At 71.0% G+C, this 56742-nt stretch carries 53 protein-coding genes and 1 pseudogene (1 of these 54 only partly in view); 24 read left to right on the top strand and 30 right to left on the bottom strand.

Annotated elements, in window-relative coordinates; all coding sequences use genetic code 11:
• Positions 1-111 carry the 3' portion of an RDD family protein gene (locus AQI88_RS06025; protein WP_066993002.1) on the top strand. Its footprint begins 357 nt before the window's first position, so only the last 111 of its 468 coding nucleotides appear in the window; its start codon lies beyond the left edge, outside the window; it ends in the stop codon at positions 109-111.
• Positions 112-444: 333 nt separating this feature from the next.
• On the opposite strand, the gene AQI88_RS06020 is transcribed toward AQI88_RS06025, so the two are convergent.
• Positions 445-1026, bottom strand: a complete 582-nt coding sequence (locus tag AQI88_RS06020; protein WP_079057434.1) for a DNA-binding protein — start codon at positions 1024-1026, stop codon at positions 445-447.
• A gap of 282 nt (positions 1027-1308) precedes the next feature.
• On the opposite strand from AQI88_RS06020, the gene AQI88_RS45770 reads away from it, so the two are divergent.
• The 3 genes and pseudogenes from AQI88_RS45770 to AQI88_RS47460 form a co-directional block, all read left to right on the top strand.
• The gene (locus tag AQI88_RS45770) at positions 1309-1509 is read left to right on the top strand and encodes a hypothetical protein (protein WP_159050301.1); all 201 of its coding nucleotides are present in this window, start codon (positions 1309-1311) and stop codon (positions 1507-1509) included.
• A 5-nt stretch (positions 1510-1514) separates the two neighbouring features.
• Positions 1515-1787, top strand: a complete 273-nt coding sequence (locus AQI88_RS06015) for a hypothetical protein (RefSeq protein WP_159050300.1) — start codon at positions 1515-1517, stop codon at positions 1785-1787.
• Between the two features lie 1320 nt (positions 1788-3107).
• Positions 3108-3605: pseudogene (locus tag AQI88_RS47460) on the top strand (recombinase family protein); the annotation flags it as partial.
• A 1489-nt stretch (positions 3606-5094) separates the two neighbouring features.
• Here the strand turns inward: AQI88_RS47460 and AQI88_RS06010 are convergent.
• The 4 genes from AQI88_RS06010 to lipB all read right to left on the bottom strand — a co-directional run bounded on the left by AQI88_RS06010 (position 5095) and on the right by lipB (position 8146).
• Entirely contained in the window at positions 5095-5799 is a 705-nt protein-coding gene (locus tag AQI88_RS06010; protein WP_066992996.1) for a DUF4191 domain-containing protein, read from the bottom strand.
• Between the two features lie 62 nt (positions 5800-5861).
• A complete protein-coding gene (locus AQI88_RS06005; protein WP_066992994.1) occupies positions 5862-6059 on the bottom strand; it encodes an SCO2195 family GlnR-regulated protein in 198 nt (65 codons plus the stop codon).
• A 217-nt stretch (positions 6060-6276) separates the two neighbouring features.
• A complete protein-coding gene (gene lipA, locus AQI88_RS06000; protein WP_066992992.1) occupies positions 6277-7242 on the bottom strand; it encodes a lipoyl synthase in 966 nt (321 codons plus the stop codon).
• 106 nt (positions 7243-7348) lie between these two features.
• The gene (gene lipB, locus AQI88_RS05995; protein WP_066992989.1) at positions 7349-8146 is read right to left on the bottom strand and encodes a lipoyl(octanoyl) transferase LipB; all 798 of its coding nucleotides are present in this window, start codon (positions 8144-8146) and stop codon (positions 7349-7351) included.
• A gap of 240 nt (positions 8147-8386) precedes the next feature.
• Between lipB and AQI88_RS05990 the strand changes: the two genes are divergently transcribed.
• Positions 8387-9850: an NsdA family TPR-like regulatory protein gene (locus tag AQI88_RS05990; RefSeq protein WP_066992987.1), complete on the top strand. Its 1464-nt coding sequence runs from the start codon at positions 8387-8389 to the stop codon at positions 9848-9850.
• Between the two features lie 16 nt (positions 9851-9866).
• Here AQI88_RS05990 and AQI88_RS05985 read toward each other — a convergent pair whose 3' ends face one another.
• Positions 9867-11231, bottom strand: coding sequence for an NAD(P)/FAD-dependent oxidoreductase (locus AQI88_RS05985; protein ID WP_066992984.1), 1365 nt, complete (start codon positions 11229-11231; stop codon positions 9867-9869).
• A 193-nt stretch (positions 11232-11424) separates the two neighbouring features.
• Positions 11425-12318: a TIGR01777 family oxidoreductase gene (locus AQI88_RS05980; protein ID WP_066992983.1), complete on the bottom strand. Its 894-nt coding sequence runs from the start codon at positions 12316-12318 to the stop codon at positions 11425-11427.
• A gap of 82 nt (positions 12319-12400) precedes the next feature.
• Here AQI88_RS05980 and AQI88_RS05975 point away from each other — a divergent pair, with 82 nt between their 5' ends.
• A complete protein-coding gene (locus AQI88_RS05975) occupies positions 12401-12889 on the top strand; it encodes a GNAT family N-acetyltransferase (protein ID WP_066992981.1) in 489 nt (162 codons plus the stop codon).
• Between the two features lie 14 nt (positions 12890-12903).
• Here AQI88_RS05975 and AQI88_RS05970 read toward each other — a convergent pair whose 3' ends face one another.
• Positions 12904-14097: a MarP family serine protease gene (locus AQI88_RS05970; protein WP_066992975.1), complete on the bottom strand. Its 1194-nt coding sequence runs from the start codon at positions 14095-14097 to the stop codon at positions 12904-12906.
• A gap of 199 nt (positions 14098-14296) precedes the next feature.
• Here AQI88_RS05970 and AQI88_RS05965 point away from each other — a divergent pair, with 199 nt between their 5' ends.
• From AQI88_RS05965 to AQI88_RS45765, 4 genes are all read left to right on the top strand, one after another.
• On the top strand, positions 14297-15157 hold the full coding sequence (locus AQI88_RS05965) for a peptidoglycan recognition protein family protein (protein ID WP_066992974.1): 861 nt from the start codon (positions 14297-14299) through the stop codon (positions 15155-15157).
• Between the two features lie 65 nt (positions 15158-15222).
• A complete protein-coding gene (locus AQI88_RS05960; RefSeq protein WP_066992972.1) occupies positions 15223-15441 on the top strand; it encodes a hypothetical protein in 219 nt (72 codons plus the stop codon).
• A gap of 78 nt (positions 15442-15519) precedes the next feature.
• Positions 15520-15906 (top strand): DUF397 domain-containing protein, encoded by a 387-nt coding sequence (locus AQI88_RS48750; protein ID WP_341849515.1) that lies wholly within the window; start codon positions 15520-15522, stop codon positions 15904-15906.
• A 127-nt stretch (positions 15907-16033) separates the two neighbouring features.
• The gene (locus AQI88_RS45765; RefSeq protein WP_159050299.1) at positions 16034-16318 is read left to right on the top strand and encodes a hypothetical protein; all 285 of its coding nucleotides are present in this window, start codon (positions 16034-16036) and stop codon (positions 16316-16318) included.
• On the opposite strand, the gene AQI88_RS05955 is transcribed toward AQI88_RS45765, so the two are convergent.
• The 4 genes from AQI88_RS05955 to AQI88_RS05940 form a co-directional block, all read right to left on the bottom strand.
• Entirely contained in the window at positions 16269-16790 is a 522-nt protein-coding gene (locus AQI88_RS05955) for a hypothetical protein (RefSeq protein ID WP_066992969.1), read from the bottom strand. The two genes, AQI88_RS45765 and AQI88_RS05955, sit on opposite strands and share 50 nt — an antisense overlap.
• 116 nt (positions 16791-16906) lie before the next feature.
• A complete protein-coding gene (locus AQI88_RS05950; protein ID WP_066993717.1) occupies positions 16907-17761 on the bottom strand; it encodes a helix-turn-helix domain-containing protein in 855 nt (284 codons plus the stop codon).
• 300 nt (positions 17762-18061) lie between these two features.
• Positions 18062-18580 (bottom strand): DUF4240 domain-containing protein, encoded by a 519-nt coding sequence (locus AQI88_RS05945; RefSeq protein ID WP_066992966.1) that lies wholly within the window; start codon positions 18578-18580, stop codon positions 18062-18064.
• Between the two features lie 56 nt (positions 18581-18636).
• A complete protein-coding gene (locus tag AQI88_RS05940; protein WP_066992964.1) occupies positions 18637-19623 on the bottom strand; it encodes a helix-turn-helix transcriptional regulator in 987 nt (328 codons plus the stop codon).
• On the opposite strand from AQI88_RS05940, the gene AQI88_RS47455 reads away from it, so the two are divergent.
• Positions 19604-19864, top strand: coding sequence for a hypothetical protein (locus AQI88_RS47455; protein ID WP_244184049.1), 261 nt, complete (start codon positions 19604-19606; stop codon positions 19862-19864). The genes AQI88_RS05940 and AQI88_RS47455 overlap by 20 nt on opposite strands.
• On the opposite strand, the gene aceE is transcribed toward AQI88_RS47455, so the two are convergent.
• From aceE to AQI88_RS05905, 7 genes are all read right to left on the bottom strand, one after another.
• Positions 19818-22529 (bottom strand): pyruvate dehydrogenase (acetyl-transferring), homodimeric type, encoded by a 2712-nt coding sequence (gene aceE / locus AQI88_RS05935; RefSeq protein WP_066992960.1) that lies wholly within the window; start codon positions 22527-22529, stop codon positions 19818-19820. The genes AQI88_RS47455 and aceE overlap by 47 nt on opposite strands.
• Before the next feature lie 260 nt (positions 22530-22789).
• Positions 22790-23413 carry a GntR family transcriptional regulator gene (locus AQI88_RS05930; RefSeq protein WP_066992958.1) on the bottom strand — a complete coding sequence of 208 codons (624 nt, stop codon included), beginning with the start codon at positions 23411-23413 and terminating at the stop codon, positions 22790-22792.
• A gap of 297 nt (positions 23414-23710) precedes the next feature.
• Positions 23711-25468: a 2-oxoglutarate dehydrogenase, E2 component, dihydrolipoamide succinyltransferase gene (gene sucB, locus AQI88_RS05925; RefSeq protein WP_066992955.1), complete on the bottom strand. Its 1758-nt coding sequence runs from the start codon at positions 25466-25468 to the stop codon at positions 23711-23713.
• 60 nt (positions 25469-25528) lie between these two features.
• Positions 25529-26917 (bottom strand): dihydrolipoyl dehydrogenase, encoded by a 1389-nt coding sequence (gene lpdA / locus AQI88_RS05920; protein ID WP_066992952.1) that lies wholly within the window; start codon positions 26915-26917, stop codon positions 25529-25531.
• A gap of 291 nt (positions 26918-27208) precedes the next feature.
• Positions 27209-28735: a leucyl aminopeptidase gene (locus tag AQI88_RS05915; RefSeq protein ID WP_066992949.1), complete on the bottom strand. Its 1527-nt coding sequence runs from the start codon at positions 28733-28735 to the stop codon at positions 27209-27211.
• A gap of 219 nt (positions 28736-28954) precedes the next feature.
• Positions 28955-29563, bottom strand: coding sequence for an RDD family protein (locus tag AQI88_RS05910; protein ID WP_066992946.1), 609 nt, complete (start codon positions 29561-29563; stop codon positions 28955-28957).
• A 45-nt stretch (positions 29564-29608) separates the two neighbouring features.
• Positions 29609-30394 carry an adenosylcobinamide-GDP ribazoletransferase gene (locus tag AQI88_RS05905; protein WP_066992943.1) on the bottom strand — a complete coding sequence of 262 codons (786 nt, stop codon included), beginning with the start codon at positions 30392-30394 and terminating at the stop codon, positions 29609-29611.
• Between the two features lie 60 nt (positions 30395-30454).
• Here AQI88_RS05905 and AQI88_RS05900 point away from each other — a divergent pair, with 60 nt between their 5' ends.
• Complete coding sequence (locus AQI88_RS05900) at positions 30455-31219, top strand: hypothetical protein (RefSeq protein WP_066992936.1); 765 nt, start codon at positions 30455-30457, stop codon at positions 31217-31219.
• A gap of 539 nt (positions 31220-31758) precedes the next feature.
• On the opposite strand, the gene AQI88_RS46985 is transcribed toward AQI88_RS05900, so the two are convergent.
• The 3 genes from AQI88_RS46985 to cobT all read right to left on the bottom strand — a co-directional run bounded on the left by AQI88_RS46985 (position 31759) and on the right by cobT (position 35516).
• The gene (locus tag AQI88_RS46985) at positions 31759-32484 is read right to left on the bottom strand and encodes a hypothetical protein (protein WP_066992928.1); all 726 of its coding nucleotides are present in this window, start codon (positions 32482-32484) and stop codon (positions 31759-31761) included.
• 10 nt (positions 32485-32494) lie between these two features.
• Positions 32495-34291 (bottom strand): phosphatidylglycerol lysyltransferase domain-containing protein, encoded by a 1797-nt coding sequence (locus AQI88_RS05890; RefSeq protein ID WP_079057408.1) that lies wholly within the window; start codon positions 34289-34291, stop codon positions 32495-32497.
• 139 nt (positions 34292-34430) lie between these two features.
• Positions 34431-35516, bottom strand: coding sequence for a nicotinate-nucleotide--dimethylbenzimidazole phosphoribosyltransferase (gene cobT / locus AQI88_RS05885; RefSeq protein WP_066992922.1), 1086 nt, complete (start codon positions 35514-35516; stop codon positions 34431-34433).
• A 132-nt stretch (positions 35517-35648) separates the two neighbouring features.
• Between cobT and AQI88_RS05880 the strand changes: the two genes are divergently transcribed.
• Positions 35649-36641: a class I SAM-dependent methyltransferase gene (locus AQI88_RS05880; RefSeq protein ID WP_066992919.1), complete on the top strand. Its 993-nt coding sequence runs from the start codon at positions 35649-35651 to the stop codon at positions 36639-36641.
• A gap of 72 nt (positions 36642-36713) precedes the next feature.
• Here AQI88_RS05880 and AQI88_RS05875 read toward each other — a convergent pair whose 3' ends face one another.
• A complete protein-coding gene (locus tag AQI88_RS05875; protein ID WP_066992916.1) occupies positions 36714-37916 on the bottom strand; it encodes a bifunctional adenosylcobinamide kinase/adenosylcobinamide-phosphate guanylyltransferase in 1203 nt (400 codons plus the stop codon).
• A gap of 182 nt (positions 37917-38098) precedes the next feature.
• Here AQI88_RS05875 and AQI88_RS05870 point away from each other — a divergent pair, with 182 nt between their 5' ends.
• The gene (locus tag AQI88_RS05870) at positions 38099-38311 is read left to right on the top strand and encodes a hypothetical protein (RefSeq protein ID WP_066992912.1); all 213 of its coding nucleotides are present in this window, start codon (positions 38099-38101) and stop codon (positions 38309-38311) included.
• 40 nt (positions 38312-38351) lie between these two features.
• Here the strand turns inward: AQI88_RS05870 and AQI88_RS05865 are convergent, their stop codons facing one another.
• The 3 genes from AQI88_RS05865 to AQI88_RS05855 all read right to left on the bottom strand — a co-directional run bounded on the left by AQI88_RS05865 (position 38352) and on the right by AQI88_RS05855 (position 40894).
• Complete coding sequence (locus AQI88_RS05865) at positions 38352-39425, bottom strand: S1C family serine protease (RefSeq protein ID WP_066992909.1); 1074 nt, start codon at positions 39423-39425, stop codon at positions 38352-38354.
• A gap of 57 nt (positions 39426-39482) precedes the next feature.
• A complete protein-coding gene (locus AQI88_RS05860; RefSeq protein WP_066992906.1) occupies positions 39483-40184 on the bottom strand; it encodes a class I SAM-dependent methyltransferase in 702 nt (233 codons plus the stop codon).
• An 83-nt stretch (positions 40185-40267) separates the two neighbouring features.
• On the bottom strand, positions 40268-40894 hold the full coding sequence (locus tag AQI88_RS05855; RefSeq protein ID WP_208615721.1) for a DUF3043 domain-containing protein: 627 nt from the start codon (positions 40892-40894) through the stop codon (positions 40268-40270).
• Positions 40895-41173: 279 nt separating this feature from the next.
• Between AQI88_RS05855 and AQI88_RS05850 the strand changes: the two genes are divergently transcribed.
• The 6 genes from AQI88_RS05850 to AQI88_RS05825 all read left to right on the top strand — a co-directional run bounded on the left by AQI88_RS05850 (position 41174) and on the right by AQI88_RS05825 (position 48382).
• Positions 41174-41965 carry a PspA/IM30 family protein gene (locus AQI88_RS05850; protein WP_079057407.1) on the top strand — a complete coding sequence of 264 codons (792 nt, stop codon included), beginning with the start codon at positions 41174-41176 and terminating at the stop codon, positions 41963-41965.
• Between the two features lie 33 nt (positions 41966-41998).
• Positions 41999-42277: a PspA-associated protein PspAA gene (pspAA, locus tag AQI88_RS05845; protein ID WP_066992892.1), complete on the top strand. Its 279-nt coding sequence runs from the start codon at positions 41999-42001 to the stop codon at positions 42275-42277.
• An 82-nt stretch (positions 42278-42359) separates the two neighbouring features.
• Complete coding sequence (locus AQI88_RS05840; protein WP_066992890.1) at positions 42360-43580, top strand: sensor histidine kinase; 1221 nt, start codon at positions 42360-42362, stop codon at positions 43578-43580.
• On the top strand, positions 43577-44254 hold the full coding sequence (locus tag AQI88_RS05835) for a response regulator (protein WP_066992887.1): 678 nt from the start codon (positions 43577-43579) through the stop codon (positions 44252-44254). The genes AQI88_RS05840 and AQI88_RS05835 overlap by 4 nt, the downstream gene beginning before the upstream one ends.
• A 154-nt stretch (positions 44255-44408) precedes the next feature.
• A complete protein-coding gene (locus AQI88_RS05830) occupies positions 44409-47516 on the top strand; it encodes an efflux RND transporter permease subunit (protein ID WP_066992884.1) in 3108 nt (1035 codons plus the stop codon).
• 569 nt (positions 47517-48085) lie between these two features.
• Positions 48086-48382: a hypothetical protein gene (locus AQI88_RS05825; protein WP_066992881.1), complete on the top strand. Its 297-nt coding sequence runs from the start codon at positions 48086-48088 to the stop codon at positions 48380-48382.
• 99 nt (positions 48383-48481) lie between these two features.
• Here AQI88_RS05825 and nadA read toward each other — a convergent pair whose 3' ends face one another.
• Positions 48482-49678 carry a quinolinate synthase NadA gene (gene nadA, locus AQI88_RS05820; RefSeq protein WP_066992877.1) on the bottom strand — a complete coding sequence of 399 codons (1197 nt, stop codon included), beginning with the start codon at positions 49676-49678 and terminating at the stop codon, positions 48482-48484.
• A gap of 284 nt (positions 49679-49962) precedes the next feature.
• Between nadA and erpA the strand changes: the two genes are divergently transcribed.
• Positions 49963-50319 carry an iron-sulfur cluster insertion protein ErpA gene (gene erpA, locus AQI88_RS05815; RefSeq protein WP_066992874.1) on the top strand — a complete coding sequence of 119 codons (357 nt, stop codon included), beginning with the start codon at positions 49963-49965 and terminating at the stop codon, positions 50317-50319.
• A gap of 73 nt (positions 50320-50392) precedes the next feature.
• Here erpA and AQI88_RS05810 read toward each other — a convergent pair whose 3' ends face one another.
• Entirely contained in the window at positions 50393-52087 is a 1695-nt protein-coding gene (locus tag AQI88_RS05810; RefSeq protein ID WP_066992871.1) for a hypothetical protein, read from the bottom strand.
• 102 nt (positions 52088-52189) lie between these two features.
• Positions 52190-52399 carry a hypothetical protein gene (locus AQI88_RS05805; protein ID WP_066992868.1) on the bottom strand — a complete coding sequence of 70 codons (210 nt, stop codon included), beginning with the start codon at positions 52397-52399 and terminating at the stop codon, positions 52190-52192.
• A 130-nt stretch (positions 52400-52529) separates the two neighbouring features.
• Here AQI88_RS05805 and AQI88_RS05800 point away from each other — a divergent pair, with 130 nt between their 5' ends.
• Positions 52530-53504, top strand: coding sequence for a carbohydrate kinase family protein (locus tag AQI88_RS05800; protein ID WP_066992866.1), 975 nt, complete (start codon positions 52530-52532; stop codon positions 53502-53504).
• A 113-nt stretch (positions 53505-53617) separates the two neighbouring features.
• Here the strand turns inward: AQI88_RS05800 and AQI88_RS05795 are convergent, their stop codons facing one another.
• Positions 53618-54994, bottom strand: a complete 1377-nt coding sequence (locus AQI88_RS05795; RefSeq protein ID WP_066992863.1) for a cysteine desulfurase/sulfurtransferase TusA family protein — start codon at positions 54992-54994, stop codon at positions 53618-53620.
• A 294-nt stretch (positions 54995-55288) separates the two neighbouring features.
• Here AQI88_RS05795 and ctaC point away from each other — a divergent pair, with 294 nt between their 5' ends.
• Positions 55289-56248 carry an aa3-type cytochrome oxidase subunit II gene (gene ctaC, locus AQI88_RS05790; protein WP_066992859.1) on the top strand — a complete coding sequence of 320 codons (960 nt, stop codon included), beginning with the start codon at positions 55289-55291 and terminating at the stop codon, positions 56246-56248.
• A partial coding sequence (locus AQI88_RS47450; RefSeq protein WP_244184048.1) for a cbb3-type cytochrome c oxidase subunit I occupies positions 56245-56742 on the top strand: 498 nt, incomplete at its 3' end. The genes ctaC and AQI88_RS47450, both read left to right, overlap by 4 nt.

Raw genomic sequence — 56742 nt, 5'->3', positions numbered from 1 at the left:
TCCCTGCTGCGCACGGTCCTGCTGTGCCTCGCGATCCCCGCGCTGATCTGGGACCGGGACGGCCGCGGCCTGCACGACCGGATCGCGAAGACCGTCGAGGTCCGCGCCTAGCGCTCCTCCTACGACGGAGGCCCGCGCCCAGCGCCCGCTCCTACGACGAAGGGGGCGCCCGGATCACTCCGGGCGCCCCCTTCGTCGTAGGAGGTGGGAGGAGGACTAGCGAGCCTTCGGGCCGCCCTTCGGCATCCGCATGCCCTTCGGCATCGGACCCTTCGGCAGCGTTCTCCAAGGTTGCCTTTGCGTTCACTCTGCGCGTCTAGCTTCTGACCTGGGCGAATGCTCGGGGAAGGCCCACGTACGGCGGCCCCCGTCCCGACCTGGTGTCGAGGGTGGGGGCCGTGTTGTGTGGCGGCGCGGACTACTGAATCTTGGCTGAGGGCCGCGTCAGCTGCGGACGTGCACTCCCCGACCCCAGAGTTCTTCCGCGTGCTCTGCGAAGCGTGACCACATGCCGCCGTCACCCTGTCGGCGCAGATGCAGGAGTGGGGAATCATGGCCCACGAGCCGGGCAAGGTGCGGAGTCACCAAGGCGTTGTGATCGAAGCGGAAGACGGACAGGGACACGTGGTTCACCGCGTCATCGGCGGCGCTGAACCGAGTCTCCAGGCCTTCCAGGGGCCCAAGCCGCTCCAGATGCTCCAGGCTGATCCTGATACGCGTGGACACGCTCAGCGTGACGTCCTCGATGGCCTCGCGGTTCCGGGTCACCTCGCCGTCCGGATCTCCCAGCAGGAACCGTACTCGACACCCGCTCTCGGCCTTGCGGCGAAGGGTGTCGGCGAAATGAGGCACCTGGGTCCAGAGGAAATAGTTGGTATAGCCAGCGAAGAACAGTTCTTGCGTGGCTTCGTCGACAAGATCGGCCCACACTGTCGAGGGGCAGGCGGATCGGTAGGGGTAGCTGTGGACTAGCTCACGGTCATGGCCTGTCTTCACGCGTTCCTGAACGGTCTTCGGCCAGATCATCTCTTCATCCACTCCCAGCGCACGGCAGGCGTCCGTGCGGTTCCTCGCGTGTGGCCTCAGTTCGGCATCCGCTAGCCAGCGTTCCACCTGCTTCACACTCACACCGATCCGGGCCGCGAGTTGCCTGGGCTTCATATCGGCGTCGGCCATAGCTGATCGTAAGGCGGCGTTCAAGGCTTCCCCCATGGACGTTTGGGCCTTCTTCGAGCCTAACGGCCGATTGTCCCAACCGTCCCTGCCCGCGGGGGAGATACGTCCACAAGGACGGGCCACGATCCCGCCATGACGAACCCGACAGTGGAGACCGACGCGCGTCAGCGGGAGTACACGACCTACGCCCCGGCCGGTGAGACGTGCCCGGCATGTGGTGTGCCGATCAAGAACCTTGAGAACTGCCGCCGGGGGTTGCTGGCTCGCCGGGACTCGTCTCCGATCGTGGTCTACTGGCACACGGCTTGCGCACCGAAGGGGGCGGGGCAGTGATCCCCATGGAGATCTACAAGAGCAGTAAGAAGGCTGCTGCTGACGCGCATGAGGTGCTGCGGCAGGCGCTGCTGGCGATCGGGATTCCGGCGCGGGACCTTGGCTGGCTGGCTCCCCGCGTGGCGCCGGACGGTCGTCCGATGGTGGCTATGGGGACGTGGAACGCTGACGTGGTGCAGAAGGTAGCGGCGCATCTGATGGCGTCACCTGCGCATGTCCAGACGACGCCGGACGGCCGTGTCGTGAGCGATCACGCCCGTGTGACACGGGACGAATGACCCCGGCTCGCTGAGGACGGCGAAATCAAGGCTCAGCGAGTCGGCTGCCCCGTCTGTGACTCCTCCCCCGTAGGGCCGTGGACGGGGCTCTCTGCTGTCTGAACGTGTGATGCCGTGGTGGTGCGCTTTGGGCACGCCGCCGGCCGTAGAGGCTTTTGGGCGGGAGCTGCCATGGGGTGAGTGAACAGGGGGCCTTACGCTGCTTGGCGGATCGGGCAGTCTTTGGGACCTGCCCGCAATAGCCCGATCGGCCCCCTGTTCTTCGAGGCTCGCCCCATGGTGGCTGCCTAAAAGCCTCGGAGGCCGTCGGCCCCAGCCACATCCCGGTGACCGGACTGGGCAAGGCAGTCGCCTTCAAGAACAGAGAAGAAGAGTTACGCCGATCCGGCCGGAGTGACGTTCGCACGCTCGGGGGTCGCTTGCGGTCGTTGCGCGGCTGCCGCCGGACCGGACCGGCCGAAGGCCGCACGCCGGGCCGAGCGGCAGGGCCGCGCGGCGCGCCGAAGGCGCGCCCTTGAGCAAGTAAAGAAGAGTTACTCCGATCTGGTCGCACGGCTGCTCCCTGTCTTCTCCCTGTTCGCCGGGAGAGCGGTGTGCCCTGGTACTGGCCGGGTTCCCGGGTGTGGTCCGGTGGTCGCTGCGGTCTGCGCGGGCTTGTGAGCATGCCCCCTGGGGTGGCTGCCTCGCTCAGGAGCTGATGGCCTGTCAGTGGCTGTGGGCGGGGACGTATTACGGTGCGGATTTCTACCGTCCCAGATGATTCATCGATCCTGCATGTCACGGAAAAGCACGAGCTTCCGGCGGTGGCAACTCGTATAATTCGAAGGCAAGTTGGCTGCGCCTGATCAGGGCGTACGCAGGATAAGCGCCCTGTAAGCGCAAAGGAGAGAAGTCATGAACACCCGATACCTACTTCCTGATTTGAGGCTCTGGAGGCCCCGTCATGTCTGTCGATTCCAGCGACAGTGCCACGTGCAAACCTTGCCCGTCCATCGCTTCGTCCCCTCCGGTCGGGTGGCCCGCCGTGTTGGCTCGCAAACAACGTCTACAAGCTCTCTCAGAGGCGGACCATAAGGGGGGAGGCGGACCAGGTAAGAGGAAACATTCGGAGCGACTGCGAGATCCCGTAGAGAAGAGCCCTGATCGCAAGGCCATTTGGCAGGCGACGGAGAGGCCGGGATCGCAAGCGGCGCATCGTCGGATACTGGAAATCCTGTTCGGGCCCGAGTAGCGCGATCATCACATACAGTTGACTGACCACATGGGTGACCCCGGCAGCGTTGGCGCGCTCCGGGGTCTGGCCAGTCTGGAGGGACTGACATGGGTAAGGCTCTCACATCGTTAGTCGATGGAGCAGCAGGGGCGACCACGCTTCGAGCGGTTGATTACCTGAGGGTTTCGACCGAAGACCAGGCCAAGGGCTACGGCGTCGCCTACACGTCAAAGAAGACCGCGCGCTACATCGAGCGCAAGGGGTGGGCTCATGTCGGCACCTACACCGACGAAGGCGTGAGCGGCAGCCTCGAGGCGCACCAGCGGGGCGACCTCAAGCGGCTCATGGGGGATGCCCACCGTGATCCTCGCCCCTTCGACATGGTGGTAGTGAACGAAGGCCGGGCCATCGGTCGTACAGGCCGGGCATTCTGGCGCTGGGTCTGGGACCTCGAAGAACTCGGGATCTTCGTTGCTGTCGTCAAGGACGACTACGACAATTCCACAGCCTCCGGACGCTCGAAGATGCGCAAAGATGCAGATTATGCGGAGGATGAGCGTGAGAATATTCGTAGCCGTACACAGGGGGGAATTCAAGAAAAGGCGGAAGAGGGCGGATTTCCTGGCGGGCAGGCTCGCTATGGATATCGGATCGCCAACAAAGGGAAGAAGGGTGAGCAGAGGCTCGTTATCGATTTATGCGACGGAGGGGAATGCTGCTCTCGGTCGTTTCCGTGCGTGAATCTCCATGAAGCTGTGGTGCTTCGCAGGGCGCGGGAATTCGCGGTCAGGTTCCGAGGGCGCTGGGAAACGGTGGCGCTGAGCCTCAACGCCGAAGGGCTGTTGACCCGGTCCGGTAAGCCTTGGAGTAGAGCTAATATCCGCTCGCGGTTGATGGATGAGGATCTGCTCAACGCCCGGTTCGTCTTCAGGAGCCCCAAGAACGCCGAGCTGGGACCGGACGGCCGTCCGGTGTGGGGCGAGTCCATCGTCATCGACCTGGACCCCGTCTTCACTCCGGAAGAGGTCGCCGAGCTCCGGCGAGCGACTGCCAAACTTGCTCGTGCCGCTGCGGGTCCCAGGCGGGTATACACGCTTTCGGGCCGGATCATGAGCCCTTGTGGCAAGCACTATGTGGGAGCCACTCGCGCTGAGGCGACAACTCGGCACTATCGCTGCACGGGCAAAGCCGAGGCCTACCCCGGCGCGCCCACCTGCTCCTGCTCCCAGATCAACGCAGGCGGCGTGGAGAAGTGGGCATGGATGGAAGTCTGTGAACTTCTCGGCGATGCCGAGCGCCTCCGGGCCATGGCTGAGGAGTGGGTGGGAACGACGGTCGGGCAGAACGTCGACCTGACGTCGAGGCTCGCCGAACTGGATCAGCACATCGCGGAGCAGAACGACACGATCGACGTCACGACTGTCGTGGTGACCAAACGGGAACTGCGCAAGGGGCGCACTCCGGAGGAAGCCGAAGCCGCCGTTGAGCGGGCCGTGAAGCCCTTGCTGGAGGAACTGGCACAACTGGAGAAGACGCGGGGAGAGGTTGCCGCTTGGCAGGTTGAGGTGGCCATGGGGGAGGAGCGCGCGAAGAACCTTCAGGCTCTCGCGGAGATGGCACACCACCGCCTGGAGGAGCTGTCCGGCGAACAACAGCAGGAGTTCATGGAACTCCTCAACATCCGTATCAAGGTGACCGGTCCTCCTCCGCCGATGCGCAAGGGGCTGGTCTGCTCGGTGGCGGAGTGGTTCCGGAAGAACGAACGCATGGTCCCCGATCTCACAGACGCGGCCTGGGATCGGGTCATGGGAACGGTTCGCTTCCCAGGCGGAGGTCCCACCCCGCGCCAGAAGGGCGGGCTCGCGCCGCGCGTCGTGTTGGAAGCGTTCTTGGAGAAGGCGCGGACCGGTGCCCGCTGGCCCGAACTCGAGGCGAAGTACGGCTCTACGGGCCTGCGCGGGCACTGGCGGCGCTGGACTGCGTCAGGCCTCTGGGAAGGACTCATGGAGGCCCTGGAGGGCTACGAAGGTACCCCTCCCGTTGATCCTCACCCCCTGCCGCCCATGGAGATGAGCGGGGAGGTGAGGCCGGGTGTCATCCTCGCGGCATCCGGGGGGAGCGACCGCCAGGGCCACGTCCGGGAATCGGACCCTTCGGCAGCGGCATGTTGCTCATCAGGTCGCCCATGGCGCGCAGCCGGTCGTTGGTGGTGGTCACCTGGGGGCCGGTGAGCACGCGCGGGAGCTTGAGCATGGTCGTGCGCAGCTTCTTCAGCTCGACCTGGCCCTCGCCCGTGCCCACGATCACGTCGTGCACCGGCACGTCCGCCACGATGCGGTTCATCTTCTTCTTCTCGGCGGCCAGCAGGGTCTTCACCCGGTTCGGGTTGCCCTCGGCGACCAGCACGATGCCGGCCTTGCCGACGGCCCGGTGCACCACGTCCTGGCTGCGGTTCATCGCCACCGCGGGGGTCGTCGTCCAGCCCCGGCCGATGTTGTCCAGTACGGCCGCTGCGGCGCCCGGCTGGCCCTCCATCTGCCCGAAGGCGGCCCGCTCGGCCCGGCGCCCGAACACGATCGCCGTCGCGAGAACGCCCAGCAGCAGGCCCAGGATGCCGAGATAGACCGGGTGGCCGATCAGGAAGCCGATCGCGAGGAACACACCGAGGGTGCCGATGCCGACGGCCCCGAGGACAAGACCGATCGTCTTGTCGGCCTTCCGGGTCATCTTGTACGTGAGGGCGATCTGCTTCAGTCGCCCTGCGTTCGCGGCGTCCGCCGCGGTTTCCTTCCTCGCCATGCCACGAAGTCTACGTGGCCCCGGGAGTGCCCACGACGGCAGTGCCCGCCGGGGGAGGGGGGTCAGGAACGGGTGGCGGCCTGCTCCAGGACGCGCTGTGCCTCGACCCGGTCCTTGGCGCGGCGGCGGTCCTCCAGCACGGAGGTCCAGGCGTTGCGGCGGGCGGTGCGCTGTCCGCCGCTCATCAGCAGGGACTCGACGGCGCGGAGCGCGTCGGTGAAGGTCGGGATGGCGGTGGCGCGAACGGGCGCGGCCTGCATGATCGAGGTCCCCCCTCGGATCGGGTGGTGTACGGGGCGTGATACCAGAGTCACTGATTGGTGTTACCAGGGCGTGTCCGACCGGTCAAACACCAATGAAGCTTTGATACAGAGCGCCGAAACGCTGACGCGGCCCTGATGGCTGCCCTCATCAGCGAGGACGGTCAGGACCGCGTCGACTCGGCCATTACTGGCCAGTAATTGCTTGTGCGCGAATTCACACAGCCTGGGTCGCGATGTACGAACCGCGCTTCTCGATCGCCATCTGGTACAGGCGCCCGGCGCGGTAGGAGGACCGCACGAGCGGGCCGGACATCACACCGGAGAAGCCGATCTGCTCGGCCTCCTCCTTCAGCTCCACGAACTCCTGCGGCTTGACCCAGCGCTCCACCGGGTGGTGGCGCACGGAGGGGCGCAGGTACTGGGTGATGGTGACCAGCTCGCAGCCGGCGTCGTGCAGCTGCTTGAGCGCCTCGCTGACCTCCTCGCGGGTCTCGCCCATGCCGAGGATCAGGTTGGACTTGGTGACCAGGCCGTAGTCGCGGGCCTCGGTGATGACCTTCAGCGAGCGCTCGTAGCGGAAGCCGGGGCGGATCCGCTTGAAGATCCGGGGCACGGTCTCGACGTTGTGCGCGAAGACCTCGGGGCGGGCGGAGAAGACCTCGGCCAGCTGCTCGGGGACCGCGTTGAAGTCGGGGGCCAGCAGCTCCACCTTCGTACGGCCGCCCTCGCGCTCGGCGGTCTGCCGGTGGATCTGGCGCACGGTCTCGGCGTACAGCCAGGCGCCGCCGTCCTCCAGGTCGTCGCGGGCGACGCCGGTGATGGTGGCGTAGTTCAGGTCCATGGTGACGACGGACTCGCCCACGCGGCGCGGCTCGTCGCGGTCCAGGGCCTCGGGCTTGCCGGTGTCGATCTGGCAGAAGTCGCAGCGCCGGGTGCACTGGTCGCCGCCGATGAGGAAGGTCGCCTCGCGGTCCTCCCAGCACTCGTAGATGTTCGGGCAGCCGGCTTCCTGGCAGACCGTGTGCAGGCCCTCGCTCTTCACGAGGTTCTGCATCTTCGTGTACTCGGGACCCATTTTCGCCCGGGTCTTGATCCACTCGGGCTTGCGCTCGATGGGGGTCTGGCTGTTGCGGACCTCCAGGCGCAGCATCTTGCGTCCGTCGGGCGTGACTGCGGACACAGCGGCTCCCTGTAGCTTCGATTCTTCGGCGTACACCAGGGTACGCCCGTGTTAACTGAGCCCTACCGGTGAGGCCAACCTCGCGGCCGCAGGGCGCATTCCCTGATCAGGCCGTGGCCTTTTCGATCACGCGGGGCTTCAGTTCCGCGTTCTCCAGGATGTCCTTCAGGTGGCGCTCCGCCACCGGCAGGACGTCCTCGATGGTGATGTCCCGGCCGAGCTCGTTGGCCAGGGAGGCCACCCCCGCGTCCCGGATGCCGCACGGGATGATCCGGTCGAACCACTTGTTGTCGGGGTTCACGTTGAGGGCGAAGCCGTGCATCGTGACGCCCTTGGCGACCCGGATGCCGATCGCGGCGATCTTGCGGTCCTCGCGGCGCTGGCCGGCGTTGGAGGGCGCGTACTCCGGGCCGTCGAGGCGGGGGTCGAACTCCTCGTCGGTGAGGCGCGGGTCGAAGTCGAGGGAGAGCCCGCCGAGCGCAGGCCGCTGCTCGACCGGGTCGCCGAGCACCCACACGCCGCTGCGGCCCTCGACCCGGGTGGTCTCCAGGCCGAACTCGGCACAGGTGCGGATGAGCGCCTCTTCGAGGCGGCGCACATGGGCGACGACGTCCACCGGGCGGGGCAGCTTCTGGATCGGGTAGCCGACCAGCTGGCCGGGGCCGTGCCAGGTGATCTTGCCGCCGCGGTCCACGTCGATGACCGGGGTGCCGTCCAGCGGGCGCTCGCTGTCCTCGGTGCGGCGGCCCGCCGTGTACACCGGGGGGTGTTCCAGGAGGATCACGGTGTCGGGAACCTCGTCGGCGAACCGGGCCGTGTGCACCCGGCGCTGCTCGTCCCACGCCTCCTGGTAATCGACGGCATCCGCACCGAACCCCATGCGGACGAACCGCAACTCACTCACGGCAAGCGCCTCCCTCAGCGAACCGGTGTGTCAGGCCTGTAACGCGCCCACGCCACTGTACGTCCGACCGGCGTACGTCAGCCTTGCGGGCAATCCTCACACGATCGGATGAATACATGGCGAACCGTGCGATCACCTGCTCACTCTCCGCTACATTCGCGCCGTCCAATAGGCCATAAGGGCTGCTCACAGGCAATCCCGGCACTTCAGAAGCCCGGAAGGCAGGAGACCGCACCACAGATGACGGACCGACCCGCGCAGCGCACCCCCAACCGCCAGCTCGCCGCGCTCATCGCAGAGGCGGGGTTCTCCAACGCGGGTCTGGCCCGTCGCGTCGACCAGCTCGGTCTGGAGCACGGGCTGGACCTCAGATACGACAAGACATCGGTCACCCGGTGGCTGCGCGGCCAGCAGCCCCGCGGTACGACGCCCGCGCTGATCGCCGAGGTCTTCACCCGCCGGCTCGGGCGCCGCCTCACGGCCCAGGATCTCGGCCTGGACGCCTGCGCCCCGGTGTACGCCGGCCTGGAGTTCGCGGCCACCCCGGAGGAGGCCGTCGACATCGTCAGCGGGCTGTGGCGCAAGGACTCCGGCAGCCACGCCGAGCTGCGCAAGATCGCCTTCACTCCGGCGGGGCTCGTCGTGCCCAGCCGGGACTGGCTGATCGGCAAGGCCGACGACCGGGTGGCCCGTGAGCCGGTGGCCCGGGTGCCCGCCCAGGGCCGCCCCGCCCTCAAGGACCGGCCGGAAGCCGTACCGGCTCCGCACCGGCCCCGCGGACACGCCGCCCGCGCCCCCGGCCACAAGGTCACCGGCGGCGACATCGCCGCGCTGCGCTCGGTCGGCGAGCTGTTCCGCACCCTCGACGACGCGTACGGCGGCGGCCACGCACGGCAGGCCCTGGTGCGCTATCTGGAGCACGAGTGCGAGCCGATGCTGCGCGGCGTCTACGACGAGCAGACCGGCCGCCGGCTGTTCGCGGCGGCCTCCGACCTCACCCGGCTCGCGGGCTGGACCTCGTACGACATCGCCGCGCACGGACTCGCCCAGCGGTACTTCGTGCAGGCCCTGCGGCTCGCCCAGGCGGCCGGGGACCGGGCCTACGGCTCCTACGTGCTGGTCACCATGAGCCGTCAGGCCGTCTACCTCGGGCACGGCAGGGAGGCGGTGCAGCTGGCCCGGGTGGCGCAGCAGGGGGTGGGCACCGGCGCGCCGCCGGTCGTGCAGGCGCTGCTGCACGCCTCCGAGGCCCGCGCGCACGGGGTGCTCGGGGAGGTGAGGGCGTGCACCGGGGCGCTGGTGCGGGCCGAGCGCGCCCTGGAGGCGGCCCGGCCCGGGGACGAGGTGCCGTACTGGGCCCGGTTCTTCGACGAGGCGCAGCTCGCCGACGAGTTCGGGCACTGCCACCGTGACCTGCAGCAGTTCCGGGCCGCCGCACAGCACGCGGAACGCTCCCTCCAGCTCCGCGCCCCCTCCTACGCCCGCAGCCGCCTCTTCTGCCGGGTCGTCCTCGCCACCGCCCGGCTCGGCCTCGGCGAACTCGACCAGGCCTGCACGCTGGCCGCGGAGGCCGCCGGCCAGGCGGCGGAGATGCGGTCCGCTCGCGCGATCGAGTACGTCAAGGACTTCGAACGGCGTCTGGAGCCGTACAAGGACGCGGCACCGGTGAGGGGGTACCGGGACAAGGTTGCGGCACTGGGCTGAGCGGGGGCCCGTCGGTCTACGCGGCGCGCGGCATCGTCGGGGCCGGGTCCGCCCTGTTCACCGAGCCTGCTGCGCCCAGGTCGGACAGGATCGCCGTGGTGGCGCGGTGGGCCGAGTGCAGGGCTCCCTGGACCGTGCTGGTGTCGCGGTGGTCGCCGCAGACGTACAGGCCCGCCAGCAGGCGTACCGGGCGGCGCAGATCGTGCGGTGGGCGCATCGCCGGTACCGCTTCCGGTGTGTGATGCACCGCCAGCGTCTCCCAGCGGCGCGTCGAGGTGCCGTAGAGCCGGGAGAGGTGGATGCGGACGGCGGTGTCGATTCCGTCGGGCGGGGTGCCCAGGACCGTCGAGGAGATCAGGACCCGGCCGGCCGGCGCGCGGCTCGGGTCCACGGTGCTGAGCACCGCCGTGTGTGCGACCGGCCCACCGCGGTCGGCGTCCAGCAGCAGTGACGTGCCCGTCGCGAAGACCGCCGTCGGGTCGTCCGTGGTGTGGTGGACGACCGTCACCGGGTGGAAGTCCGGCACCCTGAGGCCCGGCAGCAGTTCGGCCGCGGCCCGCGCGTCGGTCGCCAGCAGCACCGCACGGCAGCGGATCTCACCGTGCTCGGCCGTGGTCACCGAGGTCGTGGACACGGAGGTGACCCGCACCCCGGTGTGCACGGTGCCGGCCGGCAGCGCGCGGGCCAGCTGCTCCGGCAGCACCTCCGCGCCGCCCTCCGGCACGCACAGCCGCCCGCTCGCGAAGGAGTGCAGCGCCAGGTCGGCGCACCGGCTGGACGTGGTCAGCTCCGGGTCGCACAGCAGCGCGGCGAGCAGCGGACGCAGGAAGCCGTCGATCGTCCGGGCGGGCACCCCACGGGCCGCGAGCGCCTGCGCGGCGGGCAGTTCGGGCCGGGACAGCAGGCGTTCGACGGGGGTGGCGGCGATGCGGCCCAGGGCGGTGCCGAGCCGTGCCTGGTCGACCGCGCCGCCCAGCGGCGCACCGGCCCGGCCCGGCGTGGCCGCCGAACCCCTGGGGGCGCTTGCCAGGGCGCGCACCACATGGAGTGCGCCCCTTGCGCTCCCTCCGGCCGCCGGTGCACCCGCCCGGTGCGTGCGTCCGTCGCGGTGCAGCAGGACGCCCGGCGCGAAGCGGCGCAGGGCGAGCGAGCCGAGCCCCGGGGTGAGCCGGAGTTCGGGATAGGACGTGGACAGCAGTTGTCCGATGCGGTCGAGCCGGAAGCCGTCGACCTTCTCGGTCGACATACGGCCGCCCGCGTAAGGGGCGGCCTCCAGGACTGCGGTCGTTACTCCTGCGCTGGTGAGCCGATGGGCCGCCGAGAGTCCGGCTATGCCGGCTCCCACGATGACGACGTCCACCTGGTACGCGGGCTCAAGCACGAGGCCCCTCCTGTGGTTGCGCGGCCGGTGGAGACGTGATGCCCCCAACTGGCTCCGGGAATACCCGAGTTCGGGTCGAGGTTAGGGCCGCGATCGGTCAGGAACAGTCGCGCATCAACAGGGCACGGTCGCACGGCGGTCGCATACGGTCACAAGAGATCGCAGGAGGTCTCAGGAGATTCCCGAAGTCAGGTCAGGCAGCGCGGATCGCGTCCTCGATGCCCGGGAACGCAAAGGTGAACCCCGACTCCAGCAGCCGCTTCGGCACCACCCGCAGGCTGCCCAGCACCTCCCCGGCCATCTCGCCCAGCACCGTCCGCAGCACGGGAGCCGGCACCGCGAACAGCGTCGGCCGGTGCAGCACCCGCCCCATCGCCCGGGTGACCTCACGGTTCGTCAGCGGCTGCGGCGCGGTCAGGTTGAACGGCCCGGACAGCGTGTCGTGGTCGATGAGATGCCGGATCGCGGCGACCTCGTCGTGCAGCGCGATGTACGACCAGTACTGCCGCCCGTCGCCCATGCGCCCCCCGAGCCCCGCCCTGAACAGCGGGAACAGCCGCCCCCAGGCCCCGCCGCCGCGCGCGACCACCAGTCCCGTGCGCAGGAACACCGTCCGCACGCCCGCCTCCTGCACGGGCGCCGCCGCCTCCTCCCACTCCACGCACAGAGACGGCAGGAAACCGTCCCCCGGCGGCGCGTCCTCGTCCACGGCCCGGTCGCCGGTGTCGCCGTAGATGCCCATCGCGCTGCCGTTCACGAACACCCGCGGCGGGGTGTCCAGCGAGGCCACCGCCTCGGCCAGCGCCGCCGTGCCCAGCACCCGGCTGTCCCGGATCAGGCGCTTGTACTCCGGCGTCCAGCGCCGGTCGCCGATCCCCGCCCCCGCGAGGTTGACCACCACGTCGCAGCCGGCCAGCCCGCCCGCGTCCACCTGCTGCCGCGCCGGGTCCCAGCGGACCTCGCTCCCGTCCCGGGGCGCACGGCGGACCAGGCGCACCACCTCGTGCCCGTCGGCGGTCAGGGACCGCACCAGGGCGCTGCCGATCAGACCGGACGCTCCGGCCACGGCGATTCTTGAAAGTTCCATGATCCCAGCATGCGCCTCCGGCCCGCAGGATCAGCGTAAATTCCCGTGGGTCGGCGTCATCCGCCGTCATAGGGTGGCCGTCATGCCGGAGCCGTACATACGCATCGCCCTGCCCGAGGACGACCAGGAGCTGACCCTCCTCGACAAGGCCACCTGGTCCACGCTGCACGCGGTCGTACCCGAGCCGCAGCCGCCGTACGACCCCTTCTTCGGTGACCGGCACACCCCCGAGGACACGCTGGTCGCCGAGCTCGGCGGGCGCGTCGTCGGCTACGTCCTCCTCGGCTTCCCGACCCCGCTCGCCGCGAACGCGCACGTACGGCAGATCCAGGGACTCGCCGTCCACGACGACGCCCGCGGCAAGGGCGTCGGCCGCGCGCTGATCCGGGCCGCCGTCGAACAGGCGCGGGCGCGCGGCGCGCGCCGCATCACCCTGCGCGTGCTCGGGCACAACACCCCGGCCCGCCGGCTCTACGAGTCCGAGGGGTTCGTGGTCGAGGGCGTGCTGCCCGAGGAGTTCCTGCTCCGGGGAAAGTACGCCGACGACGTGTTCATGGGCCGCTCCCTGTGAGCGCCGCCTGAGCGCTACGACGTGACCAGCGGGCCCGTGTCCACCGGCGTCGTCGCCGTGTCCGCGCGCCCCGCGTCGCCCGCCACCTCGGCCGCCGTCAGGACGTACCCCGTCTCGGCGTCCGAGGTGGAGCGGGCGAAGACCACGCCGAACACCCGGCCGTCGGTGGTCAGCAGCGGGCCGCCGGAGTTGCCCGGCCGGACCGTCGAGCGGATCGAGTAGATCTCCCGGGTGACCGTACGGTTGTTGTAGATGTTCTGGCCGGTCGCCCGCACCCGGTTCGCCACCGTCGCCGCCTGCAGGTCCAGGCTCCCGTCCTGCGGATAGCCCGCGACCACCGCCGGGTCGCCGCGCACCGCGCTCCGGTCGAACCGCAGCACCGGGGCACGCAGCTCGGGCACGTACAGCACCGCCACATCCCGGTCGGGGTCGAAGAGCACCACCCGGGCCTCGTACGACCGCCCGGCCCCGCCCACCCGCACGCTCGGATGCCCGATGCCCGCCACCACGTGCGCGTTCGTCATCACATGCTGCGGGGAGTACACGAAGCCGCTGCCCTCCCGGCCCTCGGTGCCGGTCGCGCCCTCGATCTTCACCGTGCTCCGCCTGGCCGCGTTCGCCGCCGCGGGCGTGACACTGTCGCCGGTGGGTCTGGCCACCTGGGCCGTCGACTCGTTCTCGAACGGGTTGAAGACCTGCGGGAAGCCCGCCTCGGTCAGCGCGGAGGTGGCCCGGGAGAACCACACGGGGGTCGTGCCCGGCATCGTCTGCTGCACCGCACCCAGCAACGCCGAGTTCCGTATCGCCGTCGTCAGGGTCTGCGACGAGGAAGCGGCCAGCACACTCGCCGCGACCCAGGCCACGATCAGCACGGCGACCGAGTTGGCCGCAGCACCCCCTATCCCGTCCGCCACCCGCAGCGGACCCCGGCCCTCCCGGTCCAGCTCCCGCCGCAGCCGCAGGGCCAGCCGGCCCGCCAGCTCGTGCCCCACCATCCCCGGCATCAGCACCGTCACCACCGCCAGCACGGTCGCCGCCGCCGACCCGCGCGCCACCAGGCCGGTCACCCACGGCAGCACCCACACACCGACGACCGCGCCGCCCACGAACCCGGCCAGCGACAGACATCCGGCCACCAGCCCGCGCCGGTAACCGGACGCCGCGTAGACGAGGACCACCAGCACAAGCACCAGGTCGAGCAGGTCCACGGAGCCGCCTTTCTCTCGGACCCCTTCTGATACGGGCGGGACGGGCCCGTTGATCAGTCACGCGCGCGTGAAGGCCACCGGGACGGCGAACCGGCCACGTGTGCGTATACCCCCAGAAACGTCCTGGACCAGGACGATGGTTCCACCGGGTGGCACAGCACACATCGCGGGCCCGGAAGACCAGCCCGACAGTGGATCCATGCGTGTCTTCCGAAGAACGCCGCGGGAAGGGCGGCGGGGCGCTCCCCTTCCCGGCAGCGTGCTGGTGCTGCTCGGGTGTCTGCCCGGCCTGAGCGCCGTCCTCGCGCTGGCGCTGTGCGCCCGCGGCGTCGAGCGCCCCACGATGATCCACCTCGCCGACCCCGCCGAGGCCCGGCCCGCGACGGCCCACCGCGCCGCCCGGCCGCACATCGTGCCCCGCTCCGCCTGGCTGGACCGCGCCACCGCCCGGCACCGCCGGCCGCCCCCGCGCTACGACGACAAGGTGGTCGCCGTCTTCGTCCACCACACCGACTCGCCCAACCGCTACGACTGCGCCGACGCACCCCGCATCATCCGGCACCTGTACAGCGGCCAGACCGGCATCCGCGGCTGGGACGACATCGGCTACAACTTCCTCGTCGACCGCTGCGGCACCATCTACGAGGGCCGTGCCGGAGGTGTCGACCGGCCCGTCACCGGCGCCCACGCCCAGGGCTTCAACCACCGCACCACCGGTATCGCCGCCCTCGGCACCTTCACCGCGGGCGTTCCCGTCCCGCAGGCCATGACCGACGCGATCGCCGCCCTCGCCGCCTGGAAACTCGGCCTCGCCGACGTCGACCCGCGCGCCCGCACCCGCCTGGTCTCCAGCAACGACCGGAGCCGCTACCGGGCCGGGACCACCGCCACGCTGCCCGTCGTGGCCGGCCACACCGACGGCTACATGACCACCTGCCCCGGCGCCGCCCTGACCGCCCGGCTTCCGGAGATCCGGCAGAGAGCGGCCCGGCTGCAGGGCCGTACGACGGCGGGCGGCACGCCCACAGGAACGCCACAGGCGGCTCACCGGACCCCCTGAGCCCGCCGCCCTACCGTCGAGGCACGCGCTCACGCAGGGGCGCGCCGACGGGAGGCGGGGCAACGATGAGCGGTCGTACACAGCGGCAGGACGGGCAGGCGCGGCGGTCCGCGCCGGCGGGCTCCGCGTGGGCCCGGGCGGTGCGCGGACCCTGGACCGTGATCTGTGTCGTCGCGGCGGTCGTGGTCGGTCCGGCCGCCGCCACCGCCTCGGCCCTCGACCGGGCCAACGCCGCGCCGCCGCTGCACGCGCCGGAACACGAGAGCGCCAAGTCCCTTGTGTGACAAGGCAATCGGGCTTGTTTGCAACTTGGCGCAACGCTTCGGAGAGCCTAACCTTTTCAGGGCAAAAGCGAGGCAGGAGTGAGTGACCGGCGGTCGGGTTGTGCCGCGCACTGGCCACTCCCGCCGTCATCCTGCGGGGCTCCGCGCGTGTGCGGTACGGTGCGTGCGGACCGGCGAAAGCGGGAAATACGGGGGTTTCCAGGCACGAAGCAGCCTCCGGCCGCGCGGTCGCCGACCGTGGGTGAGGGGGAGTCAGGGGTGGGCGACGGTGACCTGCTCGCACTCGGCTGGCGCAAAAGCAGTGCATGCGACCCGTACGAGTGCGTGGAAGTCGCCCTGACGGACGGGGGAGTTCGGGTGCGCGCGTCGCATCGTCCGGACGGGCATGTCATCGCCTTCCAGGCTTCGGCCTGGGAGGGGTTCCTGCGTGCGTTATGCGGTAGAACCCTGGAAGGGCCGGCGTGAGGGGCGACTTCCGGCCATGGGACCGGGGCGAGGACAGGGACAGGGGGTGGCTGTGCTTCGATTGGGCCCAGCAGTGACAAGACATCCGCATCACCACCAGAGTCCAATTAAGCCGCCTGGGGGCGAGATGGGGGAATCCGCGAAGACGCCGCTTCCCGCCGGGAACGCGGACCGGCCGCGGGGCAGAGCGCTCTTGCCTCTGGTCGTCCTGCTCGTCATCGGCTTCGTGCTCTCGGGGGGTACGGCGACGCTGGTGGGCGTCCTGCTCTCCCTGGCGGTGACACCGGAACTGCGGCCGTGGGTGTGGGGGGTGTCGGGCGCGGTGACGGCGGCCCTCGCGGGCGTGCTGCTCGACCGGGGTACTACGGCTGCTGCCCGCCGCCTTCCTCATCGGTTCCGGGCGGAGGAGTAGCGGAGCTCTGCCGACGGTTGCGGAGCCACGTGCGGATGCGCTGACGGCCCCAGAAGAGCCCGGCGACGCCCGTGAATCCGCCCACGCTCCATCCCAGGGTGCCCATGGACGGGGTGGACCCCGGGGCGAACGTGTGCACCAAGGCGTGGACAGCGAGGGTGACGAGCGTCGTGGCCGTGCCCACGGCCAGAGCGATGGCGGCGAGGCCACGCGCGAGCCTGACGGCCCGCTTCTGGCCTTCGTCCGAGCCGAGGACCGCGTACAGGAAGAAGATCCGCACGTCGTTGTCGGTCGGGGGCCGCTCGGGGAGTGCTTCCCTGGGCGAGAGGAGGCCGTTCCCGCCGCCCGGGATGATCGCGGTCGGCTGTATCGGCTCCGCGCCGGCGGGTTCGGGCAGCTGGTCCTCGTCGGCTGCCCCGCCCGGTATCTCCTCGCCGGCCGGCTCCGACGGCTCACCCGCGGTTTCCGGCACAGGTGTGCCGGGGCCGGCGCCATTACCTGCCCGCCGCCACTGCCCTATCCAGGTGAAGACACCCGCCACGGGCCCTCTCCGATCTCTGCCCGACTGTCTCCAGTGCGGTGGAACTGCTAGGACGGGTACTGGGCCAGCACCTCGTCGATGAAGCCGATGGCCTCGTCGCCGGACACGGCTTTCCCGCGCGACTCCTCGAACCTGGCCAGGTACTCGTCGACGGCCTCCTGGTCGTCGCGGATCGTCAGCGCGCCGCTCGGGCCCTCGACGAAGAGCACGTCGTCGCCGCCCCGGAACGTCAGCGCGATCGAGCCGTTGCGCAGCACCGGGTGCGCGCCCAGCGTGAAGGGCACGACACTCAGCTCCACATGCGGGATGCGGGCCGCGGACTTCAGCCGCTCCAGCTGCTCGCGCATGGTGTCCGGCCCGCCGACCCAGCGGCGCAGCGCCGCCTCGTCGACCAGGAACCTGAGCCGTGGCTCGGCCGCCTCCCGGAGCAGCCGCCGCTGCCGCTCGGCCCGCAGTCGGACGATCGCGTCGGTCCTGGCGGCCGGGCGCTGGCCGTCCGCCAGCAGCGCGCGGGTGTAGCCCTCGGTCTGCAGCAGGCCGGGGACGAGTGCCGGGTCGTAGGCGGACAGTTCGCCCGCCGCGCTCTCCAGGCCGAGGTACGCGGCGAACTGCGGGCTCACCACCTCCCGGAACGCGCTCCACCAGGGCGGCCGCCGGCTCTCCCGGGTGGCCTGCTCCAGATCGCGGCGGATCCTTTCGTCCACCACGCCGTAGAGATCGAGGAGGGCGCGCAGGTCGGTCACGGACACCCCTACGGAGCCGCCCTCGATGCGGATGACCTTGGACGGTGACCAGGACAGGCGCTCGGCCACCTCGGGCTGGCTGATGCGCGCGTCATTGCGGTAGTTGCGCAGGGCGAGACGCACCCTGCGCCGTTCCAGAGCCGGATCTTTCGATGTCATCTCCTCGCGGTCCCGATTCTTTTCGAGGATGACTTCGAGCCGCCACCGGCAGGTTGCCACCTGGCAGACTGCCGCTGGCACCCTGCTCGGGGCGTCCTGCTACCTGGCCGCCCTGCGGAATGGGCTCAGCCTACCCCCGGCGCACGGAAGGCGTGGAACACGCGCCTGGCGCACGGTTTCTGACGGTGTGTCCTGTGGGACGGGAGATACCGAGGGCGCGGGTGAATCCGCAGCTCAGGCCGGGAAGAGGGCCATTCGGTGGGCCCGATGGAACGTTTTCGGTCGAATTTGGCGGCGGAATCAGCCCTTGAAACGCTCCCAAAGTTTGGGATAAAGCCCGGCGAGGACCGCCTCGTTCTCGAAGTCGACCGGCGTCCCCTCCGGTTCTGCGGGCGCGGGCGCAATACCCAGGTCCGGGGCGACGGTACCGGTGAGCTGCTCGTACGCCTCGTCCGCGGCGTAGCCCAGCTCCTCGCCGTCGCCGTCGATCTCCTCGTCGAATTCGTCCAGCAGCTCCGCCATCGAGTCCGGGGCGTGCACGGCGCCCTCGAAGACCTCCCGGCCCTGGCCGATCAGCCAGCACCGGAAGAAGTCGAACGCGTCGTCGCTGGCCCCGTCCAGCAGCACCCAGGCGGCGCCCCACAGGTCCCAGCGGTAGGCGCGGTTGTAGCGGGACTCGAAATGACGGGCGAAGTCCAGGACCGTCTCCGGGTCCAGCTGGAGCAGCCGCTCCACGAGCAGGTCGGCCTGCTCCTCGGGGTCGCCCTCGGCGGCCTCGCGGGCGGCGTTGATCAGCTCCCAGAACTCCGACTCTTCCATCACGGCACCAGCATCGGGCCTGAGCGGGTAGGGCGCACGTGGAGTGTGGCGGATCGTTATGAGACGTCCTTGCGCCCGTACCGCGCGGCGAGCCCGGCCGCGTCCGCCGCGAACCGCTCCCGCAGGCTCTGCGGCGCCAGCACCTCGGCCTCCGGGCCGAGCGCCGTCAGCTGGGTGTGCGCGACCTCCTCCGACTCCACCGGCACGGTCACCGTCACCCACCCCTCGGCATCCGGCTCGCCCGCGCTGGTGAGCGCCTCGCGCGCGGAGAGCGGGTCGACGGCGTACGGCAGCCTGCGCACGCCGTCCGGGGACAGCCGTACGACGGCCTCGGCGTGCAGGATCGACCGGGCGAACCGCTCGGCCTGCCCGGCCCAGTGGCCGGGCAGGTCGAATCCCGGGTCACGGCTGAAGCGCTCGTCGCGGGCGTCGACGGCACCGAACCGGTCGATCCGGTAGGTCCGGAAGGAGCCGCCGTCGGCCACCCGCGCGCACAGGTACCAGACCCCCGCCTTCAGCACGAGCCCGTACGGCTCCAGCTCCCGCTCGACAGCCGTGTCCCCGCGCCGGTAGACGGCGCCGATCCGCCGGTCGTCCCACACCGCCTCGGCGATCACGGGCAGCAGCGCGGGCGTCTCCGGCTCCCGGAACCACGCGGGCGCGTCCAGATGGAACCGCTGGGCGGCGCTGTCCGGGGCGTCCCGCAGAGACGGCAGCAGCGCGGCGGAGACCTTCAGCCGGGCCGCTGAGGCGGCATCCTCCAGACCCATCTCCCGCAGCGCCCCCGGCACCCCGCTCAGGAACAGCGCCTCGGCCTCGCTCCGCGCCAGCCCCGTCAGTCGCGTGCGGTACCGCCCGACCAGCCGGTACCCGCCGGCCCGGCCCCGGTCGGCATACACCGGCACCCCCGCCTCCGACAGCGCCTGTGCGTCCCTCGTGACCGTCCGCTCCGACACCTCCAGCTCCCGTGCCAGCTCGGCCGCGGTCATGGAGGGCCGGGACTGGAGAAGGAGCACCATCTTGATGAGACGTGCGGCGCGCATGCCCTTCATGATGCCGGGAGCCATTGACAAGGAAGACCAGGAAGACCAGGAAGACCAGGAAGACCAGGAAGACCAGGAAGACCAGGAAGACCAGGAAGACCAGGAAGACCAGGAAGACCAGGAAGACCAGGAAGACCAGGAAGACCAGGAAGGGGTACGGGCAGCAGCCGTACCCCTTCACAGGACCTCGGTGATTACAGCCCGTACTTCTCCCGGGCCTCCTTCACCGCCGTCGCCTTGACCTCGCCGCGCTTGGCGAGCTGGGCCAGGGCCGCGACGACGATCGACCGGGCGTCGACGCCGAAGTGGCGGCGGGCCGCCTCGCGGGTGTCGGAGAGGCCGAAGCCGTCGGCGCCCAGCGAGGAGTAGTCCTGCTCGACCCACTGCGCGATCTGGTCCGGGACCTGGCGCATGTAGTCGGAGACGGCCAGGACCGGGCCCTCGGCGCCCTGGAGCGCCTGGCGGACGTACGGCACGCGCTCCTCGCCGCGCAGCAGGGCCGCGTCGGCCTCCATCGCGTCACGGCGCAGCTCCGACCAGGAGGTCGCGGACCACACGTCGGCGGCCACGCCCCACTCCTCGGCGAGCAGCTGCTGTGCCTCCAGCGCCCAGTGGATCGCCGTACCGGAGCCCAGCAGCTGGATGCGCGGGGCGTTGGCCGGGGCGGTCACGCCCGCGGACTCCGCGGTGTTGAAGCGGTACAGGCCCTTGACGACGCCCTCGTCGATGCCGAGCCCGGCCGGCTTGGCCGGCTGCGGCAGCGGCTCGTTGTAGACCGTCAGGTAGTAGAAGACGTTCTGGTCCTCGCCCGGCTTGGCCTCGCCGTACATCCGGCGCAGACCCTCACGGACGATGACCGCGATCTCGTAGGCGAAGGCGGGGTCGTACGTCAGCGCCGCCGGGTTCGTCGCCGCGATCACCGGCGAGTGGCCGTCGGCGTGCTGCAGGCCCTCGCCCGTCAGGGTCGTACGGCCCGCCGTCGCGCCGACGAGGAAGCCGCGGCCGAGCTGGTCGCCGAGCTGCCACATCTGGTCGGCCGTGCGCTGCCAGCCGAACATCGAGTAGAAGATGTAGAAGGGGATCATCGCCTCGCCGTGCGTCGCGTACGCGGTCGACGCGGCGATGAAGTCGGCCATCGAACCGGCCTCGGTGATCCCCTCGTTGAGGATCTGGCCGTTCTTGGCCTCCTTGTAGTACATCAGCTGGTCGCGGTCGACCGGCTCGTACGTCTGGCCCTTGGGGGAGTAGATCCCGAGGGACGGGAAGAGCGACTCCATGCCGAAGGTGCGCGCCTCGTCGGGGACGATCGGCACCCAGCGCTTGCCCGTCTCCTTGTCGCGGACCAGGTCCTTGATGAGGCGGACGAAGGCCATGGTGGTGGCCACGTTCTGCGAGCCGGAGCCCTTGTCGAAGGAGGCGAAGGCCTTCTCGGCGGGCGCGGGCAGCGGGGCCAGCGCGTGCGTACGGCGGGCCGGGGCCGGGCCGCCGAGGGCAGCGCGGCGCTCCTGGAGGTAGCGGACCTCGGGGGAGTCGGCGCCCGGGTGGCCGTAGGGCACCACGCCGTCGACGAAGTCGCTGTCCTTGATCGGCAGCTCCAGCAGGTCCCGCATCGCCTTGAACTCGTCCACCGTCAGCTTCTTCATCTGGTGGTTGGCGTTCTTCGACGCGAAGCCCTCGCCGAGGGTGTGGCCCTTGACCGTCTGGGCCAGGATCACGGTCGGCGCGCCCTTGTGCTCGACGGCGGCCTTGTACGCGGCGTAGACCTTGCGGGCCTCGTGACCACCGCGCGAGAGGTGGAAGACCTCGAGGATCTTGTCGTCGCTCAGCAGCTTCGCCATCTCCACCAGCGCCGGGTCGGCGCCGAAGAAGTCCTGGCGGATGTAGGCGGCGTCGCGGGTCTGGTACGTCTGGATCTGCGCGTCCGGTACCTGGCGCAGGCGGCGTACGAGCGCGCCGGTGGTGTCGAGCTGGAACAGCTCGTCCCAGGCCGAGCCCCACAGCGTCTTGACGACGTTCCAGCCGGCGCCGCGGAACTGGGCCTCCAGCTCCTGCACGATCTTGAAGTTGGCGCGGACCGGGCCGTCGAGGCGCTGCAGGTTGCAGTTGATGACGAAGGTGAGGTTGTCCAGCTCCTCACGGGCAGCGAGCGCGAGGGCCGCCGTCGACTCCGGCTCGTCCATCTCGCCGTCGCCGAGGAACGCCCACACGTGCGAGGCGGAGACGTCCTTGATGCCGCGGTTGGTCAGGTAGCGGTTGAAGCGCGCCTGGTAGATCGCGGAGAGCGGGCCGAGGCCCATCGACACCGTCGGGAACTCCCACAGCCAGGGCAGCCGGCGCGGGTGCGGGTAGGACGGCAGGCCGTTGCCGCCGGACTCCTGGCGGAAGTGGTCCAGGTGGTGCTCGTCCAGACGCCCGTCGAGGAAGGCGCGGGCGTAGATGCCGGGGGAGGCGTGGCCCTGGATGTACAGCTGGTCGCCGGAGCCCGCCGCTTCCTGGGATTCCTTGCCCTTGAAGAAGTGGTTGAAGCCGGTCTCGTACAGCCAGGCCGCGGAGGCGAAGGTGGCGATGTGGCCGCCGACGCCGTACTTCGAGCCGCGGGTCACCATGGCGGCCGCGTTCCAGCGGTTCCAGGCGGTGATCCGGCGCTCCATCTCCTCGTCGCCGGGCACGCCCGGCTCGGCGGAGGTGGGGATGGTGTTGACGTAGTCGGTCTCGAGGAGCTTCGGCAGCGCGATGCCGCCCGCCTCGGCACGCTCCAGCGTGCGCCGCATCAGGTACGCGGCGCGGTGCGGCCCGGCCTCCCTGGCGACGGCGTCGAGGGAGGCCTGCCATTCGGCGGTCTCCTCCGGGTCGCGGTCGGGGAGCTGGTCGAGCGCGCTCGGCTGGATGGCGTTGGGGTCGGTCATGTCGCCGCCTTCCTCAGTCGAAGGGGGTTCCCTCATCGGTAAGGGTTCGGGGGTGCCCTTGGTCTTTGGCAGGACAGGGCAGGCGGACTTCGGTGGAAGTCCGTCGGCGACTGTAACTCCCTGATCGATGATCGATCAAAGGGTTGAGGGGGAAAACTTCTCGATTACGAGAAAGTAGGCACCGGGTGCCTTTGAAATGGGCACCGGGTGCCGTGTCCGGGCAGGGTTTTCGCAGGTGAGCGACGGTGTGCTCGGGTGAATCAAGCCCTCGGGGCGCAGCCCAGGACGTGGGCCTTCACCAGCTCGGCGATGCGCGGATCCCGGCGCTTGAACGCCTGCACCAGCTCCTCGTGCTCCTCCGCGTACGACTGCTGGACCGTGCCCAGCCAGCGGATGGACAGCGCGGTGAAGACCTCGATGCCCAGGCCCTCCCAGGTGTGCAGCAGCACCGAGTTGTCCGCGGCGCGGACCAGCTCGCGGTGGAAGCCCACCGTGTGGCGGACCTGGGCGGTGCCGTCCGCCTTGCGGTCGGCCTCGTACAGGGCGAGGACGTGCGGCTCCAGGGCCGAGCAGTCCTCTGCGAGGCGTTCTGCCGCCAGCTCCGCCGCGATGGCTTCCAGGCCGGCTCGGACGGGGTAGCTCTCCTCCAGGTCGGCCGCGGTCAGATTCCGTACGCGTACGCCCTTGTTCGGGGCCGACTCGATCAGGCGCAGTGACTCCAGCTCGCGCAGTGCCTCGCGTACCGGGGTCTGGCTGACCTCCAGCTCGGTGGCGATCCGCCGCTCCACGATGCGCTCGCCCGGCTGCCAGCGCCCGCTGACGATTCCCTCCACGATGTGCTCGCGGATCTGCTCGCGCAGCGAGTGGACGACGGGCGCGGTCATGAGGGCTCCTTCAGGGAGGGCTGACGTTTAGACAATACGGCCGTGCGGCGCTTCAGGGAGGGTGCGCGGGGTGCTTTTGTGCAGGTGAGACGAGGCTTACACGGTGCTTATGGCGCCTGAGGGCTCGGTCCGGTCTGTCGCTGGGCGGCTGCGGGTCGTGTGTGGCCTGTCGCGCAGTTCCCCGCGCCCCCAAAAGGGTGGTGCCCTTGCCCCGAACTTCCGGGCAAGGGCACCAATGTGCTGCAGCTGATCGGCGATTACAGGCCGAGCTCTACTTCGTTGAGATCCTCAACCCCGTCAGAGGCCGAGCTCGACCTCGAACTCGCCCGCCTCCAGGATCGCCTTGACCGCCGTCAGGTAACGGGCCGCGTCGGCGCCGTCGACCAGGCGGTGGTCGTAGGAGAGGGTCAGGTAGGTCATGTCGCGGACGCCGATGACCGTGCCCTCCTCGGTCTCGATGACGGCCGGACGCTTGACCGTGGCACCGATGCCGAGGATCGCGACCTGGTTCGGCGGCACGATGATCGTGTCGAACAGCGCGCCGCGCGAACCGGTGTTGGAGATGGTGAAGGTCGCGCCGGACAGCTCGTCCGGGGTGATCTTGTTGGCGCGGACCTTGCCCGCCAGGTCGGCCGTGGCCTTGGAGATACCGGCGATGTTGAGGTCGCCTGCACCCTTGATGACCGGGGTCATCAGGCCCTTCTCCGAGTCCACCGCGATACCGATGTTCTCGGTGTCGAAGTAGGTGATCGTGCCCTCGGCCTCGTTGATCCGGGCGTTGATGACCGGGTGGGCCTTCAGCGCCTGGGCCGCGGCCTTGACGAAGAACGGCATCGGGGAGAGCTTGACGCCCTCACGGGCCGCGAAGGAGTCCTTCGCCTTGGCACGCAGCTTCATCAGGCGGGTGACGTCGACCTCGACGACCGACGACAGCTGGGCCTGCTCGTGCAGCGCCTTGACCATGTTGTCGCCGATGACCTTGCGGATGCGGGTCATCTTGACCGTCTGGCCGCGCAGCGGGGAGGTCTCCAGCGCCGGAGCCTTGGCGGCCGGGGCGGCGGCAGCGGCCGGAGCCGGAGCAGCGGCGGCGGCCTTCGCGGCCTCGGCGGCGGCGATGACGTCCTGCTTGCGGATACGGCCGCCGACGCCGGTGCCCTTGACGGTGGCCAGGTCGACGCCGTTCTCGGCGGCGAGCTTGCGCACCAGCGGGGTCACGTACGCGCCCTCGTCCGTCGCCTGGGCGGCAGCGGGCGCGGGAGCGGCCGGAGCCGGGGCGGCCGGAGCCGGAGCAGCGGCGACCGGCGCGGGCGCCGGAGCGGCGGGCGCAGGGGCCGGGGCCGGCGGAGCCACGGGGGCGGCCGGGGCCGGAGCCGGAGCGGCCGGGGCAGCGGCGGCGGGCGCCGGAGCCGGGGCGGCCGGAGCCGGAGCGGCGGCCGGGGCGGCACCGGCGGCGCCGATGACGGCGAGCTTGGCGCCGACCTCGGCGGTCTCGTCCTCGTTCACCACGATCTCGAGCAGCACGCCGGAGGCGGGCGCCGGGATCTCGGTGTCGACCTTGTCCGTGGAGACCTCGAGCAGCGGCTCGTCGGCCTCGACGGAGTCGCCGACCGACTTCAGCCAGCGGGTGACGGTGCCCTCGGTGACGGACTCACCGAGCGCGGGCAGCACCACGTCGGTGCCCTGGGCGCCACCGGCCGGAGCGGCGGGGGCGGCAGGGGCCTCGGGGGCCGGGGCCGGGGCGGCGGGGGCCTCGGCGACGGGGGCCGGGGCCGGAGCCTCGGCGGCCGCGGGGGCCGGAGCGGCAGCGGGCGCGCCCGTGCCGTCGTCGATGACGGCGAGCTCGGCGCCGACCTCGACGGTCTCGTCCTCGGCGACCTTGATGGAGGCCAGCACACCGGCGGCGGGCGAGGGGATCTCGGTGTCGACCTTGTCGGTCGACACCTCGAGCAGCGGCTCGTCGGCCTCGACGCGCTCGCCCTCGGCCTTCAGCCAGCGGGTGACAGTGCCCTCGGTGACGCTCTCACCGAGCGCCGGAAGGGTTACGGAAACCGCCATGGTTTCGGTTGCTCCTTACGAATTGCGGAAGTCTGTGTCGTCGCGCCCGTGACCGAAGGCTCAGTCGTGGGAGTGCAGCGGCTTGCCGGCCAGCGCCAGGTGTGCCTCGCCGAGCGCCTCGTTCTGCGTCGGGTGGGCGTGGATGAGCTGGGCGACCTCGGCCGGCAGCGCCTCCCAGTTGTAGATCAGCTGGGCCTCGCCGACCTGCTCGCCCATGCGGTCGCCGACCATGTGGACGCCGACCACGGCACCGTCCTTCACCTGGACGAGCTTGATCTCGCCCGCGGTGTTCAGGATCTTGCTCTTTCCGTTGCCCGCAAGGTTGTACTTCAGAGCGACGACCTTGTCCGCGCCGTAGATCTCCTTGGCCTTGGCCTCGGTGATACCGACGGAGGCGACCTCCGGGTGGCAGTACGTCACCCGCGGGACACCGTCGTAGTCGATCGGGACGGTCTTCAGACCGGCCAGGCGCTCCGCCACCAGGATGCCTTCGGCGAAGCCGACGTGCGCGAGCTGGAGCGTCGGGACGAGGTCACCGACGGCGGAGATGGTCGGGACGTTGGTCCGCATGTACTCGTCGACCAGGACGTAGCCACGGTCCATGGCGACACCCTGCTCCTCGTAGCCCAGGCCCTGGGAGACCGGGCCACGGCCGACGGCGACGAGGAGGACCTCGGCCTCGAACTCCTTGCCGTCGGCGAGAGTGACCTTGACGCCGTCCTGGGTGTACTCGGCCTTCTGGAAGAAGGTGCCCAGGTTGAACTTGATGCCGCGCTTGCGGAACGCGCGCTCAAGAAGCTTCGAGCTGTTCTCGTCCTCGACCGGGACGAGGTGCTTCAGGCCCTCGACGACCGTGACGTCCGAGCCGAAGGACTTCCACGCCGAGGCGAACTCGACGCCGATGACACCGCCGCCCAGGATGATCGCGGACTTCGGCACGCGGTCCAGGACGAGGGCGTGGTCGGAGGAGATGATCCGGTTGCCGTCGATCTCCAGGCCCGGCAGCGACTTCGGCACGGAGCCGGTCGCCAGCAGGACGTGGCGGCCCTGGATGCGCTGGCCGTTGACGTCGACGGAGGTCGGGGAGGACAGACGGCCCTCACCCTCGATGTAGGTCACCTTGCGGGAGGCGACGAGCCCCTGCAGGCCCTTGTACAGGCCGGAGATCACACCGTCCTTGTACTTGTGGACCCCGGCGATGTCGATGCCCTCGAAGGTGGCCTTGACGCCGAACTGCTCGCTCTCACGGGCCTGGTCGGCAACCTCGCCCGCGTGCAGCAGGGCCTTGGTGGGGATGCAACCCCGGTGCAGGCAGGTGCCGCCGACCTTGTCCTTCTCGATCAGGGCGACGTCCAGGCCCAGCTGCGCCCCGCGCAGGGCCGCGGCGTAACCACCGCTACCACCGCCGAGGATCACTAGGTCGAAAACGGTGCTGGCGTCGTTCGCCACGTCACGTCCTCCATGCATGTGCGCCGTAGACCGGTCTCCTATGACCGGCAGGCGGCTGGTGTCCGGCCGCTTGATGCTTCGGCCCTTCGGTGGGGGCCCTGTCCTGCCGGGCTCCATCTTTGCACTTGTTCGAGGCGTACGAGACGCCGGGCCGGGGTGTGAGACACCCCACGTCCCGTTGAATTGAAGGCCCAGGGGCAGCCGGCCCGAGGGGCGCGGGGAACTGTGCGACCAGCCTCCACGCCCCTTCAAGCCGCCCTACAACGGATTGAGCGAGCTGCTAGACGACCATCACCCCAGGTCACCCGCGGCGGTGAGTTCCGCCAGCCGCACCAGCGTCCGCACAGCCGACCCGGTACCACCCTTCGGCGTGTACCCGAAGGGACCACCCTCGTTGAAGGCCGGTCCGGCGATGTCCAGGTGCGCCCAGGTGATCCCCTCGCCCACGAACTCGCGCAGGAACAGACCGGCGACCAGCCCGCCGCCCATCCGCTCACCCATGTTCGCGAGGTCGGCGACGGTCGAGTCCATCCCCTTGCGCAGGTGCTCCGGCAGCGGCATCGGCCACGCCGGCTCGCCGACCTCCTCGGCCGCCTCGTGCACCGCGGAGCGGAACGCCTCGTCGTTGGCCATGACCCCGAACGTCCGGCTGCCCAGCGCCAGCATCATCGCGCCGGTCAGGGTGGCGACGTCCACGATCGCGTCCGGCTTCTCCAGCGAGGCCGCCCACAGCGCGTCCGCGAGGACCAGCCGGCCCTCGGCGTCCGTGTTGAGCACCTCGACGGTCTTGCCGCTGTACATGCGCAGCACGTCACCCGGCCGCACCGCGGTGCCGGACGGCATGTTCTCGGCCAGCGCGAGCCAGCCGGTGACGTTGACCTCCAGGCCGAGGCGCGCGGCGGCGACGACCGCGGCGAACACGGCGGCGGCACCGCTCATGTCGCACTTCATCGTCTCGTTGTGACCGGCCGGCTTCAGCGAGATGCCGCCCGAGTCGTAGGTGATGCCCTTGCCGACGAACGCGAGGTGCTTGCCGGCCTTCGGGTGTGTGTACGACAGCTTGACCAGGCGAGGGGTCGCCGCCGAGCCGCCGCCGACGCCCATGATGCCGCCGTAGCCGCCCTTGACCAGGGCCTTCTCGTCGAGCACCTGCACCTTGAGGCCGTGCTCCTTGGCCGCGGTCTGCGTGACGGCGGCGAATGCCTGCGGGGTGAGGTCGTTCGGCGGCATGTTGATCAGGTCGCGGGAGCGGTTCAGCTCCTCGGAGACCGCGACGGCCCGGGCCACGGCGGCCTTGTGGGCCGCGTCCCGCGGCTTGCCGCCGAGCAGCGAGGCCTCGGCCAGCGGCGCCTTGCCGTTCTTGGCCTTGGCGTCCTTGGCGCCGTCCTTGTACGTGTCGAAGGTGTAGGCGCCGAGCAGGACGCCCTCACCGATCGCGCCGACGGCGCCGGGGCCGTCGACGGGCAGGGCGAACGCGGCCTTCTTGGACCCGGCGAGGGCCCGGGCGGCCACGCCGGCGGCCCTGCGCAGCGCCTCGGCGTCGTACCCGGCGTCCTTCTCGGGCTCCGCGCCCAGGCCCACCGCCACCACGAGCGGTGCCTTGAAGCCGGCCGGGGCGGGCAGCTTCGTCAGCTCGCCCTCGGCACCCGAGGCGCCGAGGGTCTCCAGGACGCCGGCGAGCCTGCCGTCGTACGCCTTGTCCACGGCCTCGGCGCCCGGCGCGACGACGGGGCCCTTGGCGCCCTTGGCGACGCCGACGACGATCGCGTCGGCCCGCAGGCCGGGCGCCGCGGCGGTGCTGAGAGTCAGAGCAGTCACGGTGGTGAAATCTCGCTTCCGATGTGAAGTTGCTGTGGCCGATGAGGGGTGGGTCGACCGGGCCCGAGAGCCGACCCTAGGCCCAGGCCTGGGGGTATGCGGCAACCGGGGCCTTCACCCTGTCGGCGAACACCCGGAACGAGACTACGCGCGTGTGCCCGTTCGCTCAGTCCTCCGGGCGTACACCTGTGCGTGGCGTCGTGGCCGCTTCCCGGGTTCTCACCCCTGGGCCACGCTGCCCCACGGTGTGGGCTCCGCCCGCTGAAGGATCCCCTCGACCGAGGTGCCGGCCAGCCGGTCGGCGAGGGAGCGGCCGCGGGGGGAGAGCACGGGCAGCGCGTTGACCAGGAACAACACCACTGCGGCCGCCCACACCACCACCGACAGCACGAAGTGGCCCTCGATCAGCAGCACGCAGGCCAGGGCGTACACGGCGACGTCGGCGGCGGTGGTGACGACGGCCCGGCGCACGGTGTGCCGGGATCGGCGCGGGGTGACCCGCAGGCCCAGCAGGCCCTTGCCGAGCGTGCGGCCGAGCAGCGCGAGACAGGCCCACTGGTAGAGGAACGTGACGACGACGAGCGCGCCGAAGGCCTCCTCCACGTCGAGTACCGCCTTGTCCCACAGGGACAGACCGAGCGTCTCGCCGGCGCCGACGACGTCACCGCGCGAGGTCAGCAGGTCGAAGCCGCCACGGGTGGCCAGTTCCGGCACGTCGGTGACGAGCGCCGTGATCCGGTGGAAGGTGAACACGGCGAGCAGCCAGGCCGCCGTCACCACCAGAGCGAAGTCGATGAACCAGGCCGCAGCACGGCGCAGCTTCAGCACGGATGTCCCCCGATCACACTTCTTGTCCGTGTACTGACGAAGAGCCTAACGGCCCAGGGACAGCACCACGAGCGCGGTCGTCGCCGCCGTCTCCGCGAGGGCGCCGAACACGTCCCCGGTGACCCCGCCGAACCGGCGCGTGCAGCGGCGCAGCAGGAGTTCGGCGGCGGCGAGCGACAGCAGCACCGCGGCCGCAGCACGGAGCCCGCCGTGCGGGCCGAAGGGCGTCCCCCAGGCGGCCGAGACGATCGTGCAGGCGGCGGCGACGGCCAGCGCGCCCGGCACCGGAACCACCCCGGCGACCGCCGCCCCGAGCCCCTCCGGCCGGGCGGCCGGCACCCCGGTGCGCGCGGCCAGGGTGAGCGCCAGCCGGGCCGCGACCGCCGAGGTCACCGCCGCCGCAGCGCCCCGCGTCCAGGAGTCGCCGTAGAGCTGCGCCAGCACGGCGACCTGGGCCAGCAGCACCAGGACGAGGGTGAGCACCCCGAACGGCCCGATGTCCGACTGCTTCATGATCCGCAGCGCGTCCTCGGCGGGCTTGCCGCTGCCCAGCCCGTCCGCCGTGTCGGCGAGCCCGTCGAGGTGCAGCCCACGGGTCAGCGCCGCCGGTACGGCGACCGAGGCGACGGCGGCGAGCAGCGCACCGGCGCCCAGGAAGAGCAGCAGCAGACCGAGCCCGGCCGCACAGCCGCCGACGACCAGTCCGACCAGCGAGGCGCTGAGCATGCCCCCGCGTGCGGCCTCCCGATCCCAGCGGTGCACCCGGACGGGCAGCACGGTGAGCGTGCCGAAGGCGAAGCGAAGGCCGTCGAGAGGGGAGGACTTGAGCACCGGCGCAGGGTACCGGGCCGCCTCGGGGTCCCCCGCTGCGGCCGGGGATAAAGTGCGCACATGGGGCACTGGTGGGAGCGGAACATCCTGGAGCCGGGCAAGCTTCCGCTGCTGCTGGCCCTGACCGCCTTCGTCGTCACCTTCCTCGTCACCCGGGTCATCACCCGGCTGATCCGGGCCGGCAAGGGGCCGTTCGGCAACGTCAAGGCGGGCGGGCTGCACATCCACCACGTGGTTCCCGGGGTCGTCCTGACGATCGTCGGCGGCTTCGGTGCCGTCGCCAGCGACCGGCACGGGGCCGGCGGGGCCGTCGCCGCGGTCCTCTTCGGCATGGGGGCGGGGCTGGTCCTGGACGAGTTCGCGCTGATCCTGCACCTGGACGACGTCTACTGGAGCGAGGAGGGCCGCAAGAGCGTCGAGGCCGTCGTGCTCACCGCCGCCCTGGTCGGCCTGCTGCTGGCCGGGTTCTCGCCGTTCGGCGTCAACGACCTGTCCGCCGCGGAACTCCAGGACCGGGGCACGGTCATCGCCAACATCGGAGTGAACTTCCTCTTCTCCCTGATCGCTCTGGGCAAGGGCAAGGCCCGCCTCGCGATCCTCGGCGTGATCGTGCCCCTGATCGCGTTCGTCGGCGCCGTGCGCCTGGCCCGCCCCGGCTCCCTCTGGGCCCGCCGCTTCTACGGCCGCCGCCCCCGCGCCCGCGCCAAGGCCGCCCTGCGGGCCTACCGCCACGACCGCCGCTGGGCCCGCCCCCGGCGCCGTCTTCAGGACTGGATCGGTGGCAAGCCCGACTCGGGCTCGGTTCGGCTGTCCGGCCGCCGGTGATGTCTCGGCTGCCCCGTGGTCATCTGCGCGGCGAGGTGCTTTCTTTGGCCTGTTGCTTCTGTGGCCGTCGCGCCCGCGTCAAGGTTGCCCTGTGGGCCTGTTGCCATGTTCGTTGCTGGGCCGGGCTCTGGCGCCGTCTTCAGGACTGGATCGGTGGCAAGCCCGACCGGGGCTCGGTTCGGCTGTCCGGCCGCCGGTGATGTCTCAGTTGCCCCGTGGTCATCTGCGCGGCGAGGTGCTTTCTTTGGCTTGTTGCTTGTATGGCCGTCGCGCCCGCACCAAGGCCGCCCTGCGGGCCTACCGCCACGACCGCCGCTGGGCCCGCCCCCGGCGCCGTCTTCAGGACTGGATCGGTGGCAAGCCTGACCCGGGGCCGGTTCGGCTGCCCGGCCGCCGGTGATGTCTCAGTTGCCCCGTGGTCATCTGCGCGGCGAGGTGCTCTCTTTGGCTCGTTGCTTCTATGGCCGTCGCGCCCGCGTCAAGGTTGCCCTGTGGGTCTGTTGCCGTGACCGTTGCTGGGCCGGGGCCCGGCGCTGTCTTCAGGACTGGATCGGTGGCAAGCCTGACCCGGGGCCGGTTCGGCTGCCCGGCCACCGGTGACGTCTGAGCCGGTACCCGTAACGGTGCCGCACCGCGGCCAGTAGGCACAGCGTGCCCACGGCCATCAGCGCGGCCAGGTGCTCCTTGCCCGCGAGGTTCTCCTTGAGGAGTACCTCGGCCACCATGGCCGCGGTCACCGCACCCGCCGTCACATAGGCGCCGTAACGCCAGGCCACGAACACGGCGAGCCCCACCACGGCCGCGGACGGACCGGTGTCCACGACCTGCGCGTCCGTCCACGGAAGGCCGAACGGGGCGTGCGGGCCGAGCGCGATGCCCAGCCGCGCGTACAGCGTCCCGGCGAGCGTGGCGACGTAGGCGATGGTCAGCGTCCGCCACCAGCCCAGGCAGATCTCGGCGATCCCGAACACCAGCAGGATCTGCGCGAGCGCACCCCACACCGGCAGGTCGAGCGCCGGGACGAACAGCGACAGGGGAGTGCGCAGCAGGGCCAACCCGAGCGGGTCCTGTGCCCTTACGGCGCCCACGTTCTGCACGAACTGATAGCCCCATGGCCGGTTCTGCACGTACTGGAGGAGCGCGGTCAGGCACACCGCCCACAACGCCATCGGAGCCGCCCGCAGGCGCCGTTTGAGCAGGGGCTCGCGCACGGTGACGTACAACAGCCCCCACTCGGCATGAGCCCAGCGGAAGAGCGTTCTCATCAAGCGTTCCTCATCGGTGCGTGTCCAGGTGCCTGCGGTGCAGCCACTTCGGCAGTCCCGGCGCCTCCAGGAAGCCCTCCGCGCGGGCTGCGGCGAGGCCGATGCGCAGCAGGTCCGCGCTCTTCTCGAAGAGCAGGAACCGCGGCTCCCAGATGGGCCGGTACTTGGCGTTGGCGCGGTACAGCGACTCGATCTGCCACCAGCGGGAGAAGAAGCTGAGCAGCGACCGCCACAGCCTCAGCACCGGACCGGCACCGAGACGTGCGCCACGTTCGAAGACCGACCGGAACACGGCGAAGTTGAGTGACACCTGGGTGATCTTGATCTCGCCGGCGCGGCGCAACAGCTCGATGACCATGAACTCCATCAGCCCGTTGTCGGAATCCCGGTCCCGGCGCATGAGGTCCAGCGACAGCCCGTGCGGCCCCCAGGGCACGAAGGAGAGCAGCGCGCGCAGCTTCCCCTCGGCGTCCGTGCACTCCAGCATCACGCACTGCCCGTCCTCGGGGTCCCCGAGGCGGCCCAGCGCCATGCTGAAGCCGCGCTCGGTCGCCCCGTCCCGCCAGTCGTCCGCGCGCTCGACCAGGTATGCCATCTCGTCCGCCGCAATGTCCGCGTGCCGCCGGATGCGCACCTCGTACCCGGCCCGCTTCACGCGGTTGTAGGCCTGCCGGACGGTCCGCATGGCCCGTCCCTCCAGGGTGAACTCGGCCACTTCCACGATCGCCTCGTCGCCGAGTTCCAGCGCGTCGAGACCGTGCCGGGCGTAGACCGTCCCCGCTTCCTCGCTCGCCCCCATCACCGCCGGGATCCACCCGTGCGCCCGCACCTCGGCCAGCCACGGCACGATCGCTCCCGGCCACGCCTCCGGATCCCCGAGCGGATCCCCGGAGGCGAGACTCACCCCGCCGACCACCCGATAGGCGACGGCCGCCTTGCCGGTCGGCGACCACACCACGCTCTTCTCCCGGCGCAGCGCGAAGTAGCCGAGCGAGTCCCGCTCGCCGTGCCGCTCCAGCAGGATCCGCAGCCGTTTCTCGTCGTCCTCGGTGAGCGGGTCGACGGCCCGCCGGGAGCGGAAGGCGGCGTAGAGGACGGCGAGGACGAGGACCGTGCTGAGCACGTTGACAGCCACGTTGGCCCAGTTGGGCGGCTCGATCCCCGGGAAGTGGTTCTCGTCCGCGGCCACCGACACCAGCCGCAGGGTGCCGTAGTGCCAGCGCTCCAGGAACGTCGAACGGGCCGTGTCCGGCGCCTGGTTGGTGACCGTCACCAGGACCCCGGCCAGCAGCGAGGCGAGCAGCCCGCCGCCGACGGCGACCGTCGCGGCGAGCCGCGGATTGGACCGGTCGCCCTTGGCGTAGAACTCCCGCCGGCCGGTCAGCAGGGCCCCGACGAAGGCCGCCGTCAGCACCAGGGAGATCCAGTTCTGCGCGTACTGCCGGATCTCCGGGAACGCCATCGCGAACGCGAACAGGGCCAGGAACGATCCGCTCAGCACCAGGTTCAGGATCCACGCGGCCCGCTTGCGCCGCCGCATGGTGATCGCGAGGAACGCGGTGAACACGCCCGAGGCGAAGCCGGCGGTCAGCAGGTAGGGCGTGAAGAAGTTCTCCTGGTTGTGCCGGCGCACGTCCTGGCCCAGCGACACCCACACCGCGCTGAGGAAGTTGACGAAGGCGACGGCCCTCAGATACCAGACAGCGAAGGCGGCGGCTCGCGAAGGGGCTGTGCCGTCCGGCCGCACCTTGTCACCCGGGCGCCCCGGGCTCGCTTCCTGGTCCGCGGCAATTCGGGCATCTCCCATGAGCGAGGATCATATGGGTGATGCCCCGGCGAACCGAACTTTTCGGCCCGCCGTGGCCGGTGCCCTCACCATCGCCGCACATTTTCTTCTCCGGCTCTTCCGGCCGAGGTGAGCTGCCTCCTCCCGGGCCGCAGCCCGACTACTCCTTCTCCTCCGGCTCCTTCTCGGGAACCTCCTCCGGCTCCTTCTCGGGAAGCTCGGCGGCCAGCGCTGCGGCGGCCCGCACCAAGGGCAGAGCCAGCAGCGCCCCCACCCCCTCGCCGACCTTCACGCCCTGCTCCAGCAGCGGCTCCAGCGCCATCCGGTCCAGCGCCTTCGCCTGCCCCGGCTCCCCGCTGTCGTGCCCGGCCAGCCACCAGTCCGGCGCTCGGAAGGCCACCCGCTGGGCGACCAGCGCACACGCGGCGGCGACCACACCGTCCAGGATCACCGGCAGCTTCCGCACCGCCGCCTGCAACAGGAACCCGGTCATCGCGGCCAGATCGGCCCCGCCCACGGTCGCGAGCAGCTGCAACTGGTCCCCGAGCACCGGCCGCGCCCGCCTGAGCGCGTCCCGGACCGCCGCACACTTGCGCATCCACGCCAGGTCGTCGATGGCCTGCCCGCCCCGCCCGGTCACCACGGACGCGTCGGTCCCGCACAGCGCGGCGATCAGCACCGCGGCCGCCGTGGTCCCGCCCACGCTCACATCGCCGAGCACCACCAGATCCGTCCCCGAGTCGGCCTCCTCGTCGGCGACGGCGACGCCCGCCCGGAAGGCCGCCTCGGCCTCGTCCAGGGTGAGCGCGTCCTCGATGTCGATACGGCCGCTGCCGCGCCGCACCCGGTGGCGTACGACGTCCTCCGGGAAGGCGTCCGGCGCGCAGTCCAGGGCCATGTCCACGACCCGCACGGGCACGTCGAGGCGGCGCGAGAGCACCGACACCGCGCTGCCGCCCTCCAGTACCGCCCGCACCAGCTGCCCGGCACCGCCCGCGGGCCGCGCCGAGACGCCGAGTCCGGCGATCCCGTGGTCACCGGCGAAGAGAACCACCCGGGGCCGTTCGACCGGCCGTACCGGTACGGCGCTCTGTGCGGCGGCCAGCCACTCGCCCAGCTCGTCCAGGCGCCCGAGCGACCCGGGCGGCACGATCTGGCGCTCGCGCCGGGCCTCGGCGTCACGGCGTACGCCCCCGTCCGGGCGCTCGATCAGATCGGTGAAGTCGTCCAGATTAAGGCTGCTCATTCGCCGAACAGTACCGGCAGCGAACGGACGCATCCGCGCCACACCGCCACCACACCGTCACGACGTCTTTGCACCCAAGATGTGTATCCCATACGTTCCGGTTTGCAGTGGAATGTCGCACAGGGAGCCATCATGCCGCCCTCGCCCAGCACCCCGCAGGTCACCGCACCGCGCGATCCCTTTCAGGAGCCGCGCCGCGAGGACTGCCCCTGGTGCGGCTCCCCGCGCCTGCGCACCCGGCTGCGCACGGCCGACCCGCTGCGGCACCGGCCGGGCACCTTCGTCCTCGACGAGTGCCGCGACTGCCGCCACACCTTCCAGAACCCCCGGCTCACGGCGGAGGGCCTCGCCTTCTACCGCCGGGACTTCTACGAACGGCACCTCGAGGAGTTCGCCGCCCGCATCCTCTCCGCCCGTGCGGTCCGCCGCCGCCACCGAGCCACGGCCCACGCGCTGTCGGCGCTGCGCGACCCGGAGAGCTGGCTGGACGTGGGCACGGGCCACGCCCGCTTCCCCGAGGCGGCGAAGGAGTTCTTCCCCTACACCAGCTTCGACGGCCTGGACCCGACCGCCCGCGTGGAGCAGGCCCTGCTGGAGGGCCGCGTCGAGGAGGCCCACCGCGGCTACCTGACCACCCCGGGGACGGCGGTCCGCCTCCGTGCCCGCTACGACGTGCTCAGCATGTTCCACCACCTGGAACACGTCCCCGACCCCCGCGCCGAACTCCGCGCCGCCCTCACCGCGCTGCGTCCCGGCGGCCACCTCGTCGTCGAAGTCCCCGACCCGCGCTGCGCGTTCGCCAGGCTGCTCGGCAGGTGGTGGCTGCCGTACGGCCAGCCCCGCCACCTCCACCTGATGCCCGTGGCCAACCTGCGCGCGGAACTGGAGGCCCAGGGCTGCACGATCCTCGTCACGGACCGCAGAGCCCCCCACATCCCCTACGACCTCTCGGCGGCCCTCTCCCTGGCCCTGGCCCGCGTCCCCCCGGTCCTGAGGGCCCCGGCAGCGCCTGCGCTGGCGCTGGCCTCGGCCGTGGACCACCTTCTCGCCCCCCTGTCCGCCCGCACCCGCTTCTCCAACGCGTACCGGATCGTGGCCCGCAAACAGTCCAGGGCCGCCACCTGACGGCGGGCCGGTGGGGGCTGGTCGCGCAGTTCCCCGCGCCCCTTCGGGGCGCGCACAGCTGCGGGCACCTTCTCAACCCCGCAGCACGACAGCCTGTCCGGCGACGACCAGCAGCACCTGCTCGCACTCGCTCGCGAACGCCGCGTTCAGCCGCCCGAGTTCATCCCGGTACCGCCGCCCGGAAGCAGTGGCGGGCACGATCCCCGACCCCACCTCGTTGGACACGGCCACCACGGTCCGCCGCGTGGCCCGCACCGCCTTCGTCAGCTCCCGCACCCGCTCGCGCAGCGCCTTCTCGCCCCCGTCCGCCCACTCCGCGTCGTCCCACGCCCCGACCTCGTCCATCACGTCCGTCAGCCACAGCGACAGACAGTCGATCAGCACCGGGGGCCCGTCCACGGCCAGCAGCGGCACCAGATCGGTCGTCTCCGTCGTACGCCACGACCCCGGCCGCCGCTCCCGGTGCAAGGCCACCCGCGCCGCCCACTCGGTGTCCCCGCCGCGTGTCCCGCCCGTGGCCACGTACAGCACCTCGGGGAACGCCTCCAGCCGCCGCTCGGCCTCCACCGACTTCCCCGAGCGCGCCCCGCCCAGCACCAGCGTCCGCCGCGGCACGTCCGGCACCTCCTCGTACGCCCCGACCACCAGCGTCGTACCGTCCGGCACGGCCCGCGCCCCGGCCGCCGCGAGCCGCCGCCGCACCTCCGCGCGCTGCGGTACGTCGTGGTCGAGATGGACGGCGATCACATCCGTCGTCGGCGTGAGGGAACCGACCGCCCGCAGGCGGGCCAGCGCATCCGGGCGGCCCACGACGTCGGCCAGCACCATCTGGTACGTCTCCGCCGTAGCCTCCTCCAGACCGGCCGGCGCCCCGCCCGGCGGCAGATACAGCAGCCGCTGCCCGTCCGGCCCGGTCACCGCGTACCCGGTGCCGCCCGCGTCCATCGCCACGGCCCGCACCCGATGCCCCGTCAGCAGCGCCAACTCCCGCCCGTCCGGCACCCGCCCGGGCTGCGGCAGCCCGGCCGGCACCTCCATCGCGGGCCCGTCGTGCGGATGCGACAGCAGCACCTGCCGTACCCCGCCCAGCGAATGCCCCGCCCGCGCGGCCGCGAACGCCGCCCCGGGCGTCAGGTCCAGCAACAGCGTCCCGTCCACCAACAACGCGGTGGCCGCCCGCGCATCCGGCCCGAGCGCAGTCGCACACACCGCACAGGGACAGTCGGGGCGGGGCAGCCCCGCAGGAGCACCGGTACCGAGCAGAGTCACTTCCACGGGACCGATTTTCACCTGTCCTCGTAGGTACCGCTCATCTGCAGCACCCTAAGGGGCGCGGGGAACTGCGCGACCGGCCCCCACCGGCCCGCACTTTCCGGCACTACCCGAGGTGATCTAACGGCCGACCCAGCGGAGCGAATACGCTGAGCGGGGCAGCACGTGGATCAAAGGAGGCCCACATGACGGCATGGACGTGGCGTTTCGAGAAGGCCGACGGGACGGAGGTCCAGCCCGCGGTGCAGCCGGAGGAGTTCACCACGCAGGGGGACGCCGAGTCCTGGATCGGCGAGCACTGGAAGGCGCTGCTGGAGGGCGGCGCGGACCAGGTGCGGCTGTTCGAGGAGAGCACCGAGATCTACGGTCCGATGAGCCTGCACGCCGACGCGTCGTAGCCCGACGGGAGGGGTGAGGAGGGGCCTGCCTCCTCACCCCTCACTGCTCACCCAGCGTCACCTCCACCGTCTTCTCACCGCCGTTGCGCTGGAAGGTCACCTTCGTCCGCTGCCCCGGTCTGTCCGCCGCCAGCGCCTCGGAGAGTGCCGTGGTCGTGGTGACCGGGGTGCCGCCCAGCTTGGTGATCACGTCACCCGGCCGCAGCCCCGCCCGCCCGGCCGCCGCGCCGCTCCTGACGCTGACCACCGCGGCCCCGGCCGGCTGGTAGCTGTCGTCCACGACCGTCCGCGCGGTGATGCCGAGCGCGGCCCGCCCCGAGTCGACGACCTTGCCGCTCTTGATGATCTGGCCGGCGACCGTCTTCACCATCGACGCCGGGATGGCGAACCCGATGCCCGGCGCCGCGCTGCCGCCCAGCTCGGGATCGGCGGCGGCGAGCGTCGGGATGCCGATGACCTGTCCGTCGAGGTTGACCAGGGCGCCCCCGCTGTTGCCGGGGTTGATGGCGGCCGATGTCTGCACCATGTTCGCGATGGTGGCGCCCGTACCCCCGCCCGAGCTGCCTTCGCTGACGGTCCGTCCGGTCGCCGACACGATGCCCTGGGTCACGCTGGACGACAGCCCGAGCGGCGAGCCCATGGCCAGCACGATCTGGCCGACCTCCACCTTCTCGGAGTTCCCGACCGCCGCCGCCTTCAGCCCGGCCGGCACCTTGTCGAGCTTGATCACCGCAAGGTCCTGGTCCGGGTACGAGTACACCAGGTGCGCGGTGAGCGGCTCCTCGCTGTTGGCCGTGGTCACCTTGAAGCTCTTCTCGGAGCCGACCACGTGCGCGTTGGTGACGATGTGCCCCTGGTCGTCGTACACGACCCCGGAGCCCAGATCATGGCTCGCCTGGATCTGCACGACCGACGGCAGGACCTCCTTGATGACCTTCAGGTACTGGCTCTGCAGGTCGCCCGCGGCCGTGCGGGGCGCCGCCCGGATGGTCGAGCCGTCCTTCTCCGCGGGCGCCGGCGGGGCCGTACAGCCGGAGACGGCCGGCAGCGCGGCGCACACCAGGACGGCGGCGGAGGCGACCCTCCAAGAGGCACGGGTACGGGAAGCGTCCATGCCCCGAGTCTCGCTTCGGGGGGGATCACCGGGCCTGCCGGGTACGCCCGAACGGGCTCAGCCCCGCACCCCGCACAGGTGCAGCAGCGCCGCGACACCCCGGTAGGGATCCGTCCGCCCGGCCCGCTCCTCGACCGCCAGCAGCGTCTGAAGGTCCTCGGGGATCTCCGCGTCGTCCGCCGCGGTGTCGGTGAAGACCCGTACGCCGTACCAGGCGTGCAGCGGGGCGGCGATGCCGGCGAGCGTGGCGGTGAGCGCCGAGAGCCGGTCCGCCCGTACGTCCAGGCCGAGGCGATTGCGGTAGGCGGTGGTGTCGAACGCGGCCAGCGCGCCCGTCCAGTCCCCGGACAGGCCCGGCCGCATGGCGAGCACGTCGCCGTTGCGCACCAGCAGCGACAGCAGCCCGCCCGGCGCGAGCATCCGGGCCAGACCGGCCACCAGCGGATCGGGCTCCTCGACGTACATCAGAACGCCGTGGCACAGCACCACGTCGAAGCTGCCCGGCAGGAAGTGCACGCCGGTGTCCCGCCCGTCGCCCTGCACCAGCCGGACCCGCTCGCGGATGCCCTCCGGCTCACCGGCCAGGGCCTGATGCGCGGCCGCGATCATCGTGGCGTCCTGCTCGACACCGGTCACCTGGTGACCGAGCCGGGCCAGCCGCAGCGCCTGCGTGCCCTGGCCCATCCCCACGTCGAGTATGCGCAGCCGCTGCCCGACCGGGAACCGCCCGGCTATCTGCTCGTCGAGCTGCCGGGCCACCAGCTCCTGTCGTACGACATCACGCAGCCCGCCCAGCTTGTTCAGCCAGGACTCGGCCGCGCCCCCGGTGAAGGCCTCTGCGCTCAGGGCCGCTCTCCGCGCTTGACCTGCGGCTTCGGCAGCCGGAGCCGACGCATCTGGAGGGAGCGCATCAGGGCGTAGGCGACGGCGCCCCGGCGGTTCTGGTCGGGGAAGCGCTCGGCGAGCCGCTTCTTCAGGCGGAAGCCGCTGACGACCGCGTCGAGCACGATCAGCACGATCACGACCAGCCACAGCCACAGCGCGGCGGCCTGGATCGCGGGGACCCGCACCACGCTCAGCACCAGGATCACCACGGCCAGCGGCAGGAAGAACTCCGCCACGTTGAACCGCGAGTCGATCCAGTCGCGCGCGAACTTGCGGACCGGGCCCTTGTCCCGGGCGGGCAGATACCGCTCGTCGCCGCCGGCCAGCGCCTGACGCTGCCGGTCCAGCGCCTGACGGCGCTCCTCGCGCTGACGCTTGGCGGCGTCCTTGCGCGTCGTCGGCGTGTTGGCGACACTGCGGCGCTGGGACTGGGCCTCACTGCGCTTGGGCGTGGGCCTGCCCTTGGGGGCCTGCGGGTCTCGGGGCTGCTTGGAGTCGGTCACGGCCGCCTTGTCGGCGGGGGCCTTCTCATCCTTGGCACGGCTACGGAACACAAAACCCAAGGGTAAGGGCTTCCCGCGCATGGACCCCAGTCCAGCGGGGAACGATCCGGCAACACCGGACGTCTGTAGGGGGACAGAGGGGACGTTGCAGACGCTTCACCCGGCGGCCACCGAGCAGGCCCGAGGGGCTCACCCCGAGGACCACCTACTCCTCACGCCGGAGCGATATCGTCCGCAGTCGTCCTTGGGGATGAGCGCATCACCCCCGGAACAGTGCGGTAATGGAGTCAGGGCCCGTACTGTGGGTCCTGTCGCAGGATCGGTGAGCTGGAGTCCGTCAGAAGGGGGCGCGCGAAGCCCATGAGCGGTGTCATGAAGCGTATGGGGATGATCTTCCGCGCGAAGGCGAACAAGGCCCTTGACCGGGCCGAGGACCCGCGCGAGACCCTCGATTACTCGTACCAGAAGCAGCTGGAGCTGCTGCAGAAGGTGCGCCGCGGCGTCGCCGACGTGGCGACCTCCCGCAAGCGCCTGGAACTCCAGCTCAACCAGTTGCAGCAGCAGTCGACCAAGCTGGAGGACCAGGGCCGCAAGGCGCTCGCGCTCGGCCGCGAGGACCTGGCCCGCGAGGCACTCTCCCGCCGGGCCGCCCTGCAGCAGCAGGTGACGGACCTGGAGACCCAGCACACGACCCTCCAGGGCGAGGAGGAGAAGCTCACCCTGGCGGCCCAGCGCCTGCAGGCCAAGGTGGACGCCTTCCGCACGAAGAAGGAGACCATCAAGGCCACTTACACCGCCGCCCAGGCCCAGACCCGTATCGGCGAGGCCTTCTCCGGCATCTCCGAGGAGATGGGCGACGTCGGCCTCGCCATCCAGCGCGCCGAGGACAAGACGCAGCAGCTCCAGGCCCGGGCCGGCGCCATCGACGAACTGCTCGCCTCCGGCGCCCTCGACGACCCCTCCGGCATGGCCAAGGACGACATCGCCGCCGAGCTGGACCGGCTCTCCGGTGGTACGGATGTGGAGCTGGAACTGCAGCGCATGAAGGCGGAGCTGGCCGGAGGATCGCCGCAGCAGGCGATCGAGGGCGGCACCGGCCAGGGGCAGTCCCAGCAGCACCCGCAGGACACCCCGCGCTTCGACAAGCAGTAGTCCGGCGCCGGGACGCGAACCGAGGAGGCCGACGTGATCGTACGGATCATGGGGGAGGGCCAGGTGAAGCTGGACGACTACCACTTCGCCGAGCTGAACAAGCTGGACGACGAGCTGCTCGAGGCGATGGAGAGCGGCGACGAGCCCGGCTTCCGCAGCACGCTCACCGCCCTCCTCGACGCCGTCCGCCGACTCGGCACGCCCCTGCCGGACGACGCACTGGAACCCTCGGAGCTGATCCTCCCGTCCCCGGACGCGTCACTGGCGGAGGTCCGCGAGATGCTCAGCGACGACGGGCTGATCCCGGGCTGAGAATCCCTGCGGGCCGGCGGGGGCTGGTCGCGCAGTTCCCCGCGCCCCTTCGGGGCGCAGCGGAACCCCGTACTGTTCCCACGTGAGCACTCTCGAACGCGCCCGGTGCGGCCTCAAGGCGCACCCCCTCGCACTGGACGCGGCCATCGCGGCGGGCGTGCTGGTGTGCATGGTCGCCGGGTCCTTCGTAGTGCCCCGCGGGGAGAACGGCGTCACCTGGGGGGTACGCAGCCCGGCCCCGCTCAGCCTCCTCCTCATGGCCCTCGGCGCGGCAGCGCTCGTCTTCCGCCGCCGTGCGCCCAAGACGGTCCTCGCCGTCACCGGCACCCTCTCCCTGATCGAGTCCGTCACCGGCGACCCGCGCGCCCCGGTCGCCATGTCCGCCGTCGTCGCCCTCTACACCGTCGCCTCGACCACCGACCGCACCACCACCTGGCGCATCGGCCTGCTCACCATGACCGTGCTGACCGGCGCCGCGATGCTCGGCGGCCCCCTGCCCTGGTACGCCCAGGAGAACCTCGGCGTGCTCGCCTGGACCGGTATCGGCGCCACCGCCGGGGACGCCGTACGCAGCCGCCGCGCGGTCGTCCAGGCCATCCGGGAGCGCGCCGAACGCGCCGAGCGCACCCGCGAGGAGGAGGCCCGCCGCCGCGTCGCCGAGGAGCGGCTGCGCATCGCCCGCGATCTGCACGACGTCGTCGCCCACCACATCGCGCTGGTCAACGTGCAGGCCGGAGTCGCCGCGCACGTCATGGACAAGCGGCCCGACCAGGCCAAGGAGGCCCTCGCCCACGTCCGCGAGGCCAGCCGGTCCGCGCTCAACGAACTGCGCGCCACCGTCGGACTGCTCCGCCAGTCCGGCGACCCCGAGGCCCCCACCGAACCCGCCCCCGGCCTCAGCCGTCTCGAAGAACTCGCCGGCACCTTCCGCAGCGCCGGACTCCCGGTCGAGGTGGCCCGCGCCGACCACGGCACCGAACTCCCGGCCGCCGTCGACCTGGCCGCCTACCGGATCGTCCAGGAGGCCCTGACCAACGCCCAGAAACACGCGGGCCCGGACGCCAAGGCCGAGGTCAGCGTCGTACGCGTCGGACCGCACATCGAGGTCACCGTCCTGGACGACGGCGCGGGTGCGGGCGGTGAGCCCGGGGCCGGCGGCGGGCACGGACTGCTCGGCATGCGGGAGCGGGTCACCGCCGTCGGCGGCACCCTGACCACCGGACCCCGCTACGGCGGCGGCTTCCGCGTCCATGCGATCCTGCCGGTCAAGACCCGCACCACGGCCCCGGGGGAGCCCGTATGACGATCCGTGTCCTGCTCGCCGACGACCAGGCACTGCTGCGCAGCGCGTTCCGGGTGCTGGTCGACTCCGAGCCCGACATGGAGGTGGTCGGGGAGGCTTCCGACGGCGCCGAGGCGGTCCGGCTGGCCAAGGAGCGAAGCGCCGACGTCGTCCTCATGGACATCCGGATGCCCGGCACCGACGGCCTCGCCGCCACCCGCCTGATCAGCGCCGACCCGTCACTCGCCCAGGTCCGCGTGGTCATACTGACCACCTTCGAGGTCGACGACTACGTGGTCCAGTCGCTGCGCGCGGGCGCCTCCGGCTTCCTCGGCAAGGGCAGCGAGCCGGAGGAACTGCTGAACGCCATCCGGGTCGCCGCCGGTGGCGAGGCCCTGCTGTCCCCGGCCGCCACCAAGGGCCTGATCGCCCGCTTCCTCGCCCAGGGTGACGACGACGGCCGCGATCCCGCCCGCTCCGAGCGCCTCGGCGCGCTCACCGGCCGGGAGCGGGAGGTGCTCGTCCAGGTCGCCGGCGGCCACTCCAACGACGAGATCGCCGAACGTCTGGAGGTCAGCCCGCTGACGGTGAAGACGCACGTCAACCGGGCCATGGCCAAGCTCGGCGCCCGGGACCGGGCCCAGCTCGTCGTCATCGCGTACGAGTCGGGGCTGGTACGTCCGAGGATGGAGTGATCTCCACCCGGGCGTACTGCGCGCGGAGTAGGAGCCGGATAAGGAAATGGACCTGGGGCCGACGGGATCGCCGTCCGGCGTGGCTCAGGGTGGTGGGGTGGGCGCTCATCTGCGCGTCCCGCTTCTGCCGCTCACGGAAACGAGACCCTGAACCATGTCCTGGCTGTCGAGATTCAGCCTCGCGCAACGGGCCCTGATCGGGCTCATGTCGATCATCGCGCTCGTCTTCGGGCTGATCGCGATACCCCAGATCAAGCAGCAGCTGCTGCCCACCATCAACCTGCCCATGGTGTCGGTCCTCGCGCCGTACCGGGGCGCCTCGCCCGACGTGGTCGAGAAGCAGGTCATCAAGCCCATCGAGGACAACCTGCAGGGCGTCGACGGCGTCACCGGTGTCACCTCCACCGCGAGCGAGGGCAACGCCGTGATCATGGCGTCCTTCGACTACGGCAACGACACCAAGCGGATCGTCTCCGACGTCCAGCAGGCCGTGAACCGGGCCCGCAACCAGCTCCCGGACGAGGTCGACCCGCAGGTCATCTCCGGGTCCACCGACGACATGCCGACCGTGGTCCTCGCCGTCACCTCCGGCAAGGACCAGCAGGCCCTCGCCGACCAGCTCGACAAGACCGTCGTACCGACCCTGAAGGACATCGACGGCGTCGGCCGTGTCCAGGTCACCGGCGTGCGTGACCTCCAGGTCGCCGTCACCCCGAACGACGCGAAGCTGGCGCAGGCGGGCCTCACCTCCGCCGCCCTCGGCCAGGCCCTGCAGGCGGGCGGCGCGACCGTCCCGGCCGGTTCCTTCGACGAGGACGGCGCCAACCGCACCGTCCAGGTCGGCGGCGGATTCACCTCGCTGAAGCAGATCCAGGACCTGATGGTCACTGGCGAGGGCGTCAACAAGCCCGTACGCCTCGGTGACGTGGCCACCGTCAAGGAGCAGCCGGCCGCGGCCGACTCCATCACCCGCACCGACGGCCGGCAGAGCCTCGCCGTCAACGTCACGATGGACCACGACGGCAGCGCGGTCTCCATATCGAACGCGGTCAAGGACAAGCTGCCCGACCTGCGGGGGGATCTCGGCGCGGGCGCCAAGCTCACGGTCGTCAGCGACCAGGGCCCGGCGGTGTCCAAGTCCATCAAGGGCCTGACCACGGAGGGCGCGCTCGGCCTGCTCTTCGCGGTCCTGATCATCCTGGTCTTCCTGGCCTCGGTCCGTTCGACGCTGGTCACGGCGGTGTCCATCCCGCTGTCCGTCGTCCTCGCCCTGATCGTGCTGTGGACCCGCGGCCTGTCCCTGAACATGCTCACCCTGGGCGCGCTGACCATCGCCATCGGCCGGGTCGTCGACGACTCGATCGTGGTCCTGGAGAACATCAAGCGGCACCTCGGCTACGGCGAGGAGCGCAGGGAAGCGATCCTGAACGCGGTGCGCGAGGTGGCGGGCGCGGTCACCTCCTCCACCCTCACCACGGTCGCCGTGTTCCTGCCGATCGGCCTGGTCGGCGGCATGGTGGGCGCCCTGTTCGGCTCGTTCAGCATCACGGTGACGGCGGCCCTGCTGGCCTCCCTGCTCGTCTCGCTGACGGTCGTGCCGGTTCTGTCGTACTGGTTCCTGCGCGCCCCGAAGGGCACCCCCGAGGACGCCGAGGAGGCCCGCCGCCGGGCCGAGGAGAAGGAGGCGAAGAGCCGCCTCCAGCGCTTCTACGTCCCCGTCCTGCGCTTCGCGACGCGCCGCCGCCTGACCAGCGTCCTGATCGCGATCGTCGTCCTGGTCGTCACGTTCGGCATGGGCGGCCTGCTGAAGACGAACTTCTTCGACCAGGGCGACCAGGAAGTCCTCACCGTCAAGCAGGAGTTGAAGCCCGGCACCAGCCTCGCGGCCACCGACGCACAGGCCAAGCGGGTCGAGAAGCTGCTCGCCTCCACCAAGGGCGTCAAGGACTACCAGGTCACCGTCGGCTCCTCCGGCTTCATGGCAGCCTTCGGCGGCGGCACGGACACCAACCAGGCGTCGTACCAGGTGATGCTGAAGGACTCGGGGTCCTACGACGACGTGCAAAAGCGCCTCGAGGAGGGGCTGAAGCAGCTCAAGGGCATCGGTACGACCACCGTGTCGGCCGGTGACGGCTTCGGCAACCAGGACCTCAGCGTCGTGGTGAAGGCGTCCGACCCGCAGGTGCTCGGCGAGGCCGCCGACCGGGTGCGCTCCACCGTGGCCGGCCTCGACGACGTCACCGACGTCACCAGCGACCTGGCGCAGAGCGTGCCGCGGATCTCGGTCAAGGCCAATGCCAAGGCGGCCGCAGCCGGGTTCGACGACCAGAAGCTGGGTGCCGCGGTCGCGCAGGCCGTGCGCGGTACGACGGCGGCGAAGGCGATCCTCGACGACACCGAGCGCGACGTCGTCGTGAAGTCGGCCAAGCCCGCCACGACCCTGGCCCAGCTGAAGGCGCTGCGGCTCGGACCGGTGAAGCTCGGTGACATCGCCACCGTGAAGCTGGTGGACGGTCCCGTCTCCATGACCCGCATCGACGGCCAGCGCGCCGCCACCATCACCGCCAAGCCGACCGGGGACAACACGGGCGCGGTCAGCACCCAGCTCCAGTCGAAGATCAAGGCCCTGAAGCTCCCGGCGGGTGCCAAGGCGCAGATCGGCGGTGTGAGCTCGGACCAGGACAACGCGTTCAAGAACCTGGGCCTGGCGATGCTCGCGGCCATCGCGATCGTCTTCATGCTGCTGGTGGCGACGTTCCGCTCGCTCGTCCAGCCGCTGATCCTGCTGGTCTCGATCCCCTTCGCGGCGACGGGCGCGATCGGCCTGCTGGTCGCCACCGGCACCCCGATGGGCGTTCCCGCGATGATCGGCATGCTGATGCTGATCGGCATCGTGGTGACCAACGCGATCGTGCTGATCGACCTGATCAACCAGTACCGCAGGCAGGGCTACGGCGTGGTCGAGGCCGTGGTGGAGGGTGGCCGCCACCGGCTCCGCCCGATCCTCATGACGGCCCTGGCGACGATCTTCGCCCTGCTCCCGATGGCCCTGGGCGTCACCGGCGAGGGCGGCTTCATCGCCCAGCCGCTGGCCGTGGTCGTGATCGGCGGTCTGATCTCGTCCACGCTGCTGACCCTGCTGCTCGTCCCGACGCTCTACGCGATGCTGGAGCTCCGCAAGGAGCGCCGCGCGAAGAAGCGGGCGGCGAAGCGCGCGGCGCACGAGGAGCCGGCCGCCGAGCGGGCACCGGCGGGGGTGTGACGCGGGCCCGCATGCCCGAAAGATGAGGTTCGAGTACGAAGCCCCCGCAGCCGGTGGTACCGCTGCGGGGGCTTCGGCCTTCAGTGGCGGAGGCGTCCCCGGAAGCGGCCTGATCCGGTACGGCCGGGCCGGGCGGCCCGGGGAGTGCCCGAAAGGGCGTCAACCACCGTGCCATCGCGGTGAGTTCAGTCCGTCTGGGGGTAACGACGTTGGCACAGGAACCGTGGGCCGAGCTGGGGGAGAACTGGGCGTCGGCGGCGCCTTCGCCTTCGTCTTCGGCTTCGGCCTGGCCCTGTCGGTACGGGCGGACGTCGACCGGGGCCGGCTGGTCGCGGCGGGGGTGCCGACCGCTCTGGCGGTGATGACGGTCGCCGGACTGGCGGCCGGCCGGCTCGGCGACTTCGTCGGCGTCGCGGCCGGCTGCGGCGCCGGCGCGATCGGACTGATGGTGGGGGTGCGGGCAGGTCTGCGGGCCGCCCGCAGCCGGGGCGGAGGAGAACCCGACCCGGATCCGCCGGGGGTGCCCACCCCGCTGTCCCCGCTGCGCAACGACGCGATGGCCGGGGCTGGTGGCGGGTGCCGTGGTGGTGGGCCTGGCGCTCTACGCGCTGCTGTTCGTCGACTGGTTGCGGGTGCCCTGGCCGCTCGCCGCCGTCACGGCCGTCGCCTGTGGCCTGGCCGCCGGGCCGGGCTTCGTCGCCGTGACCAGCCGCCAGTACCTCGGTGTGATCGCCGCGACCAGGGGCCGGCTGCCGTGGCGCCTGGCCCCGTTCCTGCGCTGGTGCCACGATCGCGGTCTGCTGAGGTCGGCCGGCACGGTGTACCAGATACGCCACGAGGAGCTGCTCGAATGGCTGCAGCGCTGACCGGAGCGGCTGTTTGAAAGAAGACGAAGAGGCTGTTGAAAGAAGAGAGGCGCCCCCCGAACCGAAAGGGAGGCGCCCCTGCGCCGGGCACGAGCCCCGCTACGGCAGTGCCAGCATCCGCTCCAGCGCCAGCTTGGCGAACGCCTCCGTCTCCTTGTCGACCTCGATCCGGTTGACCAGGTTGCCCTCGGCCAGGGACTCCAGGGCCCAGACCAGGTGGGGCAGGTCGATGCGGTTCATGGTCGAGCAGAAGCAGACCGTCTTGTCGAGGAAGACGATCTCCTTGCCCTCGGGCGCGAAACGGTTCGCCAGGCGGCGGACCAGGTTCAGCTCCGTGCCGATGGCCCACTTGGAGCCGGCCGGAGCTGCCTCCAGGGCCTTGATGATGTACTCCGTCGAGCCGACGTAGTCCGCCGCGGCGACGACCTCGTGCTTGCACTCGGGGTGGACGAGGACGTTCACGTCAGGGATGCGGGCGCGCACGTCGTTGACCGAGTCCACGCTGAAGCGCCCGTGGACCGAGCAGTGGCCGCGCCACAGGATCATCTTCGCGGCCCGCAGCTCGTCCGCGCTCAGCCCGCCGTTCGGCTTGTGCGGGTTGTAGACTACGCAGTCGTCCAGGGACATGCCCATGTCCCGCACCGCGGTGTTGCGGCCCAGGTGCTGGTCGGGCAGGAAGAGGACCTTCGTCGCCGAGGGCTCCCCCTGCTCGAAGGCCCAGTCCAGGGCGCGCTTGGCGTTGGACGAGGTGCAGATGGTGCCGCCGTGCTTGCCGGTGAACGCCTTGATGTCCGCCGAGGAGTTCATGTACGAGACGGGGACCACCTGCTCGGCGATGCCCGCCTCGGTCAGCACGTCCCAGCACTCGGCGACCTGCTCGGCCGTCGCCATGTCGGCCATGGAGCAGCCGGCCGCGAGGTCCGGCAGGACGACCTTCTGGTCGTCGGACGTCAGGATGTCCGCCGACTCGGCCATGAAGTGCACACCGCAGAAGACGATGTACTCGGCCTCCGGGCGCGCGGCTGCGTCCCGGGCCAGCTTGAAGGAGTCGCCCGTGACGTCGGCGAACTGGATGACCTCGTCGCGCTGGTAGTGGTGGCCGAGCACGAAGACCTTGTCGCCGAGCTTCTCCTTGGCCGCGCGGGCGCGCTCGACCAGATCGGGGTCGGACGGCGAGGGCAGGTCGCCGGGACACTCGACGCCCCGCTCGCTCTTCGGGTCGGCCTCACGGCCGAGAAGCAGCAGGGCGAGCGGAGTCGGCTGTACGTCGAGATCCGGGGTCTGGGCGGTGGTCACGGCACGCACCCTTTCTACTTTTCGTCTAACTGACGCTATCTATCATAACTGCTTCACGTCACTTTGACGATGGCCATAGCGTCGATGTGACGTGAATCCCGCCGGGGTTCCGCCGCGCTCCTTCAGGTCCCTCCACAGGCCGCTGTCCGCCTCCTCGGGCGTGTGCGAGCATGGAGGGCGGAACGAAAACGCGACCACGCGAACGCCCGGCCCGGAATGAATCCGCGGAAACGCCGGTTGCACTGGTCGGCAAGCAGTCTCCGTACAACCCGGGAGAGATGTAGATGTCCGTATCGGACGAGACCACCACCGTCACCGACGGCATCATCCTGACCGACGCCGCCGCGTCCAAGGTCAAGGCGCTGCTCGACCAGGAAGGCCGCGACGACCTCGCCCTGCGCGTCGCTGTCCAGCCCGGCGGCTGCTCCGGCCTGCGCTACCAGCTCTTCTTCGACGAGCGCTCGCTCGACGGCGACGTGGAGAAGGACTTCGACGGGGTCAAGGTCGTCACCGACCGCATGAGCGCCCCGTACCTGGGCGGCGCCACCGTCGACTTCGTGGACACGATCGAGAAGCAGGGCTTCACGATCGACAACCCGAACGCGACGGGCTCCTGCGCCTGCGGCGACTCCTTCAGCTGAGCCGACCCCAGCCTGACCGCAAAGGCGGCGACCCCCTCCGCGGGGGCCGCCGCCTTTTGCGGTTCCGGCGCGGCTAGGCAGTCTGCGGCCGCAGCGCCCCCGGCTTCGTCTTCGGGATCTGCTTGCCGTCGACGCCGACCACCGTCCGGCCGTCGAGCGGTGCGTCCAGCCGTACGGTCTTCACGTACTCCTTGGCGATCAGGATGCACACCTTGTCCGGCCAGGGCTTCTCGGTCACGGTGACCGTGACCCGGCCGCCGCTCTCCTTCGCCGACGCCGTGTAGTCCGCGCACACCCCGCCCATGAAGCTCACGGTCAGCTCGCGGTCGTCGGCGGTGTAGCCGTCCACCTTCACCTCATGCGTCTTCGGCGCGGAGGACCCGGGGGACGAGGGAGACGAGGGAGACGGGGACGGAGCCGACACCGACGGTGCCGCCAGGTACTGGGGATCGACCGCCGGATACGCCACTGTGAAGGCGTCCCCCGCCGCCGACCCCCGCACCTCGAACAGCCACGACGGCACCAGCAGCTGCCGCCCGCCGGCCGAGCGCGCGGCCAGCCCGAACACCGCCTTGTCGACCGTGACCTCGTCCGCCGCCCGCTTCGGCACCGACGTGGACGCGCCGCACGGCTGCTCCAGCCGGTTCTTCAGCGGCACCGGACTGGCACAGCCGCCGATGCCCATGCGGTGGTCGGTCTTCGGAGCCTTGTTCATCAGCTCCAGCGTCTTCTTCGCGCCCAGGACGGGATACGTGTCCCCCTTCACCGGCGCCGCCAGCTGCCCATGACCGCCGACCAGCTCGCCCTGCTTGTCCACGGTCAGGCCGGTCGTCAGGCCGTAGGTGGGCAGCCCGCCCACCACCGGGTCCGCGTTGACCACCCGCTGGGCACCCATGATCTGGCTCGCGTCGATCTTCGCGTCGTCCTGCCCGAGCGCCTTCAGCACGGGCGCCGCCGCCTTCTCGGCGACCGCCACGCTCACCGGGTCGCCGGCCGGGGCCATCGGGTCGTGCGCGCAGACGGTGACCTTCTTGCAGTTGTCGGTACCGGGCGCATACCGGCTGAAGGTCCAGCTGCCCGGCGCGTCCCTGTTCACCTCAAGGGCCGGCCCGGAGCCGTCCTTCCCTCCGCCGACCCGCCAGGTCCGCCCCTCGGCCACCGGCGTCCCGTCCACACCGAGCGCCTTGGCCAGCCGGGCCACCCGGTCCTTGCCGACCTCGGCCCCCGGCACGTACACCGGCGCCGAACCGGGACCGCCCGGCAGCTCGCCCGCGGCCACATAGGTCGCGCCGTACGGATTCGGCTCCCCGGGCGCGATGCCGCCCGTACCGCCCTGCGCCCACCCGTCCAGGGCGAGCGGCGGAGGAGTCCCGCCACCGCCGGACGCACCGGCGTTCGTACGGCCGTCCGATCCGTGGTGCGCGGCGAGGTACGCGCTGCCGCCCCCGACCAGCAGGACGGCCGCCGCGACCGAGGCGACGACCACGGGGGAGCGGCGCCGCCCGGCCCGCTCACCGTCGCCCCCGCTCCCGACCTCGCCGACCTCTTCGACCCGGCCGGCTCCGCCGTCGTCCGCCCCGGCGGCCTCGCTCTCACCGGAGATCTCGTCCGCCCCGGAGACCTCGTCCGCCCCGGCGGCCCCGGAAGCCTCGGCGGCCCCGGAAGCCTCGGAGTCCTCGGAAACCCTGGAATCGTCGGAAACCTTGGAGGCCTCGGGCTCCTTGGGGTTCTCGGGTTCCTCGGGGTTCTCCGGTCGCTCGGTGTTCACCGCATCGCTCCTCGCTGGATCGTGTCCCACGTCCCCGGCACGGGGGACGGCGATGGGACGCGCGAGGGGAGCGCACGGTTCCCGTATGTGCGCCCCGGGGTGTCAGTCGCCGTAGTCGGACATCGCGTCCAGCAGCCGGGCGGAGCGCACCGGCACGGTCACCCCGTGGATCAGGGACGGCGGCACCGGACGGGAGTCGGCGTGCTCGGGAGCCGCCCAGTGCGGGGCCATCAGGGCGCAGTCCCCGCGCAGCGAGGCGAGGTCGCCTTCGAGGTCGGCCGGGGCGATCGAGTTGACCTTGAGGTTCGTCATGACCGCACCGTAGACACGTGTGGGCTCGCGAAGAAAGATCTACTATCGGGTAGTTTTGCCAGCTTCAGTGGCTGCCCGTGAGCGGGTAGCGTGAACTGTCAATCCCGCCTCCCGCAGGAGAATGCCTGTCGTGCGCATCGCAGTCACCGGCTCCATCGCCACCGACCACCTCATGACCTTCCCCGGCCGTTTCGCCGACCAGTTCGTCGCGGACCAGCTGCACACGGTCTCGCTCTCCTTCCTGGTCGACAACCTGGACGTACGCCGGGGCGGTGTCGCCGCGAACATCGCCTTCGGCATGGGGCAGCTCGGGACCACGCCGATCCTGGTCGGGGCCGCCGGCTTCGACTTCGACGAGTACCGCGCCTGGCTCGACCGCCACGGTGTGGACACCGATTCGGTCCGTATCTCCGAGACCCTGCACACCGCCCGTTTCGTGTGCACCACCGACGCCGACCACAACCAGATCGGCTCCTTCTACACCGGCGCGATGAGCGAGGCCCGCCTCATCGAGCTGAAGACGGTCGCCGACCGGGTCGGCAGCCTCGACCTGGTCCTCATCGGCGCCGACGACCCGGAGGCCATGCTCCGGCACACGGAGGAGTGCCGCTCCCGCGCGATCCCCTTCGCCGCCGACTTCTCCCAGCAGATCGCCCGTATGGAGGGCGAGGAGATCCGGATACTGCTCGACGGGGCGACCTACCTCTTCTCCAACGAGTACGAGAAGGGCCTCATCGAGTCCAAGACCGGCTGGAGCGACGCCCAGATCCTGGCCAAGGTCGGCCACCGCGTCACCACGCTCGGCTCGCGGGGCGTGCGCATCGAGCGGGTCGGCGAGGACCCGATCGAGGTCGGCTGCGCGGAGGAGGAGCGCAAGGCCGACCCCACGGGTGTCGGCGACGCCTTCCGGGCCGGTTTCCTCTCCGGCCTCGCCTGGGGCGTCTCCCTGGAGCGCGCGGCCCAGGTCGGCTGCATGCTGGCGACTCTCGTCATCGAGACGGTGGGTACCCAGGAGTACCAGCTGCGCCGGGCGCACTTCATGGACCGGTTCACCAAGGCGTACGGCGTCGAGGCGGCGGAAGAGGTTCAGGCTCACCTGGGCTGAGGGCGACTATGCGTCTGCCCCAGCGGGTCCGTGGTCGACTGCGGGCCCGTCGGGGCTGGTCGCGCAGTTCCCCGCGCCCCTTTCGGGGGGGGCGAGCCCCCCCCGGGCCCCCTTCAGCTCACCCGGCGCACCACATACGCCGTACCCCGCTCCGCCGGCTCCTCGCCCACGTACTCCTGCCCCCGCATCTCGCACCAGGCGGGAATGTCCAGCCGGGCCGCCTCGTCATCCGAGAGCACCCGCACCGTGCCCCCCACCGGCACCTCCCCGAAGACCTTGGCCAGCTCGATGACCGGGATCGGGCAGCGCTTGCCGAGGGAGTCGACGACCAGCTCCTGCGCCTGGACCACGGTCGCCGGAGCCGGCGCCCCCAGCTTCTCCCGCACCCCCGCCACCGTCCCCGGCAGCACGTCCAGGAACCGCTCCACGTCCTCCTCGGCCACCCCCGGCGGCAACGACACCCGTACGTTCCCCTCGCTCAGCACCCCCATCGCCTTCAGCACATGGCTGGGCGTCAGTGTGCTGCTCGTGCAGGACGACCCGGACGAGACGGAAAAGCCCTCCCGGTCCAACTCGTGCAGCAGGGCCTCTCCGTCGACATAGAGACAGGAGAAGGTGACGATCCCCGGCAGCCGCCGCTCGGCATCGCCCACCACCTCCACGTCCGGCACCAGCTCCGGCACCCGCACCCGGATCCGCTCCGTCAGCTCCCGCAGCCGTACCCCCTCCTCGGCGGCCTCCGCCCGCACCGCCCGCAGGGAGGCCACGGCCGCGACGATCGCCGGGAGGTTCTCGAAGCCGGGCGCCCGCCCCGACTCCCGCTCGTCCACGGGCCCTTGCGCCGCGAACCGCACGCCCTTGCGCACGACGAGCAGCCCCACCCCGGAGGGCCCGCCCCACTTGTGGGCACTCGCCGCCAGCAGCGACCAGTCACCCTCGACCGGCCCCCACCCGAGCGACTGCGCGGCGTCCACCAGCAGGGGCACCCCGGCGGCCCGGCACACCTCCGCCACCTGCGCCACCGGCTGCACGGTCCCGACCTCGTGATTGGCCGACTGCAGACAGGCCAGCGCGGTGTCCTGCCGGAGGGCAGCCGCGTAGGCCGACGCATCCACCGCTCCGGCCCGGTTCACGGCCACCCTGCTCACGGCCCCGCCCTCGGCCTCGAACGCCTCCGCCGAATGGAGTACCGAGGAGTGTTCGACGGCTGACACGATCAGGTGGCGTCCGACCCGCCGCCGCCCGGCCAACGCCCCCGCGACGCCGGTGTGTACGGCCCGGGTCCCGGACGAGGTGAACACCACCTCGTCGGCCCGGCACCCCACCGCCTCGGCGACCGCTTCCCGGGCAGCGTCGAGCAACATCCGCGCCTTCCGCCCCTCCCGGTACAGCCGAGCAGGATCGGCCCACCCCTCGTCCAGAGAGGCCAACAGGGCCTGACGAGCAACGGGATGGAGAGGGGCGGCGGATGCAGCGTCAAAGTAGGACACACAGCAACGTTAAAACGCCGGTGAGAAAAGCAGGGGCGCGGGGAACGGCGCGACCAGCGACAACGCACCTGCACCCGCGCTCGAAACCGCAAGAAAACGAGCTATTGGGCGCCCAAACCCACCCCTTCGGGCTGACCCGCGGCGCGTATGCCCCCCTCCCCGCGAACCCCCGGAGGGCGTCGGCTAGGGTTTGGTCCGCATAAACATCCAAACCCCTGCCCGCCGCAGGGCGGCGACCGACCAGCGAGAAGGCCGCAGCCGACCGCGCGGGCGAGACTCTCGGGAAGGCGCTACGTGAGTCCCAACGGCTCCGACCGCTCGCCGCGGCGCCCGATGCGGCGGAAGCTGCTGCAGGCAATGACCGCGGGCCTGGTCCTGGCGACCGCCACCGGTTGCACATACAAGGACTTCCCCCGCCTTGGTATGCCCAACCCGGCCACGGAAGAGGCTCCGCGGATCCTCTCCCTGTGGCAGGGGTCCTGGGCTGCCGCGCTGGCCACCGGCGTGCTGGTGTGGGGCCTGATTCTGTGGAGTGCTTTCTTCCACCGGCGCAGCCGCACGAAGATCGAGGTCCCTCCGCAGACCCGGTACAACATGCCGATCGAGGCCCTGTACACGGTGGTCCCGATCATCATCATCTCGGTGCTGTTCTACTTCACGGCCCGGGACGAGTCCAAGCTCCTGGACCTCTCCAAGAAGCCCGACGTCACGGTCAACGTGGTCGGCTTCCAGTGGAGCTGGGGCTTCAACTACGTCGAGAACGTTCCCGGTGTCACCGGCAACGCCAAGACCGACAAGAACCTGGACGCCATCCCGGACCGGTTCAAGAAGGACTTCCCGGCGAACGCCGGCGGTGTCTACGACGTCGGTACGCCCGGCACCCGTAACCCGGACAACGGCGACCCCGGTCCCACGCTCTGGCTCCCCAAGGGCAAGACGGTCCGCTTCGTCCTCACCTCGCGTGACGTCATCCACTCTTTCTGGGTGGTGCCGTTCCTGATGAAGCAGGACGTCATTCCGGGCCACACCAACGCCTTCCAGGTGACTCCGAACGAGGAGGGCACCTTCAGGGGCAAGTGCGCCGAGCTCTGCGGCGTCGACCACTCCCGGATGCTGTTCAACGTGAAGGTCGTCTCCCCGGCAGCGTACGAGGCGCACCTCAAGGACCTCGTGAAGAAGGGGCAGACCGGTTACATTCCCGCCGGCATCGCGCAGACGAGCCACGAGAAGAACCGGGAGACGAACAACCTGTGAGCATCCTCAACGACCCCCAGGGTGCCGCGGCAGCTGAAGGCGCATACGCGGACGAGCTGCCGGTCAGGCGCAAGCAGCCCGGCAATGTCGTGGTGAAGTGGCTGACGACCACCGACCACAAGACGATCGGAACGCTGTACCTCGTCACGTCGTTCGCGTTCTTCCTGATCGGTGGCGTGATGGCGCTGCTGATGCGCGCCGAGCTCGCCCGGCCTGGTCTGCAGATCATGTCGAACGAGCAGTTCAACCAGGCGTTCACGATGCACGGCACGATCATGCTGCTGATGTTCGCGACGCCGCTGTTCGCCGGTTTCACGAACTGGATCATGCCGCTGCAGATCGGCGCGCCCGACGTGGCGTTCCCGCGGCTGAACATGTTCGCCTACTGGCTGTACCTGTTCGGCTCGACCATCGCGGTCGGCGGCTTCCTCACCCCGCAGGGTGCGGCCGACTTCGGCTGGTTCGCCTACTCCCCGCTGTCGGACGCGGTCCGC

The sequence above is a fragment of the Streptomyces cellostaticus genome (assembly GCF_001513965.1).
Classification (GTDB): domain Bacteria; phylum Actinomycetota; class Actinomycetes; order Streptomycetales; family Streptomycetaceae; genus Streptomyces; species Streptomyces cellostaticus.
The sequence above is the reverse complement of the archived record's forward strand: the minus strand, read 5'-3'. Positions and strand labels throughout refer to the sequence as shown.

Bases quoted from the DNA above. Each gene is read 5' to 3' on its own strand.
- AQI88_RS06020 (WP_079057434.1), bottom strand. From the start codon at position 1,026: ATGATCTGGCCGAAGACCGTTCAGGAACGCGTGAAGACAGGCCATGAC.
- AQI88_RS45770 (WP_159050301.1), top strand. From the start codon at position 1,309: ATGACGAACCCGACAGTGGAGACCGACGCGCGTCAGCGGGAGTACACG.
- AQI88_RS06015 (WP_159050300.1), top strand. From the start codon at position 1,515: ATGGAGATCTACAAGAGCAGTAAGAAGGCTGCTGCTGACGCGCATGAG.
- AQI88_RS06010 (WP_066992996.1), bottom strand. From the start codon at position 5,799: ATGGCGAGGAAGGAAACCGCGGCGGACGCCGCGAACGCAGGGCGACTG.
- AQI88_RS06005 (WP_066992994.1), bottom strand. From the start codon at position 6,059: ATGCAGGCCGCGCCCGTTCGCGCCACCGCCATCCCGACCTTCACCGAC.
- AQI88_RS05990 (WP_066992987.1), top strand. From the start codon at position 8,387: ATGACGGACCGACCCGCGCAGCGCACCCCCAACCGCCAGCTCGCCGCG.
- AQI88_RS05980 (WP_066992983.1), bottom strand. From the start codon at position 12,318: ATGGAACTTTCAAGAATCGCCGTGGCCGGAGCGTCCGGTCTGATCGGC.
- AQI88_RS05975 (WP_066992981.1), top strand. From the start codon at position 12,401: ATGCCGGAGCCGTACATACGCATCGCCCTGCCCGAGGACGACCAGGAG.
- AQI88_RS05965 (WP_066992974.1), top strand. From the start codon at position 14,297: ATGCGTGTCTTCCGAAGAACGCCGCGGGAAGGGCGGCGGGGCGCTCCC.
- AQI88_RS05960 (WP_066992972.1), top strand. From the start codon at position 15,223: ATGAGCGGTCGTACACAGCGGCAGGACGGGCAGGCGCGGCGGTCCGCG.
- AQI88_RS45765 (WP_159050299.1), top strand. From the start codon at position 16,034: ATGGGGGAATCCGCGAAGACGCCGCTTCCCGCCGGGAACGCGGACCGG.
- AQI88_RS05950 (WP_066993717.1), bottom strand. From the start codon at position 17,761: ATGACATCGAAAGATCCGGCTCTGGAACGGCGCAGGGTGCGTCTCGCC.
- AQI88_RS05945 (WP_066992966.1), bottom strand. From the start codon at position 18,580: ATGGAAGAGTCGGAGTTCTGGGAGCTGATCAACGCCGCCCGCGAGGCC.
- AQI88_RS47455 (WP_244184049.1), top strand. From the start codon at position 19,604: ATGAGACGTGCGGCGCGCATGCCCTTCATGATGCCGGGAGCCATTGAC.
- AQI88_RS05940 (WP_066992964.1), bottom strand. From the start codon at position 19,623: ATGCGCGCCGCACGTCTCATCAAGATGGTGCTCCTTCTCCAGTCCCGG.
- aceE (WP_066992960.1), bottom strand. From the start codon at position 22,529: ATGACCGACCCCAACGCCATCCAGCCGAGCGCGCTCGACCAGCTCCCC.
- AQI88_RS05930 (WP_066992958.1), bottom strand. From the start codon at position 23,413: ATGACCGCGCCCGTCGTCCACTCGCTGCGCGAGCAGATCCGCGAGCAC.
- sucB (WP_066992955.1), bottom strand. From the start codon at position 25,468: ATGGCGGTTTCCGTAACCCTTCCGGCGCTCGGTGAGAGCGTCACCGAG.
- AQI88_RS05900 (WP_066992936.1), top strand. From the start codon at position 30,455: ATGGGGCACTGGTGGGAGCGGAACATCCTGGAGCCGGGCAAGCTTCCG.
- AQI88_RS46985 (WP_066992928.1), bottom strand. From the start codon at position 32,484: ATGAGAACGCTCTTCCGCTGGGCTCATGCCGAGTGGGGGCTGTTGTAC.
- AQI88_RS05890 (WP_079057408.1), bottom strand. From the start codon at position 34,291: ATGGGAGATGCCCGAATTGCCGCGGACCAGGAAGCGAGCCCGGGGCGC.
- cobT (WP_066992922.1), bottom strand. From the start codon at position 35,516: ATGAGCAGCCTTAATCTGGACGACTTCACCGATCTGATCGAGCGCCCG.
- AQI88_RS05880 (WP_066992919.1), top strand. From the start codon at position 35,649: ATGCCGCCCTCGCCCAGCACCCCGCAGGTCACCGCACCGCGCGATCCC.
- AQI88_RS05870 (WP_066992912.1), top strand. From the start codon at position 38,099: ATGACGGCATGGACGTGGCGTTTCGAGAAGGCCGACGGGACGGAGGTC.
- AQI88_RS05865 (WP_066992909.1), bottom strand. From the start codon at position 39,425: ATGGACGCTTCCCGTACCCGTGCCTCTTGGAGGGTCGCCTCCGCCGCC.
- AQI88_RS05855 (WP_208615721.1), bottom strand. From the start codon at position 40,894: ATGCGCGGGAAGCCCTTACCCTTGGGTTTTGTGTTCCGTAGCCGTGCC.
- AQI88_RS05850 (WP_079057407.1), top strand. From the start codon at position 41,174: ATGAGCGGTGTCATGAAGCGTATGGGGATGATCTTCCGCGCGAAGGCG.
- AQI88_RS05835 (WP_066992887.1), top strand. From the start codon at position 43,577: ATGACGATCCGTGTCCTGCTCGCCGACGACCAGGCACTGCTGCGCAGC.
- AQI88_RS05830 (WP_066992884.1), top strand. From the start codon at position 44,409: ATGTCCTGGCTGTCGAGATTCAGCCTCGCGCAACGGGCCCTGATCGGG.
- erpA (WP_066992874.1), top strand. From the start codon at position 49,963: ATGTCCGTATCGGACGAGACCACCACCGTCACCGACGGCATCATCCTG.
- AQI88_RS05805 (WP_066992868.1), bottom strand. From the start codon at position 52,399: ATGACGAACCTCAAGGTCAACTCGATCGCCCCGGCCGACCTCGAAGGC.